Consider the following 57,671-nt stretch of genomic DNA (forward strand, 5'->3'; position numbering starts at 1 on the left):
GCGATATCGACTTTCAGGAGGCGCCGCGTATTCGGATCCATGGTGGTTTCGTAGAGTTGTTTCGGGTTCATCTCACCGAGACCTTTATAGCGCTGGATCTGCAGGCCGCGTCGACCGAGGCTGCGGATATTTTCAACCAGTTCGATGATGGAGTGCAGTTCGATGATGTTCTCTTTCTTCTCATCACCTTTGTTTTCGATCAGGTGGTAGCGCGGCTCGTCGGAGGCCGAAAACTGCTTCACGTCCATGCCTGCCTGGGCGATTTCACGCAGGAGCTTGGTCATTTCCGTGGACTCGAAAATTTCGTGCAGTGAAATGCGTTGCTGCACTTTGATGCCATCATCGCTCACCACTTCCTGCAGGATCGTATCCGTGAAGTCCGTATCCGTGAGGTCGAATTCATTGTGGAATTCGGCGCGCTCGTCATCGTCCTTGAGGAAGCGGAACTTTTCTTCGTTACCCGTGCGGATGCGCACGATGTAGCGGGGGAGGGCCTGCGTTTCCGGATCGTGTTGATCGAGATACTCGGCGAAGTTGCAACCATAACGGGTCACACCGCGCCCGATCATCTCAAGCCGGGAAAGGATTTCGACGACGTGGTCGATATTCTCACCGGTAAGATCGGCATTGTCGCGAAGGCGAACGAGGTTCACATCCTCGGTGCCGAGCTCGAGCAGGATACGGTTAAGCTGGGCATCGTTGTCGATGTATTGCTCGCGGCGCTTGCGTTTGATTTTGTAGAGCGGTGGCTGTGCGATATAAACGTAGCCGGCTTCGATCAGTCCCTTCATCTGTCGGAAGAGGAAGGTCAGAAGAAGCGTGCGAATGTGAGCGCCGTCGACGTCGGCATCCGTCATAATGATGATTTTGTGGTAGCGGGCCTTCTCGATGTTAAAGGCACCGTCACCTTCGTGATCGCCAATGCCGGTACCGACGGCTGTGATGAGCGCGCGGATTTCATTATTGCCCAGTACCTTGTCCAAGCGGGCTTTCTCCACGTTCAGCAGCTTGCCGCGGAGTGGCAGGATAGCCTGGGTGGCACGATCACGGCCCTGCTTGGCGGAGCCGCCGGCAGAGTCACCCTCGACGATGTAAAGCTCGGATACTTCGGGATCGCGGGAAGAGCAGTCGGCCAGCTTGCCCGGAAGGCCACCTCCGGAAAGGGCTCCCTTACGAACAGTTTCGCGGGCCTTGCGTGCCGCCTCGCGGGCGCGGGCGGCGTGCAGGCATTTATCGATGAGCTTTTTGGCCACCTGAGGGTTCGTCTCAAAGTAGTACTTCAGTTCCTCGCCGGTGATTTTTTGGACGATGCCATCGACTTCACCGTTGGAAAGCTTGGTCTTGGTCTGGCCTTCGAAGCGGGGCTCGGGCACCTTGACCGAGATCACGGCGGTCAAGCCCTCGCGGGTATCGTCGCCGGAAAGGTTCGGGTCCTTGTCCTTGATCAGGTTGTTCTGCTTCGCATAGTTGTTGATGACACGCGTCAGTGCCGTGCGGAAGCCGGATAAGTGGGTGCCACCCTCGATATTGTGAATCGAGTTGGCGTAAGCGTAGATTTGATCGTTGTAGCTATCGTTGTATTGCAGCGCGATATCGACGACAATGTTGGCGTCCAGATCCGGATTCGGGGTCGGCGCCTCACCGTGAAAACTGATCGGATCCGCATGGATGACCGATTTATTCTCATTCAAATAGGCGACATACTCCGCGATGCCGTCTTCGAAGAAATAATCGTCCTGACGGTTGTTGCGCTCGTCAACGAAGCGGATCTTAATGCCCGGGTTGAGGAATGCCAGTTCCCTCAGACGCTTGGCCAGAAGCTCGGCTTTGAACTCGCGGGTAGTCAGAAAGATCTCCGGATCCGGAAAGAATGCGATGCGGGTGCCGGTGCGCTTGGTGTCGCCGATTACCTTCATCTTTGAAGTGGTGATGCCCCGGGAAAATTCCATTTTGTGGACCTTGCCCTCACGTCGAACCTCGACTTCAAACCATTCCGAAACCGCATTAACGCACTTGGCGCCGACCCCGTGCAGGCCGCCCGAGACCTGATAGGCGCCCTTGCCGAATTTACCGCCGGCGTGAAGATTCGTCATGACCAGTTCAAGCGCCGGAATCTTGTATTTCGGGTGGATGTCGACCGGGATGCCGCGACCATCGTCTTCCACCGAGCAGGAGCCGTCGTTGTGAATGCTCACCGTGATTTGCGAGCAGTGCCCGGCCAGTGCCTCGTCGATCGAGTTGTCGACAATCTCGAAGACACAGTGGTGCAGGCCGCGCTCGTTGGTGTCACCGATATACATATCGGGGCGCTTGCGGACGCCTTCAAGGCCTTCCAGCTTCTGGATCTTGGATGAATCGTAAACGTCGGCACCCGCGCTTTCGGGCGCGGATTTTTCGGATAGATTCTCGGGCTTTTCTTGATCTGACATAAGCACAAAAAATTATTGGTTCTTCGCGCTTCTGACCACTAAAAAGTTACCCGAAGGGGCTTTTTTTTGAAGGGACCTATCTATTTGTTGGACAATAGTTTAAGTCTACAGGCCAGTCTGCTGGAGCCGGTTTTGCAAAATCAAGTTTACTTCTTAGGTAAAGAGCCTAACTTAAAGAGCGTGAAACTGTCTCATAAGCTTGAATATGCCTGTCGTGTGCTGGCCCAGTTGGCTCTTTCCAAAGGGCAGTCGAAACTGGCGCATATCGACGCGTTATCCGAGGCAGAGAACATTCCGGCGAACTACCTCGTTCAGATTCTGAACGAGCTGAGAAATGCGGGTTTAATTACCAGTAAGCGTGGGAAGCAGGGCGGATATGCCCTGGCCCGGGAACCGGAAAAAATTGGATTGGCCGATATTGTCACAGCCATCGATCCGGAGCATATGGAGTGTCATTTCGAGGCCGGCGGTCATTCCGGCGAGAGAGTGGCGGAGATTTGGGGCGAGATCAGTTCTTGTCTGGAGGAAAAAATCGGCAGTTACACGCTGGACGATATGGTGGTCTCCGACCCGGGTGAGATGTATTATATATAGACCTGCATCTTTTCTGCGTGCAGTTCTACGAGCAGAACAAGGGTGAAAGCGACTTCCGCTTGATTCAGGACCGTCGGTTATCCGTAATCCTGTTTTATTCGCTACCGCCCGATCGTGCGGTACGATAGGCAATGAGGCGGAGATAGGTGCCGCCTTCTGCTAAATGTTGATCGATGGCATTTTGCCAGTCACCAAAGAGAGATGGGATTGACATTGATGCCCTGGTGCCTGTGTCGGAGCCACCCGAATTCGTCGGGTGAAAGCCAGCATCTTTTATATATTGATGCGCTTGAGGGCTGAAAAGGAAGCTCAGATAATCGGCTGTATTTTGCGCAGTGCCGCGACGCCCCGTTTGGGAAGTGTTGTTGCCAGTCTTTCGCTACGATTCCGTTTTCTGTGAGGCTATCCAATTCCCACGCAGAAGATGCGCAAATTGCATCGGCAACAAGGACCGTTGTCAGGGTTTGGGTTTGGCGAATTGAACCTGCGTGAAGTGAATAGGCGGAAACGCCGGAATGTTCCTGCCAGGCAGCATCAATTAGAAGAAAGAGAGGAGCAGATGCATCAAAGGAAACGTTGAGTAACTCTTTTTTGGGAACGTGCTGGCATCAGCCAGTAGATGAGTCCAATCGCAAGAAGTAGGGCCGCGAGAAATATCTCGACGCTCCGAGTTCGGTAGATCGCTAATTCCGGTAGGTTGGCTGTTCTGCGTAGTATTGCGTCGAACCAGCTCATATTAGGTCCCTATCTTGGTGGTGAGGCGACGAAACTATAAACTTGGTCGTTGTTCGAGTGCAGCAAGCAAGCTCTCATTTGGGGCGAGAGGATTGTAACCATCCGTTCGGCGAGAAAACATCTCACATCGATACCGCGCGTGTTTCCCATGAAATCGTGAGTGCGCAGAACATACAGAACTTGTTTGAAAATCTTCAACTGCAGCTTCTCGCCATGTGCCCACTCAAAAAAGTTGAAGTGCGGCGTGCCGACCTCTTTGGCTACACCAAATTTGATTAATGAGCGCAAAGCTTGTCCCTCGTTTCTATATTGAAGCTACCTTAGAACAGTGCCTAGAATAAGTCTCGATTAGAGCCCAGGCAGTGTATTCTTTACGACCTCAGCAAAGTGGTAAGTCTTTTTTCGAAGTTAGGTTAGATGAGGCTAGCTGATTGACTGAAGCCTGTACCTTTCTCGGCCGGATGGATGAGTAAAAGCTAAATTAAAAACTCCAAAACACCGGAACCACAAACACCGTGACGGTAAAGCAGATAATATTCAGGGGGAGACCGACCCGGGTGAAGTCGAGGAATTTGTAACCACCGACCCCGTAAACGTAAGTATTGGTTTGATAGCCGATGGGAGTGGCAAAGCTGGCGGAGGCTGCGATGCAGGAAGCTACGACAAAGGGGCGGGGATCGACCCCCAGAGTCGCCGCGATGCCCAGTGCGATCGGGACCATCAAGGCGACAGCGGCGTTGTTGGATAAAAATTCAGTGAATACAGAGGTAATGAAATAGACGACGCCCAGCATAATGACTGCCTGCAAATGCTCCGGTGCGAAGCTTTCGATCAGTCCGACCATGGTGCCGGCGATCAACTGGCTCGCGCCGGTGCTGTCCATGGCCTGCCCCAGTGCAAGCATACCGAAAATGATGACCAGAATCGACCACTCGACGGATTCGTAGGCGTCCTTGGGTCGGATACAGCCTGTGAGCATGATGAACGCGACACCCAGAGCGACAGCGGCTACGATGGGCACCAGATTCATGGTGGCCAGGGTGACAATACCGACAGCGGTGCCGATTGCCAGGGGCATGCGGGAGCGCACGCTGCGTGCCGGTACGCGAGGGCGATCGAGAATGATGATGTCGTCGCTGTTGGCCAGCATGTCGATCGCGCTGGTCGAGCCCATCATCAGGAGCGTGTCCCCTTCCTGGAGGTGGAGGCTGGAGAGGCGTTCACGTTGGTTGGTGCCTTTTCGGTGCACGGCGACCACCACCATACGGAAGCGTTGCCGGAAATTGATTTCGCCGAGGGTTTTGCCGACGATGCTGGCATGGGGGGCGACGACGCCCTCGACAATGGCGCCTTCGTCGGTGGCAATGGTCTGCAGGCCTTCGGAGAGTTCCTTGGGCAGGCGAATGCCTTTATTGGAGTGTGCTTCCGCAATGCCGGAGGGGCGACAGGAGAGGACGAGGCGGTCGCCGTATTGCAGCTTTTGTTCGGCCGGGTTGCCCGGCACCGCAATGCCGTGGCGGACGATTTCAAGGAGGCGCACACCGCGAACCCGCATCAGCCGGGTTTCGGCCGCGACCTGGCCGTGCAGTTCGGAGTCAGGCTCAACGAAGGCTTCTGTGATAAATTCCTTGCGTTCCTCGTCGCTCAGGATCGACGTCAGCGTCTCCCGGTGGGGGAGGAGTTTGTTGCCAAAAAGCACCAGATAGATCGATCCGCAGGCGAGAATAGGCAGTCCGACCGCAGAGAGCTCAAACATGCCGATGGGGTCGTGCCCGGCATCCCGCAGTATCCCGCTGGCAAGAAGATTGGTGCTGGTGCCGAGAAGCGTGCAGGTGCCGCCGAAAATCGAGGCATAGGATAAAGGGATGAGTAGTTTGGATGAAGCCACCCCCATTTCCCGGGAAAGCGAGAGCATCACCGGCATGAGCACGATGACAACGGGGGTATTGTTCACGAAGGCGGAAACCCCGGCCACGCCAATGACCATGATAAAGATGAAGCCGCGGTAGGGGATGCGGACGAGCTTTCTTAAATAAGCGGTGATCAAATCGATCGCGCCGGTTCGCTCCAGCGCGGCACTGACGATAAACATACCGGCAATTGTGATCGGTGCAGAGTTTCCGAAGACGGCAAGCGTGGCCTCAAGGCTGGGCAACTCCGCACTTTTTGTGAGCATACCGACAAAAATAAGGACGCCGAAAACGGTCAACGAGGTCAGATCAGCCGGAATTTTTTCCAGAATGAAGCTGACGATCGCAAAAAGCAGCAGGGCGAATACAAAAATAATTTCCCAGGTCATTTCAGGGGGCGGGCTCGTTGGTACGGAATCCACCTGTGAGAACCGGCTTGGTCATACTCACAGAGAAGCAGAAAAATGGTAATGTGAAAGGGTTGTTCGATAAGTCGGAGTTGCGTTCTTGCAACGGGATACAGATAAAGTCACTTTTATAGATTCATTTACTACAGATTCTCACTGTTTACCCCATGGACAAGTCTCAATTTTTTAATCGTTTGATCGAGACACTGCGAGAGGAGTGTATGCATGCGGTACAAGCCTCCAAAGATGCGGCGGATTATGCAACCAACGAGGAGTCCCGGGCAGAGTCACAATGGGACACGCAGGGTCTTGAGGCTTCCTATCTAGCGGCAGGTCAGGCCAGTCAAGCGCGCCAATGGGCGGAGAGCGTGCAGGAGCTGCAATCAGAGCGTGAAGATCTGCTCAAACCGAGTCAAAGGGTCGGCTTGGGCGCGTTGTTCAGCTGTGATTTTGGTGCCGGTCCGGAATGGTTCTTCTTTGCCGGTGTGGCCGGCGGCCATGTCGTGCCAACCGAGCAGGGCGAGGTCACTGTCATTACCTCTCATTCGCCACTGGCTGGACGATTGCTGGAAAGAAAGCCCGGCGATTCATTTACGCTGGCCAACGGGAATACCGGAAAAGTTCTGACGGTCGAATAGGTCAGATTGTAGGTCAGATTTCGATTTGTTCGACGATCTCCAGGTCGTAGCCATCGAGGCCAATGACTTTTCTCTGCGTGCTGGAGAGCAAGCGGATCTTTTTCAGGCCGAGTTCGACCAAAATCTGGGCGCCGATACCATAATCGCGGAAATCCATTTTTCGTGGGCCGACATCCTTTAGGGCCGCTTCATCTTTCCCGTCTATGACACGTATTCCGCCCTGGGGTTGTTCAATGTAAAGGAGGAGACCGTGCTTCTTCTGGGCAATCATCTCCATTGCCTTGTTCAGGGAGTTGTAACCGCCCAGGGCTTTCGAACGAAAGATATCTCCCAAAAGGTTCTCACTCTGCACACGGACGAGAGTCGGTCTTTCATCCAGTTGTCCCATGCTGAGTGCGATATGCTGGCGATCGTTCAATACGCTCCGGAAAATATGCAGATCAAAGGTGCCAAACTCCGATTCGAACGGACGCGTCAGGAGATGTTCGACGAGCTTGTCGCGGGTGTGGCGATACTCGATCAAATCGGCAATGCAGATGAGTTTCAGGTCATGTTTTTTCTTGAACTCAATCAGGTCGGGCAGGCGTGCGAGGCTCCCGTCTTCATTCAGAATTTCGCAAATCACCCCGCTTGGATTTAATCCGGCTAGCTGGGCCAGGTCGACTGCCGCTTCGGTGTGTCCCGCCCGCTGTAGGACGCCGCCGGGTTTCGCCCGGAGGGGAAAGACATGGCCCGGTTGCACGAGCATATCCGGTTCGGAATCTGGATTGCCCAGGATGCGGATGGTTTCGGCACGGTCGTAGGCGCTGATGCCGGTCGTGATCCCCTCGGCGGCGTCCACGGAAATCGCAAAGTCGGTCTGGTGGGACTCGTTGTTTTCCGCAGCCATCGGATTGATGCCCAGTTTTTTAAGTTGATGGGCCAGCATGGGGACACAAATCAGTCCTCTGGCATGAAGGATCATCTGGTTGATGGCCTGTGGTGTCGCCATCGAGGCCGCCATCACCAGATCACCTTCATTTTCGCGGGCCTCGTCGTCGGTGACAATTACCATTTTGCCCTCGGCGATATCCTGAATCGCGGATTCGACGCTATCGAAGGCATTTGAACTGTGTTTCTCTGCAGTCATTTCTGTGCTATCACGATTCCATAGTTTTTCGATGGCGCAATCGTCTTTTCACGATTCCGGCGCTTGCCATTCACAGGTTAGTGGGTGAAGTTTAACGCATATGTCCGACTACGACCCCAATAAGAAAGTTTACAACGTTCAAGGTGAACGCAGAAGCATTATAGATTTACTGCATAGTTTCGCAGACCCGGAATTGGAAGTTGACGGGATTCCCCGCATATCCGACTTGCATATGAAGGTCGGTGAGCCGGTGCGTTACCGCTACGATGGTGACCTGGAAACACTGGAAGATGGTGAAGTCTTGACGGAGGATTTGATTCGCGAACTGATTTTCCCACTGATCTCGGAAACCCAGCGGCAAAATCTTCTTAACGACCAGGCCTGTGATATTGATTCCGGGTATGAATGGACCGATGAAAATATCAATTTCCGGCTCAATATTTTTCGTGATCGCGACGGTATGGCCTGCGTCATGCGTATGTTGCCAAAGCATATTCCCGAGGTGGATGAAATCGGGTTCATGAATGACAAGGCATGGCAGGATTTGGTTAAGCTCAAACAAGGTCTGGTTTTAGTCACCGGTGTTACCGGCAGCGGTAAGTCCACTACGATTGCCAGTATTCTTGATTACATCAACAAAAGCCGGAAAAACCGTATCATCACACTGGAGGATCCGGTTGAGTACGTTTTTAGAAGTGAACAGGCTTTGATCTCCCAGCGTGAATTGGGTCGTCATGTGAAAACCTTTCCTTCGGGGCTTCGGAGCGCACTTCGTGAAAATCCGGATATTATCTACATCGGTGAAATCCGTGATACTGAGACCGCCCAGCTTGCGCTTACTGCGGCAGAGACGGGGCACCTTGTTCTGACAACGCTGCATACCAAGGATGTTAAAGGCACTTTCAGTCGTATTGTGGATATGTTTCCGGATTCAAGGTCATCCGAGATTGCGGCTCAGCTATCTTTCTCACTAGCCTTTGCCATCAGCCAAAAACTCCTTGCCCGCAAGACAGGACATGGCCGCGTTCCGGCTTTTGAAGTGCTCCGCAACAATGCTGGCACGGCCAATCTGATTCGCAGCGCGAAGCTGCACCAGATCTATGGTAAGATGGAAACAGGCTTGAATGAGGGGATGAACACGCTGGAGCAGCATTTGATCCATCTTGTCGATGAGGGCACCATCACGAAGGAGGAGGCGATTGCCCATGCCAACGACGCGGCAATCGTGAATCGTTTGGATTAGATTTGCCAAAGGCGTCGTGCCTGAAAATCCTACCACCATGTCAAAGGCGAAAAAGCAGGCAACTTGGGGCGGGCGGTTCTCGGAAGGTGCGGCCGATTTAATGGTGCGCATCGGCGAGTCGGTATCTTTTGATCATCGACTGGCGCCGTTTGATGTGCAGGGCAGCAAGGCTCAGGCGGGGATGTTGGCCCATGTCGGCTTAATCACCCGTGATGAATGCCAGGCCATTCAGTCCGGTCTTGATGAGATTCTTTCCAGGATAGAAGCCGGAGTATTTGAGTGGGATCCCGCGCTGGAGGATGTCCACATGAACATCGAGCAGGCGCTCACCGCCGAAGTGCCGGCCGCGGCAAAACTTCACACCGCGCGAAGCCGGAACGATCAGGTGGCCACGGACATGCGGCTCTGGTTCAAATCCGCCAGCTCGGAAATCGAAAATTCTTTGGCTGCGGTGATCGCGGCACTGGTCGATCTGGCGGATAAAACCAGCGAGGTGATCATTCCGGGCTATACACACTTGCAGCGCGCTCAGCCGGTTTCCATGGCACACCACCTTCTCGCTTACGTGGAGATGTTTGATCGCGATCGAACGGCAATAGCTGGCGTTAAAAAGCAGGCTAATGTTTGTCCGCTCGGTTCCGGCGCGATTGCCGGCACGACATTGCCGATTGACCGGGAATTTGTCGCGCGGGAGCTCGGCTTCGTTGATGCGGGAGGCGAGCCGCAGATCACACAGAACAGCATGGATGCAGTGAGTGATCGGGATACTTTTATCGCGTTTGCTTCGGCCTGCGCCACGATTGGCGTTCATCTTTCGCGGCTCTCCGAAGATTTCATCCTCTGGAGCAGTGCCGAGTTCGGCTTTGTCAGATTACCGGATGCCTTTACCACCGGCTCCAGCCTGATGCCACAGAAGAAAAATCCGGATGCCTTTGAACTGATCCGCGGGAAATCCGCGCGCTTAAACGGGAATCTGCAGATGCTTCTGACCATGGTTAAGGGCTTGCCTCTCACCTATAACCGGGATTTGCAGGAGGACAAACCGCCGGTCTTTGATTGTTTCGATCAAGTCACGCTGATGCTCGATACGGTGGCGGCTTGTCTGCCCGGAGTGAAGGCGCAGCCGGAAAGTTGCGCTGCCGCGGTGGCGGACCCCTTGCTGCTGGCCACCGATGTCGTTGATTATCTGGTCAACAAGGGCGTGCCTTTCCGCAAGGCGCATCATGTGGTCGGTGCACTGGTTTCACTCAGTGAAAAACTGGATGTTCCGTTAAACGAGCTTCCCTTTGAGGAAGCGCGTCAGGTGCACGAGGCTCTGGAAGAAGATTGGACGAACGTCTTTAACCTTCAGCAGGCACTCGCCGCCCGGGAGAAGCCCGGCATGCCCGGCCCGGAGCAGGTTGCTGCACGGATTGCGTATTGGCGAAAGCAAGCTTCCAAATAAGCGGCGTAGCTCAGGTTGCCTTGACGCAATAAACTCTGGGCCGACAACTTTATTTTACGTACGCTTTCCAACAAAGGCCTTGCTGCTGTAGTCGGGAAAAGGTTAGGGTGTGCGGTTCATTGTATCTCATGCCCACTCGTGCCTACAGTCGTATTTTCAACCCCGCTGCACTGGAAGTATGGTTTGCCAATGTAGGTGACGACTGGGAGCAAAGCTTTGACGAAGACGCACTACGGCGCGGTCGCCAGCTTTATCGGGAAGGCTTGATCTCAGGAGTCGAGTTGTCGAATGAGGAGGCGATCGTGAACTGTACCTTTGCCCGGAAAGACACCTGCTACTCTGTGATCGAATGGACCAAGGAAGGGCCTCACGTTCGAAGTTCGACCGAAGATGAATTGCTGGGCCGCTCCGTCGCTGTCGCCGGGCTTTACGAGATTGAGGAACTCATTGCGGACGAAATTGCCCCGCTTCCCTACGAATCGAAACCTAAGGATAAGGACGAGCCCGACCGGGAGCAGCGAAGCGAACCTGTTCGGGAAGAAAAGAAAGAGGAACGCCCCGGCCGCCGGCTGACGCCCCGTCTGGCGGGTTTACGCTCCGGGCTCCGCTTGACCGCGTATTGGACGAATCCCGACTTCAGTAAAGAGGTGGCGTTTCGTAATGACGAGCAACCTCTGGTCAGTGATGAGCGGGAATTGCTCGTCCGCTTGACCGGAATGGCGAGAGATGCGGGCTTTGTTTATCGCGGCCAGAGTAATGATTTTATCTTCAACGATATCGAGCAGATCGCGCCATTTCTCAAACATGCGCTCCCGCGGTGGGAATCCGTCTTCGGCTATGTGGACCTGGACATGGAGACGCAGCTCATGGCCGAGGGAGCACGTGAGGTGAAGATTGTCGGACGGGTTAAGGCCAAAGGGCGTGACCGGATGCAAATCGATTGGCGTCTGAAGCTCGGACGGCAGTGGCTTGATCCGGAAGACGCCCGTGCGCTCACACGCAGTGGTCGTGGCACGCATGTGGTGAGGGGACTCGGCCTAGTGCGTATCGCGGAAGAACAGTCGCAAGCGCTGGCTGCCTGGCGGGTCTCGGGAGCTGCCGCGGCCGATCAAGCACAGGAGTGGCCGCGCTACATGGTTTTTTCACTCTTCAGTGAGCGCGGGGCCGAACTGGATTTGGAGGATGAGCTGCAGTCCTGGCGGGCCGCACTGGTCGAGGAGCCCGCCAGTGAAGAGCAAAAGCTGCCGGACTTTCTTCGGCACTATCAGGAAACCGGGGTTCGCTGGATGGCGAACTTACGCCATCAGGGGTGTCACGGGCTGTTGGCCGACGAGATGGGGCTCGGTAAAACCCTGCAGGTCCTTAGCTTAATTGAGTATTATCCTTTTAAGGAGGCCGACAGTATCATCGTCTGTCCGGCCAGCGTCGTGCCGGTGTGGGAAAGCGAAGCCAAGCGCTGGTATCCCAGAATGAGAACTGCTGTCCTCAGAAGCGGGGAGGATTTTTCCCATCAGAGCGAGGAAGGCCCGTTACTATGGATCGCCAGCTACACCCAGCTAAGACGACACAAACATCTGCTGGATCAAGCCCGTTTCGGCTACGCTGTTCTGGATGAAGCCCAGCAGATCAAAAATCCGGAGGCCAAAGTGACGCAGGCATGTTGCGCGATAAACGCAGAATGTCGCTTGGCCCTGACTGGTACCCCGATCGAGAACCGGTTGCTCGACCTGTGGACGCTCTTCCGTTTTCTCATGCCCGGGCTGCTCGGAAGCCGCCGCTATTTCGAGGATTTTGTGAATTCGCCGAATGTTGAACTTCGGCAGACCTTCGAGAAAAGGCTCCGTCGGCAGATCGCACCTTTCATTTTACGGCGTCAGAAAGACAAGGTCGGTACCGAATTGCCGCCCAAGATGGAAATGGACCTGATTTGTCCGATCACCGATCTTCAGCGTCAGACTTATGAGAGCTTGCTTGCACGCGGGCGTGATGAGTTGGGTGACGATTTGCAAGTGGCCATGCAGACCAACACCATGCATTTCTTTTCACTGCTCACTCGCCTTCGTCAGGTGTGTTGTGATCCGGGTCTTATTCCAGAAGTGGAGGCTGAGGTTGGCCAGAGCGGGAAGGTGCAGATGTTGCTTACCCGGTTGAGCGAGGCCCTGGAGGGCGATGGACAACGTAAAATCGTGGTGTTCAGTCAGTTCGTGCAACTGCTGCGGCGGATCAAGCCGCTTATCCGCGAGGCATTCCCAAAAATTAAATTATACGAACTGACCGGGGAAACCAAAGACCGGGCCAAACCGGTCGAAGGTTTTCAGAGCGATCCGGGTCCGGCTGTCATGCTGGTGAGCTTGCGGGCGGGCGGCACAGGGATCACGCTCCACGCCGCCGACTATGTTTTTCTCCTGGACCCATGGTGGAACCCGGCGGTGGAGAACCAGGCGATCGACCGTGTGCACCGGATCGGGCAGGATCGCCGTGTCTTCGTCTATCGAATGATTACCGAAGGCACGATTGAACAACGGATCCAGCAACTGAAACAGGAGAAGCGTGAGATTTTCGAAAATACGCTGGGGCACCTCGGTAGCGCCAAGGATCTGAGCGAGCACTTCGGCGACCTGGAAGAGTTGGCCCGCTTACTGCCAGCGGAGTAACCTCTTCGAATTGATTCTGGTATAATTTGTAGCTATGGCAGTCCTCTGCCATTCTCTGAGGCAAAAGGGAGCCAGTGGACTGGCTCGGCTCCATCACCAGATTGGTATAGGTGTCTTTCCTGTGATTGCTCAATCCAGCTTGGCAAGATGGCGAAGTGCCGCCACATAGCCGTCGAAACCGAGCCCGGAGATGACCCCGAGGCAGACTTCCGCAGTCATCGAGTGCTGCCGGATTTCCTCCCGCTTATAAATGTTGCTGATGTGCACTTCGATAACCGGCAGGTCGCAACCCGCGAGTGCATCACGCAGCGCCAGACTGGTATGAGTTAGTGCGCCCGGATTGATTATCAAACCGAAGACCTCGCCGTCGGCATACTCATTGTTGATTTCATCGATGATGAAACCTTCGTGATTACTCTGGTAAAACTGAACTTCGACATCCAGCTTGTCCGCTTCCTCCACAAGAAGGTTTTCGAGGTCGGTCAATGTCTGGTCGCCATAAATGCCGGGCTCGCGTTGCCCGAGGCGATCCAGGTTGGGACCGTTGATGATGACGATGCGTTTCATTTACGGGATGCGGGATTACACTTTTCTAAAAGTCACAATAATAGCATCGGAAATTATGAATCGGAAATCAACAACGGAACGTTGTTAGAATGGTGGTTCTTCGTCGAGAATCTCGTCGGCCGGGTCAAAGGGGGGAGGCTCATCACTTCCGCTTGAATCGGCCGCGCCGTAATCGATTTTCCATGCGTTCAGGTTGACGAAGTAACGGCCCTGATATTCGCGTCCCCGAAGGTCGAAAGATACTTTAACCTTATCGCCTTCTTTCAGTTTGTTGACCATTTCGACCTTATCTTTGACGCACTGGAGACAAATGTCCTGTGGGAACTTATCCGCATCGGTTGTGACGACGAATTCCCTGACATTGAAGCCACTGCTGAAAGTTTTCTCTTCAAAGATCTTTTTTACCGTTCCGCTGAGTTCATACATGGCGCGAGTCAAGTTAGGGCAGGAGCTGGAAGCAAAACAAATTTAGCCCGAACTAGGCCTTCTTTGGAAAACCATCGCGAAAGACAACGTCTTCATACGGCAGTTGCCCGCCCCGGGCGTTGGCATCTTTCAGTGGCTTGCCGATCGTGAGCATCATCCCGATGAGGTGGTTCTCCGGGAGATCAATAATCTCAGCCACCTTGGCCGGGTCGAAACCGATCATGGGGCAGGAATCATAGCCCATGGCCTTGGCCGCGAGCATGAGTGTCTGCGAGGCGATACCTACGGAGCGCATGGCTTCATCCCGCTGCAACTGGGGATTGTCTTCGTAGAAAGGAGCAATCATCGGCACCAGCACTTCGCGGACAGCTGTCGGCGCATTGACCCAATAGCGCTCGGCATCAACGTGGGCGTTGAGGTCGGCGCAAATAAGAATTGTCAGCGATGCCTCGCTGACCTGGGCCTGATTCCAGGAGGCCGCGCGCAGGGCGTCTTTTTTCGCCTGATCCGTGACGACAACGAAGCGCCAGTTCTGCATGTTGAAGGAGGTGGGGGAGAGCAGGGTCAGCTCCAGCAAACCATTGATCTCCGTTTCCGTCATTTCGTGTTCGGGATCGAAGTGTTTGACCGAGCGGCGCTCGCGAATCGCTGATAGAGTGTCCATATTTATATCAGAGGTCGCTTATTCCACGAGGTCAAGCTACTGTGCTTTTCCATGTAAAGTGAATTGAGCTGAGACGGGCAGCAGGCTTGCCCATTCGAAGGCGATGTTAAGGCTGGAGGTCTCTTTACCCCCAGAGAATCGATTTGTTAGTTTTTATCCTTTGAGACGTTACTACTAGAGTGAGCAACAAATTAACCATACTTTGGCTGCGCCAGGACCTGCGATTGAATGACAACTCTGCTTTGCAGGCGGCGATCGAGGCAGGTGGCCCGATTCTTCCGGTCTATATCGACGACCGCGAGGCAATGGGAGACTGGGCGCCAACCGGGGCTTCCCTCTGGTTTCTACATCGTGCCTTGGAGTCTCTGGAAGCATCATTCAAAAAATCGGGGGGGCAGCTATTCTATCTCAAAGGCGACAGTCTTGCTGAGCTCAAAGCCCTGATCGATTCGAGTGGTGCCGGGCGGGTCTATTGGAACCGCCGCTACGAGGGGCCTCACCGCGAACGGGACGCCGCGATTAAAAAAGCGCTGCGGGATGCCGGTATCGAGGTGAAGAGTTGCAACACAAGCCTGCTCAACGAGCCGCACACAGTCAGTACCGGCAGCGGCCAGCCCTACAAGGTTTATACTCCGTACTGGAGGAATGTGAAAGAGCGTAAGCTGGAGCCGCCTGTTGAAGTCGACTTAAAAACCGCCGATTTTTACACAAACAAGTCCATGGGCTGCCAGCTCGAGGATTTGAAGCTGCTTCCAGATCACCCCTGGCACAGGAAACTGGAAGCCTATTGGGATGTTTCCGAGGAATCCGCGATGAAGTATCTGGACAAGTTCCTCGCCGAACCGGTGGCGGCTTACGACACGGACCGGGATCTGCCGCGCGTCGCCGGCACGTCCAGGTTGTCGCCGTATCTGCACTGGGGCTTGATCGGTCCCCGTCAAGTCATGGAGCGGCTACACGCGACACACGATTTGCGTGAGCAGGGCCCCCAGACCTACGCCAAAGAGATCTACTGGCGGGAGTTCGCCTACAATGTGCTCTATCACTTCCCCCACACGCCGGACGCGCCGCTACAGGAAAAATATGCCGATTTTCCCTGGGAGTATGACAAATCCGTACTCAAACAATGGCAGCAGGGCAGGACAGGTTACCCCATCGTCGATGCGGGGATGCGTGAGCTCTACGAAACCGGGTGGATGCACAACCGCGTGCGCATGATCGTTTCCTCGCTCCTGGTGAAACATCTTTTACAAGACTGGCGGGATGGCGCCCGCTGGTTTTGGGATACTCTTGTCGATGCCGACCTCGCGAGCAACACGCTGGGCTGGCAATGGAGCGGGGGCTGCGGCGCCGATGCGGCTCCTTATTTCCGAATTTTCAATCCGATGACGCAGGGGAAGAAGTTTGATCCGGATGGGGACTATGTGAAGCACTGGGTGCCGGAGCTGAAACACATTCCGACGAAATTCATACACGAGCCCTGGGAAGCACCTCCATCGGTCCTGGAGCAAGCGGGTTGCCAGCTCGGTGAAGACTACCCCGAGCCGATTATCGACCACAAGAAGGGGCGTGAGCGCGCGCTCGCCGCTTTCGACAAAGTAAAGGCTTCCTGAATGTCAGTTCGTCATCTCATCGTCGTCTTCGGCGACCAACTCAACCTGGATGCATCGGCCTTCGATGACTTTGACCAGGAGCGTGATCTCGTCTGGATGGCCGAGGCCGACAAAGAGTCCACGCACGTTTGGACGCATAAACAACGCATCGTCATTTTCCTCGCTGCCATGCGCCACTTCCGTGACGCCTTGAAAGAGCGTGGTGACCGGGTTCATTACACTCAGCTTGACGACAGCAAGCAGACCAACCGGCTCTCGGAGCGGCTGGACATCGACCTGCGTGCTCTGCGGCCGGATCGGGTGATTGCCTGTCAGCCGGGTGAGTGGCGTGTGCAAGAGGGTCTGAAAAAAGTCTGCGAGGAAAACGGTGTGCCTCTCGAGATCAGGGAGGACCGCCATTTCTATACCACTCCGGGGGATTTTGAAAAGCATGCCGAAGGCCGTAAGAGCCTCCGAATGGAATTCTTCTATCGGGAGCAGAGAAAGCGTTTCGATGTTCTCATGGATGAGAACGGTAAGCCGGAGGGGGATGCCTGGAATTTTGACAAGGATAACCGAGGTAATTTTGGTAAGTCCGGCCCCGAGAGTCCCGGGAAAGGTCCGTCACATCGGGCTGACGCGGTGACACAGGAGGTAATAGACCTCGTTAACAAAAGATTCGCGGACCACCCGGGTTCTCTGGACCGTTTTACCTGGGCAGTCACGAGAGAGGAGGCCAAACGTGACCTGAATAAGTTTATTAAAGAACGCCTGCCGACTTTCGGACTCTATCAGGATGCCATGTGGCAGGATGAGCCCTGGCTCTACCACTCCCTGATCAGTTCCTCGTTGAATCTGAAACTCCTGAATCCCCGGGAGGTGGTCGATGCAGCTGCGGAGGCCTATTACTCCGGGCATGCTCCCATCGCGGCGGTCGAGGGCTTTATCCGCCAGATTCTCGGCTGGCGTGAATACGTGCGTGGGATCTACTGGATGCACATGCCCGAATACATCGAGCGTAACACCATGGGCGCTGAAGAATGCCTTCCGGATTTTTACTGGACCGGCGAGACCAAGCTGGAATGTCTGCGCCAGTCGATCGGGCAAACGCTCGAGTACGGTTACGCGCATCACATTCAGAGGCTCATGGTCACCGGGCTTTATGCCTTGCTCCTGGGCATCCATCCGAAACGGGTGCACGAGTGGTATCTGGCGGTTTATGTGGATGCGGTCGAATGGGTGGAACTACCCAACACGCTTGGTATGTCACAGTATGGCGATGGCGGGCTGATGGCTTCAAAACCTTACGTCGCCACGGGCAAGTACATCCACAAGATGAGCAACTATTGTCAGGCCTGCCCCATGAATCCCGCCAAGCGAACCGGGGAAGATGCCTGCCCCTTCACGACGCTCTACTGGGACTACCTCTTGCGGCACGAAAAAACTTTGCGTAAGAATCAGCGTATGTCGCTGCAGGTCAGAAACATTGATCGTATCAAGACGGCTGAGCGCAAGGCCATTCAAGCCCGTGCCGAAGAACTCCGTAAGGATCCGGCCTGTATGAAGGAGAATAAATAATGTCAGAACAAAAAACCATATTAGTCACCGGAGCCACCGGGCTCATCGGTCGCCCCCTTTGTCAACTGCTTGAGGATCGGGGGCACTGCGTTCGAACACTCTCACGCGGCCAGCGCGGAGACTTTCAATGGGACCCGGGAAAAGGCGAATTGCCCGAAGCAGCGGTCAGAGGTATCGATGCCGTCATCCACTTGGCGGGAGAATCGGTCGCCCAAAGGTGGACCAGCGAAGCGAAGCAGCGCATCTTGTCGAGTCGTGTTCAAAGCACGGAGCTACTCGCCCGACGTATTCTGGAAAGTGAATCCAGGCCCGTCTTTATCACGGCTTCGGGGATCAACTATTACGGCTATAATCGCAATGAGCCAGTCGATGAAAATTCCCGCCAAGGGAACGGCTTTCTTGCTCAGGTTTGTGAGCAGTGGGAGGGGGCTGTGAAGCCACTCGAAGAAGCCGGATCTCGCTGCGTTTACGTGCGCACGGGGGTCGTATTAAGCAGCGCGGGTGGGGCGCTGGCGAAGATGCTCCCGCCTTTCAAGGCAGGGGCCGGAGGGAGGATCGGAGACGGGAAGCAAGCCATGAGCTGGATCTCGTTGCACGATCTGGTTCGCCTCTATGTGACTTGCCTGGAGGACGCCAAGATCTGCGGACCCATCAATGCGGTGGCCCCTGAGCCGGTGAGTAACCGCAAGTTTGCCGAAACACTCGGTAAGGTGCTGGGACGCCCCACGTTTATTCCCACACCTGCCTTTGCTATCCGCACGCTGTTCGGTGAAATGGGTAAGGAAACCGTCCTCTCCAATTTAGCCGTGCAGCCGAAAAAGCTTAATGAGATCAAATTCGACTGGTCCTATCCGGACCTTGAGGCGGCACTTTCCCATACTTTAAAAGAATGAGCCATACGGATGTCATCATTATCGGGGCGGGCATTTCCGGCTTGCTCTGCGCTACTGAACTGCAGCGCGCTGGCATGAAGGTTCGGCTGGTGGACAAAGGGCGCGGCTTCGGTGGTCGTATGGCGACACGCCGAATGGCCGGGGGGCGGCTGGATCACGGAGCCCAGTTCTTTACGGTACGTGACCGGCGCTTCCAAAACTACGTCGACGAATGGCTGGAGGCCGGTGTCATCCGTGAATGGTTCCGCCACAGTCCAAAGGATTCCAATCCGAACGGGTATCCACGCTATTGTGGCATCAACGGCATGACGGATGCGCCCAAATTTCTTGCCAAGTCCTTAAAGGTCGAGCGTTCGGAACGGATCATCGAACTTTCGAGGGAGCTCGACACCTGGATTGTTCGCAGCGAGAGCGGGTCACAATATACGGCTGGCTATCTCGTGATCACCGCACCTGCACCGCAGGCGCTCAGTCTGCTCGACACGACTGGCCTCAAATACGCGGGTGATGATGAGGCGGGCTTAAAAGCGATTCGTTACGCAAAAGGTCTTGCCACTCTGGCTATCCTCGACGGCCCGAGCGCCTTGCCCGAAAATGGAATCATCCAGCTGTTTAAAAGTCCGCTTGCCTTGATCGCGGATAACCGGGTCAAAGAAATATCACCCGACGTGCATGCGATCACGATACATGCCGATGCCGAATTTGCGGAGCAGCACTGGGACTCGCCCAATGAGGTGCGCGGCCCGCTCATGCTGGACGCCGCGGAGCCATTGCTTGGCAGTCAGGTGGTGGAGTACAATTGCCATCGTTGGGGCTTCACCACGCCGCTCAATCCCTGGCATGAAAAGCACTTCACCAACGCATCACTACGCCTGACTTTGGCAGGAGACTCTTTTGGCGGTGCCAGAGTGGAGGGCGCCGCACTTTCCGGCATCGAAGCCGCCGGAGCGGTGCTTCAAAACTGCGGGATAAACTTGCGCGGGTCGTAGAGAGAACGCCAGTTTTGCTGTTCCGGAGTTCCGGTCAGTTCAAACTCCAGCAGGTTGGGGATCGGTTTGGTAATGAGGTCGCCAAATCGTCGAATGCGGGAATCCGGGTTTCCCGCATTTCCGAAAAGATAAACACTGACGCGCATTGCCAGAGAGAAGTCGTCGAGTTGCATCATGCCGGGCGCTTCGATTCGAGTGCGTGGCCCGTTGATTTCCAACTGCTGAAAACGGACCGTACCCTGATTCAAAGCAAAAGAGGCCTCCATCTCGTTCAATGCAAAAGAAGTGAATCCGAGACGGGTATTCTGCAGCAGCCTGGAAAGTGGCCCGAAGAGCTGGATTGCATAGAGCGTATCATTTTCGATTTGCATGCTGCCGAAGCCTTGCATCTTTAGAGGATCTTCAACCGGTCCCTGGGCGTGCAGCGAGAAATCCAGTTGGCCATCTTCCGTGTTATCATCCTGAGTTTGTTTTTTCTCTTTCTGCCTCAACGTTGTTAGCTGACTGATGGCCTGATGTTGCTTGGCTCCTTTCAGTGCGAGTTGAAAGCGTGTCTGCGCTGGGCCTTCTCCCGAGGTCATTATGTCGGCATCTGCCCGTGCTTCACCACCCGCGTAGCCGAGGCGGATATCCCTCAGGTAAGTCATCTTTTCACGCCCGATGAGATCAAAGTTCAGGTAGTCGAGGGGAATACCCTTATAGGCAACTGGAAACGGGCAAGACGCAGTGATGTCAATATAGCTGCGGCCGGCGAATTCCGGGTATGCCTTGTTGAAAATTGCGCCCTTTAGAATCGTGCGGGGCAGTGCATCGGTTTCAAAGTCAGATAATATCGATGCAATATTCTCATTAAAAAGTTTTTTCGCTTCCGAGAGCGGCAGTTTGGTGTCGAGGTCAAGCCGGACGGACATGGGGCCGCGGACTTCATCCAGGCGGGAGGCAAATTGAATGTTGCCGCGGGCAAAGCCTTCTCCGCTGCGGGCATTAAGTCGGTATACTTCAGCGTAAGGGCCGCGTCCGCGCACAAAAAGCTCACCCTTGTCAACACGGACACCCTTATAGCCGATATTACGAGCGGCGGCATGACCGAAGTAAAAGTCTGCAGCTTCGCCACCTGTATTTCCGTAGATTACAAAATCGCCCAGCCCGCTCTCCACTTGTTCAAAATCAAATTCCTCAAAGATGGAGCCCCACCAGCGAGGCAGGATGGGGTTGTAGTCGTAAGGCTTGGCGAAGCCTTTGAGCGTGAGCGCATAATCATTGCTTGAACTGTCCAGTTGGAAGCCCAGGTCCAGCCACTGCCAATCCCGACGCAGATAGAGCTTGTCGAGAGTGTATTTCCCGTCCCGGAAACGGGAACGGAAGCGGACATGATCGAAGCTCAAGTCTTCAATCTTCAGAGCATCCATCCGCGCCCGCAGTTCGGCGTTTCTCAGGACGAAGCCCTGATCAAATTTAAGATTAAGGTTATAGTAGGGGGCCTGGTTGATCGCAATCGCCGGTAAGTGCTCGGTGTACTTTTCAGGAATAGCGGAAAGGATATCAAGGCTGCCTGCTGCCTGGATATTGGCGGTGCGCGTCTGTGGGTTCGCGGAACCGGAGAATTTGACGGCACCGCGAAGACCGCTGGTTAATCCGCTGAAAGCAATTTCGGGAAAGGTTTGCGGGCTCAGCTTGATGCGGGGCGATTCGAGTGAAATGTCTTCGAAATCAAGTCTTTCCGCCACGACTTCCATGTCCGGCCATTCGCCTTTCAACAGCGCTTCCCATTCCTCCCGTTTTACTTTGGCGCTAAGATAGGAAGCTTTGACTTTATAATCCGGTGCTTCGATGGAATCGGCTTCCAGAAGGATCGAAGATTTGGTGGCCAGAGTCTGATCCGTCAGGGAAAGCGTGGCATCCAATGCCAGGTTTTTCGCTTCCAGTCTTTTACCTTGATAAGCCCGGCTACTCACTCTGCTGAATACGTTCAATGACTGGTCGCCGCTTGAGTTGACCTGAAAGAATATCGTAGGCTGTGTCAGGCCTTCAAAACGTGTCTTCTCCCGTAATACCCGGGCGGCTAGCTTATAAAACTGGTCCGCTTTTTGACGGACCTTGAACGGTTTGGTCGAGCGGTCGGGGAGCGACCAGTGTATGCTGCCCCGGAGTCGGATATCTTCGTGCCGTGCGGCAAAAGAATCGACCGTAATTGCTCCGTCGACTGGAATCAGGCGTAGTGCAATCTGCTCTAAAATGGTGCTGTTCTTGCCGCTGGGAGAATAAACGGCCGGGAGTAAAAGTTGCCCGTCGGAAAGCACAAACTCTTTGAGTTGGAAGTAATGGTCTTCCCCAAAGGCGACGCCGAACTCAGCATGTGCGTAGTCTGCTTCGAAAACCGCTTGCTGAATCCCGTCGAGGTTAAGCCGGACGTTTTCCAACTGAATACTGCCATCATGAGTCAGCGCATAGCTGTCCGCTCTGATCGAAACCCCGTCAGGTAGCTGTTGTGTGATCCTTTGGCTGAACCACTCTGTCGGTAGTGGCAGGTGACCATAGGCCCAAAGGCAACCCAGCACAAACGCCTGTGCAATGAAGCAGAGAAGTAAAATCCCATCCAGGAAAAGCTCTAAGATGGTTGCTGCTCGGGATTTTCCCCTGCTGGACATGGTTTAATTGGTGGGTGCCTGGGGTGCCTCCGGTTCAGGTACAGGTGCCGGCGTTGTCGCTTCCGGCACAACTTCACCGCGTGATTCCGGTGGCTGGGGCATGTTCTCCGTCAGCACATAGAGTGCTTCGATCAATTCCAGCTTAAGTTCGAAAATCGCGTTGTTTGCTTTGGATCCGCCGACTTGCATGGTTCCGGACAGTCGCTCCGTGAAGACATACTCCACTTCACGCGTTTGCTGCGTTTCGCCGCCGGGCAGAATGACTTCTGCCGTCAGGCGATAGGCCCAGGGGAGAGATTTCTCCGCATCGAGTTGGTACGCGTCTGCGTATCCATCCGCCAAATAGGACTTTACATCAAAAGCCCGAATACTGCCGAGCAGGGTGCTGAGGGCATCGGCTTCTTCAATATTCAGCGTATCGATAAAACCGGCCCAATCTTCCTGTCCGTCAATTTCGTAGTTAAGTACAGGTTCATTTGTATCGAGGTTCGTCAGGCGGACGCTTTTGATGATGGCCGCTTGAGGTAAGGTTTCGATGTTGCGGTTTCTGTAGTGTAGTGCGTTCAGAGGCACCAATTGCAGGGTAGGGCGGCGCTCAACCTCGTAAATGGATTCCTTGGCTGCGGTTCGCGCATAGAGCTTTTCATTCTCGTCTTCGGGATGGGCCAATTCAAGGATGACCGGTTGCGCGGTGTCGAATTGCAAGGTGACCGTGCGACGGGGGGCATTGAAGCCCAGACGTTCCAGGTCGACCGTGTTCGGCACGTCGATGGCAAATGCCTTGGCGCGAAGTTGCTGCAAATCCTCGATCAGCTCATCCATGACTTCCGGATCCGCCCGCCTGGGCTGTATCTGCCCGCCCCCGGCACTTTCAAGTACCTGCCAGTCGCCCGTTTCGATTTTTTGGAGACGGATTTCACGCCCGTTTTCATTGATATAGATACCATTCAGATCGGCCTGGTCGAAGCTCATGAAGTTCCGCTCGCGAAGGGACTCCTGTGCTTGTAGCAGGTTTTCAAACGGACGTGCATCCACTGTGAATGCGATCGGGTTGTCTTCGAGCCGGGCGAAGAACTGGGGTGTGCCGTCGCTGGGTGTGGAAGGATCAAGGTTGCCAATCAGAAGTGTCTGGCGGCGTTTGTTGCCGTGCAGGGTAACGCGCATGAATGGGTTTTCCAGCCCGTGCAGAATCGGGTCGCTCGCTTCCGGCTCGATAAAACGACCGACTTTTAATGATGCCAGGGTGTTGATCGTATTCGACACCAGCGCCGGGTCCGCCTCGGCAGACAGAGGTGCTTCAAAACGCCACTCTCCTGTGGTGTTGGCCAACCGCACCTTCAGGTCTCCATTGTTGCTCTCGGCGGAAGATTTGATCTGCAGGCTAAGCTCGGTGACTTCGAATACGGGGATGTCAAATATTTCCCGATTACGCAGATCGGAGAGGTCCACCAGGAGGCCGTCGATGACCTCCCGGTTGACGACAAAAATACGTTCACGGTCCGGGCCCAGCAGGTAGACGTTATTACCGATTTCCGTGAGTGTGCCGATGCTCAGTTGGAGTGATTCTTCGCCCTCCGAGATGGTCAGGTTGATCAGCGGGTCCTCCAGGCCATAGTCGGCAAGACTCTGTCCGGTGTTGGAGATTTCATCGATTGAAAAGGTCGCTTCCTCCTCGATGAATTGAAGCTGATTCAGGATCCGGTTAATGGCGAAATAGTTGGCTTTCCATTGCATGGGCTCACTGATCTGCCAGTTTGATCCGGTTCGTTTCAGCACCCGTTTCTGGTCGAGACCACTGCCGCTCAGTTCGATTTTATCCGCTTCGATAATTTCGCGGCCGATTTGCGCGGATAAGTTCCCCTCCGAACTGTCAAGCGGGTCGGATTTGTGACTCAGGTAGCCGATCAGGCCGAAGGTGAGGACGTTCAGGCCCAGAAGAAATATGGTGAATTTAAAACGCATCGTTATCGTAACTATTGGCGACGGCGAATGATGAAAATGAATGCTCCCATTAACGCGACGCCCGCGGGCATGAAGGAGAAATAAAGAAGAATCTTTCTAAGGTCTTTTTCACTCATCACGATCTGGTAGCTTTCCAGGGGGCGGGTGGCAATGTTGAGCAGATTGTTTTTGGAGAGCGACCAGTTTAGTGTATTGAAGAACAATGTACGATTTCCAAATGCCCTCAGCAGATTATTGGAGATGAAATCGGAATTTCCGAAAACCGCCAGGCGGCCCCCGGGGATATTGATTCCAAGTTCCGAGCCAGCGCTACGGGTCGAGATGGTTGCGATGCTGATGGGCCCGCGCAGGTCCCGGCCTTCGTCGAAGACGATGGGATCCTGCGTCCTGTAGTCCCGTTCGGCCCAGCTTTGATCAGATGTGCCGACAATCTGGCTGACCTTGATTCGCTCGTTGTCGATCGATGCCGGATCAGTGCGCACCGGTCGCGGTTGCCCAAAGAGGGCCGTGATCTGGTATTCGACCAGTAGATCTGTGATGGGGTGCTCGGCAAAGCGGCGAATGATTAAGTCGCCAGTCTGCGAGCGGAAATCAGTGCCGGTGTCCACCACCGTCATATCATCGGCCAGTACGCCCCAGTCGTAAAAGAGGTCTTCAAGGCCGTGGCGACGGCCGGGATCAAGCAGAACAATCATTCGGCCATTGCGCTCCGTCATGTAGCGCCGGAGTTTTTCCACTTCTTCGGGCAGAAAACTGGCCTGGGGGGAGGGCACGACCACGAGGTCGGCGTCCTGCGGAACGGTCGACTCGACCGCCAGATCCAGGGTGGCCAGTAGATAGTTCCGTTCCCTTAAAAAGCTTTCCAATTGGGAGAGGCCGCGCAGTGGATCGACGTCATCCAGGCGCATCTCCCCGTGCCCCACAACAAAGTAAACTTTATCGGCATCGTCCGAAGCCACATCGATGATCGCAGAGGTGACAGCCTTTTCGCCCCTGAAACCGGCGATTTGTTTGTTCTCAACTTCGTAGAGGTCCGCCTGCCTGATCTCACGGGTTCGATCACCCTGAGCGACCAGTATGATATTTTCCTGGGTGAGTTTGTAAACATTAGCCAGCTCCTGGGCGCGTTTTCGCTGTCGGTAGATGTCGACAAATTCCACTTCGATCAGCGGCTCTCCGTTCTGGGCGCCCAGCGCCTCATATTCCCGAAGCAGTTTTTGCAAATGCTGGTGGACCTGTTCGGATTCGGGCACTTCCGGATTGTTCGGAATTGTCACGATGATCTCGACCGGCTCCTTCAGCTCCCGGATATATGCCTTTGTTTCCGGTGCGAGCGTGTAGCTGCCGGATTGTGTGAGGTCGATCCGGCGGAAATATTTAGAAGCCAGAAAGTTCAGGGCGATGATCAGAGTCAGGCCCAGAACGATCTGAATCGCCCGGTTGGTGGCACGGAAACGGCGTGCGAAACGAAATTCGTTGAAACGGCTCTTCTGCATCATGCTTTTGCTTCGATAACCAGAGTGGAGAGGCCGAGAAGCATCAGGCCTGTACTGGTGTAATAAAAGAAGGGACGTGTGTCGATAATACCGCGGGAAAAGTCATCGAGATGCTCAAAAATCTGCAAATAGTTGACGGTGGCATCAAGCCAGCCCACCAGGTTCGTACCACTGGCGGAGAGATTGCCGAGTTGCTGTCCGCCGACGATCACGACGAAGAGTGTCGTGAAGCTTAACATTCCGGCGACGAGTTGGCTCCGCGTTACGCTGCTGGCCAGGATGCCGATGGAAATGAACAGCACCCCGCTGACAGCGAGAAAAACAAAACTACCCGTGAGCGATGCGGCATCGAGGAGTGCCCCCGCTTCGGCGGCGTGGGGGAAGAGTTTTCGTGTTATGATGGGGAAGCCGAGTGTGAGCGCCCAAAGCAGGATGTAGAAGATGTAGGCCCCGGCAAATTTGCTTAAAACCACCGCCACGCGTGAGGTCGGTGTTGTCATTAAGGTATCGAGCGTACCGACGCTGCGCTCGCCTGCGATGCTGCGCATGGTCAGTAGGGGCACGACAAAGAAGACCGGTATCCAAAAGATGCTGAAAAACTGCACGCTGGGCAGTACTTCGGAGGGGGCGTTGACCGAGCTGCGAAGGATCGCCCAGTAAAGAAAGCCCATCAGGCAAAGAAAGAGTACTCCCGCGACGTAGGTCGAAGGGCTGATCAAAAGCATGCGTAGTTCATGCTTCAGAAGTGTTAGAAAATGTCGCATGTTATGTGTTCGCTTCAGCCGGCTTTTCAGGTTCAGGCTGGGGGTCGGTATGCTTTTTTTCAATCGTCTCTTCCCACGAGCGTTTGGTCGCTGCCAGGAATATTTCTTCCAGGGTGGGTTCGCAGGGTGCGAGACTTAGAAGGGTGAATTCACTTCGTTTGCTCAGTACTTTGATGAGCTCGGACCCGTCGGTGTTTTGACTTTCGATGCGGAGCACCAGTTTGCTGCGCTTTTCATCGACTTCGGTTTCCTCGATAATGGCGGCATCGATACCGGACTCGCTGAGCGCCAGGCCGGCAATTTCGGTGGCACCTTCCAATTCGATGAGGAACCGGTTCCCGGGGATAAATTCATCCCGTAATTCCTGACTGGTGCCGGCAGCGACAACGCGCCCTCGGTTGATGACGATGACCCGGTCGCAGCAGCGCTCGATTTCGGGCAGAATGTGACTGGAAATAACCACCGTCAGCTTACCTCTCAGGTTATCGATGAGTTTTCGGATACCTTGAATCTGGTGAGGGTCCAGGCCGATGGTCGGCTCGTCCATGATAATGATTTCAGGTTTGCCCAGGAGCGCGTCGGCGATGCCCACCCGCTGGCGAAAGCCCTTGGACAGGGTACCGATGATTTTACGGCGTGCGGTCCGTGCCAGATCACAAATTTCCATCGCCTCCTGTACGGTCTCGCGGAGTTTACGCCCCGGCACCTCCTTGAGGCGGGCCCGAAAGCGCAGATATTCAACCACCCGCATGTCGTCGGGCAGGGGATTGTTTTCCGGCATGTAGCCGATTTTCCGTTTTACTTCATGCGGGTTCTGGGCCACGCAAATTCCGCCCACCCAGGCCGAGCCTGAACTGGCGGATAAAATACCGGAAAGAATACGCATGGTCGTGCTCTTGCCTGCGCCATTGGGGCCGAGAAAGCCGACGACTTCACCTTTGTTGACCGTGAAATTTACATTCTGAATGGCACTGACCGGCCCAAACTGGCGGCTTAAGTTGCGAACGTGAATGCTCGGTGTTTCTTCCATTTCGTAGGATGTAGTCTTCAGTGCGAAAAAGTTGTTTCCTGTTGCGCGATATATTGTCAGTCGCTCAAAAGATCCAGATTGTGTTCCTCACCGACAGCATCAAGCCCCGAATGCGCCCTTGGCCTTCGCATTGCGATGTTTCGGATCCGATTCTCGCCGCGTAGTCCAGCATTTCTGGAACTGCCCTAAAGTCTTGCCTGAAGGATTGTCCGCCGGTAGCTAACAATCATGTCGGGGTGTGACGCAGCAGGTTCGATTTTGGAATGCGTTCCGGTCGAAGAGGGCAGGGCTGGCACTTGGCCGACTGTCATCAATTACGGGTTTTATGCCACGCCGCTCGGGAGGTGTATGATCGGCGAGACAAACGGCCGGATTTGTTACCTGGCTTTTGCTCCGCCGGGGAGCGACGAAGCGAGGTCTGCGGATCTTTGCCGGCGCTGGCCCGGCGTATCCTTGAACAATCATTCCGGCATGACGGATGAACTGCCGGGCAAAATGTTTTCACTTAAAGCCCCTGCCGAGGTCTCTGTGTCACTTCTTGTCCGGGGCACTCCGTTTCAGCTTGAAGTTTGGCAGGCTTTACGGGCGATTCCCGCCGGCGAGGTCAGGACTTACTCCGAAATCGCGCAAAGTATCGGTCGGCCCAAGGCGACGCGTGCCGTGGGCAGCGCGATTGGGGCCAATCCGATCGCCTGGTTGATTCCCTGCCACCGCGTTATCCGTAGCGACGGCCAACTCGGTGGCTATCGCTGGGGCACTGCTATGAAAACAGCTTGTTTAGCTTATGAAAGGCGACAGTTGGGTGGGGCGGAGTAAGTTAATCGTCGGGTGTTACGATGATTTGACGTGTTCAAGAAGGTCAAAGGCGTCATCCACAGAGAGCTCACCAACGGGCTTAACCTGCGTCGTGGTTCGATTGCGATCGCCTCGTCGTTTACGCTGGGCATCTTCCCTATCATTGGATTTTCCACCCCGTTAAATACCCTGAGCGCTTTTCTCTTTCGGCTCAATCAGCCGATTGTTCAGGCCCTGAATTGGGTACTGGGGCCGCTCAAATGGCTGCTGATCATACCTTTCCTGCGGTTCGGGGAGTGGCTTTTTGCGGCCGAGCCATTTATGCTCAGTTTAAGTGAGTTCAGTAAAATCTTTTTCGACGACTGGATTGCGACGACCAGGGAGTTCGCCTGGACTTTCATACATGTGATTAGCGGCTGGTTGGTCCTGGCGCCGGTTATCTATCTGCTTGTTTACTACCTGAGTATAACAGTCTTATCCAAACGGGTTTCGCCTCAAGGAACCGAGTCCCTGACCCGTAAGAAAGAGGAGCACGGGCCGGCCGCGTAATATCTATGATTTCGTCGGCAGGTTACGGATGAGGGCGATGAAATCATCCTCACCATAACCTGCTTGCTCAGCTGTTTCGAGACACTTCGCGATGGTAGTCAAAAGCGGCATCTCGTTTTCAACAGTCTGTTTCGCCAGACGCATGTCCTTGTGCATGTTCTTGATTGAAAACTGAGGGCTGAAATCAGCGTCGCGCAGCTTCGGTTCCTTCAAAGCAGAGAGCCCGGACCAGGCCACGTTTTGCTTCATCACGTCAAAAAAGATGTCGTCTGCGATCCCGGCGTCGCGACTCATGGTAATACTTTCGCAGAGGGCTTGGGAAATCCCCGAAATCTGCAGGTTCATGGCCAGCTTGATCGATGCAGCCTGCCGGGGCGTGCCAATATGAAAACGTTTGGTGGAAATGGTCTGCAGGATCGGCTCTGCGTCCTGCACAATCTTATCCTCTCCCCCGAGAAAGAAGACAGTTTTTCGTTCCTCGGCTGCCGGCTTACTGCCGGTAAACGGAGCTTCCAGGTACGAAGCACCCGATTCCCGTACAAGTGCCGAAAACTCTTCCGCGCTGACGCCGTCAATAGTCGAGGACTGGATCACCGTGTGTTGCTCGCCAAGGTGGGGTAGCAGTTTTCCGAGGACCTCCCGGACGGAATCCGCGTCGTAGAGGCAGAGCTGAATGTATTGAGCTTTCTCGGCGCAGGTTGCAGGCGTTTCGATTTGAAAGGGCAGGTCCGGCTTCGGGCTCCGGCTCCAGCATGCCGCGAGTTGTCCTTCGTCGGCGTAATGTTTGGCCCAGATCGAACCGATCAGCCCCAAACCGAGAACAGCTACGTTTTGTTCATTCATGAAGTAAGGGTTTTGGGAGGCCGCCTGAATGTCAAACAGTCTAGTGGGATGATGGCAGGTGCACCTAGGATCCAACGGGGTGCTTTCGGTCAGGGGGCGAAATTCAGCTAAGTTTTGTTGGCCTCATGTCCTGAAAGCAAATTGCAAAGAGTGATTGCGGTCACTCGAGACTTCTTTTCTCTGGAGTTATGTATCGACCGGTTACAGTCAAAATCTGCGGACTGACCCGTGAGGCGGATGTGGATCTGGCTCTGGAGTTGGGCGCGGACTATTGCGGATTTATTGTTTATCCGAAATCGCCGCGCGGAATTTCTTTGGAACGTGCCATGGAGCTGGCCAGCCGCGTGCCCGAGGGGCGGCGGGTCCTGGTTGATGTCGAAACCGGCACGGAGGAGCTCGAGGCCCGTCGTGACGCTGGCTTTGATTTCTTTCAGATCCACACGGGACTTGATATCGGACTCGCGTCTTTGGCCGGGTGGTCCGGCTTGGTCGGTCGCGAACGCCTCTGGGTCGCTCCCCGGCTCAAGCCCGGAGATGTCTTCCCGGAGATGGTATATGAATTTGCCGATACCGTGCTGCTCGATACGTATCATAAAGATCGGGTCGGTGGCACGGGGGAGACCGGAGATTGGGACGGCTTTGCCAAACTGAAGCAGCAAAACCCCGCAACCCGCTGGATACTGGCGGGCGGACTGAATCCGCAAAACGCGCTCGAGGCGATTGCCGCGACCGGCGCGGGATGCGTGGACGTGAACAGCGGCGTGGAAACGGAGCCGGGAATGAAAAGCCCCGAAAAGCTGCGCGAGCTCTTCGGGGCTTTGAAGCCATCCTAGGCTGGGGGCATTCCTACTTGATGGGCTGGCGGCCGATAGTACCGACCAGCTCTTTCAGATAGCTGGGTTTACTGACCTTCTCAAGCTGTTCCTTGGCGGCGGTGAGACGTTGCTCGATGCCGAGGCGCTGGGCGACGACGGTATGGGTGTCGCGCTTGAGGAAGTGTTCCAGATATTCGACATGGCTCTTCCAGGCAGCGATATCATGCTCCTGTTGGCTCGCGAGCCGCTCCTTGTACCAGTCGCTTTCCAGCATCGATTCCCGGCTGAAAAGCCCGCGGATTTCCGGATCGTTGATGTCCTTCCCCTCATAGTCACCCTTCGCCATGATGTGGAGGAGTGCCTTCAGTGGTGGGCAGGCATCTTCGACCGAGCCGTCGGCAAAGTAGTTCTCTGCGACTTCCTTGTGCGCGGCGGCGATCGTGAGCATGCCTTCGACGTAGGTGTCCATGTCCTGAAGCTCAGGTTTAAGCATTTCCTCATTGAGCACCGATGTCGGGCTGTTGAAAACCCGTCCAAAGAAGTGACGGACGAATTTCGCCGTAATACGGTGTCCGATCCGGCTGGCGGGGACGTGTTGACCCTCGTGCTCGAAGTCTTCCACTTTTTCAAGGTAACCGTTTTCGATCAGGAATTTCGGATCAGACTCTTCCGGCTTCAAGCGGCACCAGAGCTCTGGCACGAGCAGGCTGATGTCGTGGTCCACCCGATAGTGCGGTCCGACATAGCCTGCTGCCGTGATGAAGGCCGGCTGCTCGGTGGCCAGATAGGAGACCAGCGCGTTGTTCAAATCATAGATCGGCGGCAGGGCGTTGAAAGGAGCCTTGGTCAGGGCGCCCTCGGAGCCGGCACCGGTGGTCGACGGTGACTTGCCGGTGATACTGGCGATATACTCCATGAAGAGTTCAGGCAGCTCCATGTAATGAATCGGATTGTTCACGCAGAGTGGCTTGATGCCGGCCGCAGGATCCGCCGGGTTGTTCCGGCGGCCCGGAAGGATGGAGGTGACCGGACGTAGAATCGGCGTATGTGCCGTCTGGCGACGGTAGAGCCGGGAACTCATGTCGGAGAGATATAGATCACGCGGGCTCTTCAGGTCCGGACGAACCTGGAGATAGCGCGGGTTCTTCGTCGGCTTGCCGTCCACCATACGCGGGTAGGCGTTCGTGCAATAGTAGTCGGGGGTGCCTTTCTCCACGAAGTCGCGCACCATATTTTGCATCGGCTCGGTGTATTGCCCGAAGCGGATTGCGTCTTCGGTCTCGTTTTTGGCATATTCCTGGCCAAGTGGTTCGTAGTTGCTCAGGAAGGCACCGAGCGAGCTGAGGTCCGCCTCGGCCTGCTTGTCGTAGCCGCGAATGATGGCATCGTCCGGACGTTGGAAGAAACGGTATTCGCAGTTGTGAACGAACTTGGAAGAGGGCTGGTGCCACTCCGGCGGCAGACTGTTTAGCTGGGAGGTCGGTGCCACCACCGAAGCGGTGATATCGTCTTCCAGCGAAATCTTGTGAGCCGGGAAGAAGTCCTTGCGCAGACCAAAAGTCCGCCAGGAACCATCTTCGGTGTACCCGACCCGGAGGTATTGTGTCAGCATCGGTTGACCGCGGTAGCGGAGAATGTTGCCGGGTTGGCCGTTGATCAGATCCACCGTGAAACGCTGGCGCCAGTCGCTGCCCCAGTCATCCTTGTAGAAGCGCTTAATGATCAGGACGAGTTCTTTGACATGCTGCGGGATGCTTTCCAGCCAGGCATTGTATTCTTCGGTGTAGTCCGTGTCGGACGGTGTGAGGAGCTTAACGACAGAGCCGAGGGAACGCTCTTTACTCAAGAGCGGGCGCCCGTGCTTGCGATTCTTCGATTTATCGCTGAACCGCTCACCAAATTCCTTGTTGATGATTTCTTCCGCCAGGTCGAAGTCCTTCTGGAAGTCGCTGACAAAGACCGGGCCGGAGATAATCGCATCGGTAATCGGCTTGGAAATCTCGGACTTGCCCCCCCCCGAGACGGTGCAGGGCTTGTGGCAGACGCGGCTTTCAGCCGTGTAGCCGACCAGGCGCCAGCGGCGGCCTTCCGCCGGTTTCACCATCTCGACTTTGTAGCCGGAGGGCAGGACGTAGGTGCGCTCGGGCAGGAGCTTGATGGTCTGCTCGACACCATCTTTGGTCCAGGTAATCTTCTGATTGTTCAGCTCGATACGTGAATCCTCCGGAATGTAGATGATGTCACTGTATTTCTTGTCGATAGCGTAGCCTTCCGGCTGGACATCAATCAGGTCGATGTAACGGGCCACCACACCGTCGAAGGTTTGGTCAACGATCGGGAAGTATTGGCTCAGCTGGAAGTCTTCGCCGAGATCGTATCCGGTAAAGGCGAGGGTCCCACCGGCGTGTTCCTCTTCAGCAAGTCCGATCAGGTTGGCCGAGAAGCCGATTTGGGTTTTTACCTCTTTCTTGCAGTAGCCGAAGTAGTTGTCAGCGATCGCTGTAACCACGCGACCGGACGCATCGCGGCAGGTGATTTTGAAGGCACCTCCGTCATTGTAGAGTTCATCCTCTTTTTCCCAGCACATGCCGTCACGCTTCTGGCGGTCGGTGGCTTCCGAGATATGAGGTAGCCCCAACTCCTTCTTGGTCGTGCCCATCAAGTGCGGGGCGAGAATGACACAGCCGCTGGTGCCGGTCCAGTGGGCGGGATCAAGTGCGGCGTCGTTCTCGGCGATAAAGGGATCGCCGCCGTTGCCGAAGATCGACTCGACGAAGTCAAGGTTGCTGATCAGGTTACCCGGTACGAAGAAGCGCACCTCCATGGTTTTCTCCTCGGTGAAACCATCCACTTCGGGGACGACCACAGGACGCAGGAGCAAAGAGACCCAAGCCTTGGCCTTGATGTCTTCATTGGCCAAAAAGGGAAGGGTGAGAAGCTCGTCCGGCGCTGTGGTCAGTGCCTTCTTGATCAGACGTGCTGCGGCCAGCTTCGGGACAGCTTTCTTATCGTTCGGAATCGGGAGACCGCCTTCGGCGACGTGGAAGACGCCCTTGGTGGTGCGGCGATCGCTCTTGGGATTGTGGAGCACGCCCTGCTTGATCCGGTAGGAATCGATAATATTGGATGAAAAATGGTCACCTTTTGCCGGAATGGAGAGCGTCCGGGCGACTCCGTGGCGGTCGAGCATCAATGTCTCGTTGGGCAGGTGGGGCAGTTCCTCCATCTCCAAATCACTGAAGTAATCCATGATGAAGCTCTGGATCCGCTGGTCGCAGGGAGGGAGATAATCGGCAAGCAGGCGGGACTTCTCCTGGTAGCTGGCAAGCAGTGACTTGCCGAGGCCGAAGACATCTGAGCCTGAGCCTTCACCGTAGGTGGGCTGTCCGATCGAAGTCAGCTTCAGGTTGACATAATCAATCAACGAACCCTCTTCATGAGCATATTCAGCGGTTTCGGGATCGAGTCCGAGTTGGGTTTTGAAGTCCATAAGTTTCAGTATTTGATTTTCGGATTTAGATAAGCGTCGCTCCTGCACGAAACATGCCGAAGTGACTGATGTTTTTGATTAACTGTTGTTGAATGCAAGATGAACCAGACTGGGACATTCCCGTATTCAAATCAAAGAGTTAAGGGATTAGATATTCTTATTACAAGAAATATCGTAATAAGAATAACTTTTCAGGGTAGCATTTTTCCGATCTCAATAATGGGACGGACACGCTGACCGCTTTCATTCCGTTCAATGTAGCGGTCGGGCTTGAGGTCTTCAGGCTGCTCCTCATCGTCAAACTCGTCTTCTTCGATGGGAATGAGTTCATCGAAGTATAGTGACATGCGCCGGGCCTCGGGTTCGAGCACAGCGGCCGGGTTCTTCGCTTTGCCTTTGCTGACCAATTCGATGTGACAGGGGTAGCAGGCTTTACGGTAGCGTGCTTCGAATTCCTTGAGCCATTTGTTCTCGACTGATTCGCGGCGTGACAGCAGCACGACATCGGAGAAATGAATGCAGGCGTCAAACCATGCTCTCGATTTCTCCTGCTCTTTGAGGAACGAGCAATTCAAGACGGTAATAATCCGTCCCAACTCGCAGTCGTTGTGACTGATCCATGCCTTGAGTGCTTCCGCCACGTCGGCCGGGTCGCTGTCGCCGGGAGCGAGAAAAATAATCTTTTCCGGTGCGGCCGTAATCGGGCCATGGCTTACCTTACTGTCTGAGACTTCCCAGTCGACGACACTGACATTTTCGAGAGCCTCGATCTGTTCGTCAAAGGGTGAATTGTTTTCACTCTTCGGGCGAAAATAAAGGACGTCCTCGCTCGGCGGGATGCCGCCTTCGATCAAGTCAAAGAGGACAGTCCGGCGCTCGGAGTCCGGGATACCAAAAATCAGATAGACTAGGGGACGCTCCGACATTAAAATTCGAAGCTATCGCACTGAGCTTTTTGTCGCATCCAGTGATCCACCAGGACGAGAGAAGCCATGGCTTCGACGATGGGGACCGCGCGCGGCACCACGCAGGGATCGTGGCGGCCCCGGCCCATGAGCTCCGTGGCTTTGCCTTCTTTGTCGACGGTTTCCTGGTTTTGCAGGATCGTGGCCGTGGGCTTGAAGGCGACGCGGAAGATAAGTTCTTCACCATTGCTGATACCGCCTTGTACACCGCCGGAGCGATTGGTTGCGGTGCCGACTTTTCCGTCCTTGTTAACGTAAACGTCATTATGTTCGGAGCCGCGCAGTCGGGTGCCTTCAAACCCGCTGCCGATTTCAAAGCCCTTGGTGGCCGGTAGTGAGAGCATGGCCTTGGCCAGGTCGGCTTCAAGGCGGTCAAAGACCGGCACGCCCAATCCGACAGGCAGGTTGCGCACCCGGCATTCAATCAGTCCGCCCACGGAGTCTCCTTCGGAACGCATGGCCTTAATGCGCTCAACCATCGTTTCGGCTGTTTCCGGGTGAGGGCAACGCACGGGGGAGGCTTCGACTTCTTCCAAGCTCGGAAAGTGTTCGATGGCCGGCGCCTCAATGTCGTGTACCCGGGTAATGTAGGCACGAATGTCAATATCACCTGCCAGCTTGAGAACCTTCCGGGCGATGGCGCCGGCGGCGACCCGGCCAATGGTTTCACGTGCGGAGGATCGCCCGCCACCCTCATGGTTTCGAATGCCGAACTTGGTCTGATAGGTGAAGTCGGCGTGGGAGGGACGAAACTTGTCCTTCATCTCCGAGTAGGCGGAGGGCCGCTGGTCCCCGTTGGGCACGTAGATCCCGATGGGCGTGCCCAGTGTCAGGCCTTCGTAAACTCCCGAGACGATCGTAGCCGAGTCACTCTCCTTGCGGGGCGTCGTGATCTCGCTTTGTCCGGGGCGTCTGCGATCCAGTTCAAATTGAATTTCTTCGGTGGAGATGGGCAGGCGGGGCGGGCAGCCGTCGATGACGACGCCGATGCCACCGCCATGGCTTTCGCCCCAGGTGGAAATGCGGAATAATGTGCCGAAGGTGTTACCCATCCGAACAGAATGCAACGCCTCCAGAGGCGAAGTCAATGCTGCCGCTGAGAACTATCGCCGAAGCGATTAAGCTTCTTCGATCGTGCTCATGTCGCCACCCAGTGGGTCGACGAGCTTGTTGGCGATCGCCCAGCGGGTCAGGGCCGCCACATCATGGAGGTCGAGCTTCTTCATGATGTTGGTGCGGTGCGTGTCGGCGGTGCGAACGCTCATCCCTAGCTTGCTGGCAATTTCCTTGTTGCTGTAACTCTCCGCGATGAGCTGCACAATTTCGCGCTCACGGGTGGTTAGCGATTCCAGTGAATCTTCCTGCCCGCCGCTGACCATCAGCTCACGCATGGCGTCGACGACACGGGGGCTGAAGTAGGAGCGGCCGTCAGCGACAAGGTTGATCGCTTTTTCCAATTCGACCAGTCCGGCGTCTTTCTCGATATAACCCGTCACGCCGGATTTGAGCAGACGGTTGACCATGGAATTGGAGGACGCGGCCGAAACGATCAGAATATTGATGCGGGGATTCTTGGCTTTAAGGCGGCGCAAAACTTCACTGCCGTTCAGGTTCGGCAGCATGATGTCGAGAATCACAAGGTCGGGGGCATGCTCCAGGCAAAGTTCATAGCCTTCGGCACCGTCTCCGGAACTCGCAACAACCTCCATGGTGGTGTAGCCCTCCACGAGTTGGCAGATCAAATCACGCATGACTGTCTGGTCTTCGATAACTATGACTTTTTTCATATCTTCCTCGAGGGCTGGGTCGGCAAGGCTGGCGCCGGATGGTTTATCGATTAATTCAGTCATGGCTCATAGAATAGTTAAAGAAAATAAAAACCCCTCCCGTCGAGGACGGAAGGGGCCCCTCTTACCGGACAGACGAAAACAACAACATAAAATCCATCCGGAAAATTCGTATTAGTAAGTTTTGCAAAAAGTGGTGGGGATGACGCTGCCGTTGGAGGCATAGACCGGACCGGTGGGAGCGCCGGCAGAGTGAAAAACACCGAAAACAGTGCCAACAATCATATCGTCGGTCACCGGCTCCGGATCGGCCTTCCAGTTGGCGACGCCCATGGTTTGCACTGATGTGCCGTTGTGGGCGGTCACCTTGTGTGAGATCAATTCGCCCGAGGCGGAACGGTAAACAACCATCATGCCGACACGCAGATCAGCGATGGAAGCATTTTGAACCAGGATTAAAGAGTTATCGCCAAAGAATTCACCCATCGAGCTGCCGGACGTGCGGTGAACGCTCCAGGCAGGGTTAAGAGAAGCCACCATCTCAGCGTCCTTCAGGGCTTTAGCAAATGGAGCGGAGGATTTCGGAGCGGCATTGGTAGAGAAAACGGCTGCAAGGCAGGCGGAGCAGATTGCGATGAAGGTTGTTGTTTTCATGCCTACACAATAGCTGCTGGACGCTGCTTCCGGTATCCGGTGAAACGAGCAATCGCCTGCCTTTGTTTGCTGAATTCATCGATGTGCAGTCGCGTATAATGTCTACGTAATGTTACGTAGACTGATTGTAAAACCTTGAAAGATAGGTGCTTATGGTCCTTATAAGGTCGGCTTTCCCGGAATCCCGGTGATGAATAATATTTCGGAGAGCGCTTAATCCCAATCGCAGAACCACCGGATGCGTCTTGCCAACCATAAGTAGATGACAAGACTGTTCGGCATGCTTCAGAAGAGTCTTTTCGCAGTCCTACTATTACCCTTCATGCTTTTGCTGGGTTGCAACACGACCAGCACTTCGAACAATACGACCTTTGCCCCAGTGGACTACGATGAAGCTTTCAAGGTGGGGCAGATGGTAAAGTTTGCGGACAGCGGCGCCTATATGGCACGAACCAGCGGCACATCGATGGAACCCGTGCTGACAAAGAACACCATCATTATTGTGCGTCCGATTGATTTTGATGATCTCGAAGAGGGGATGACTGTGGGTTACCTGAACAAAAACGGGGAGAAAGTGCTTCACCAGCTCATTCGTCGAGCTGGACCGGATGCCTGGGTGGCCAAAGGGATCAACAACGCTCGTGAGGATAAAGAACGTGTGACTCGCAAAAATTTGATGGGCGTGCTTTATACAGTACTGTATAATGAGGCATCCGAGCCAAGGGCTCGCTAGTGCGACATCGATGTTTGAATACCAGACAGTCTACAACGCATACACGGCATTGATTGCCGGACTAGTGACCAGCGTGCACTGCGTGGCCATGTGTGGTCCGTTATCCTGTGCATTCACGCCCAGTAAGCAGGGCGACGCCGAGCCGGCGGTCATCCTGACCAGCTACCATCTGGCAAAACTTCTGTCCTATGCCATCGTGGGGATGCTTGCCGGCGCATTCGGCTCGGTCGTGATTCAGACCGTGGAAAGTTCCTGGCTCAACCGTCTGCCCTGGGTGTTGGTGGTGTTTTTTCTGGTGGTGGCGTTTCGTCTGGACCGTTTTATTCCCAAGCCGAAATGGCTGGGCAACTACTACCGCAAGGCCACGGCCCGCTTTAGCCGTTTAAACAAGCCGTTGGCGGCAGGCTTGATTGGTTTTGCCAGCCCGCTACTGCCTTGTGGCCCATTGTATATGATTTTCGGTCTGGCGCTTTTTTCCGGTTCGGCTCTCAAGGGAGCGGAATTTGCCATCGGTTTCGGTCTGGGGACGATGCCTCTGCTTTGGCTCGCTCAGAGTCAGTTTATGCGGATGAATCGCCGGGTGACCCCCTCCATGCTCCTTCGCGTCCAGCGGGTCGTTGCTTTCGTGGCCGCTCTGGTTGTTGCCTGGCGCCTGCGCACGACACTCGGCATCGAAGGGGCCGAGGATTGGGTCTGTCATCCATTTTGATCTCTACAGGAACCTCTTCCATTCCACTTTGTCGCTACTCAAGTAAATCATCCTAAACTTCCAGATCCAAAAATGAAAATCCGAGTTATTTTAACGCTTCTTGCCTTATCCGCTTTTCAAATTTTGTTCGGGAACGCCAATCCCGAGCTTCGGGTTAATATCGACGACAGCCAGATCCGTCCGAGCCAGGACGGTCCGGTGGTGACCTATGCTGAAGTTTTGAAGCGTGCCACGCCCTCGGTGGTCGCGGTCTACACTTCCCGCATCGTCACCGAGCGGAGTGGGGGGCGCCAGCCCGTGCCTGAAATATTCCGGCAGTTCGGTTTTCCCGTACCGGACAATGCCCCCGGCGGAGAGGCACCGCGTGAGCGGCGTGAGCAAATCGGTGTCGGCTCTGGTGTGATTATTTCGACCGACGGTTACATCATAACCAACCACCACGTGGTCCAGGGGATGCGGGGACGCGAAGCGGATGAGATTCGTGTCCAGCTCAGTGACGGATCCGAGTATGAGGCCGAACTGATCGGATCGGATGAGAAGACCGATGTGGCCGTTTTGAAAATTGAAGCTGAAGATGAATTGCCCGCGATCACTCTGGCCGATAGCGACAAGCTGAGAGTCGGCGATGTTGTCTTTGCTATCGGCAACCCTCTTGATGTCGGCCTGACAGCGACACAGGGCATTGTATCCGCGACCGGGCGTAACTCATACGGCATCCTCGGCCCCGGTGCTTACGAGGACTTTATTCAGACAGATGCCGCCATTAATCTCGGTAACTCCGGCGGCGCTTTGATCGATGCCTGGGGGCGTTTGATCGGGATCAACACGGCGATCGTTTCCCGCAGCGGCGGCAGTATTGGGATTGGCTTTGCCATCCCGCTGAACATGGCGCTGAACGTAGCGCAAAATCTGATCAACAGCGGTGAAGTGCCGCGTGGTATGCTCGGGCTTTTTCCCGCTAATCTCGATCGTGATATGGCCGATGCTTTCGGCCTGGAAACAACACAAGGTGCCCTGGTCAATCAGGTCCAGCCGGACTCACCCGCCGAGCGCGCCGGGATCGAGCACGGGGATATTATCATGAAAATCGACGATATCGAAATTGTCTCGGCTCCTCAGTTGCGTCTGGAAGTTTCGCAAATGCTGCCCGGCAGTAAGGTTATGGTAACCCTGATTCGTCAGGGCAAAACGATGAAGCTTCCGGTCACCCTCGGCTCGCTCAACGGAATGGCATACAATTCCGGCGAGGATAGTAATTACATCCGTGGCGTGCTTTTCGAAGCAATTGATGACGAGATGCGCGAGAATTACGCTATCCCGGATGAAATCGAAGGCGTGTTCGTCGCCGATGTCGAAGGGGATTCCCCCTTTGCCGGCAAGCTTGAGCAGAGAATGGTCATTCTGGAGATCAACGGAGAAACAGTCGAGCAACCCGGTGACATTGAAGGGCTCCTGGAAGAAGGCATGAACCGACTCTACATCTGGGGTGCCGGACAGAAACGTTTCATCGTGTTGAAACTTTAGTTAACATCCGGAGTTTAAGATTTGTGTAGCGAACTTGCGCCAGCAAGGTCGAGGGTGGTATCTAAGTACCAATCGACGGTATCCCGCCTTCGCTCAACGCAGCCACGGCGTGACATGTGCGCGTCATCGCTACAATCGAGAAGGATCAAATCTTTTTTTTAATCGGTATCATACCACTTCGATTTAATTATAGTTAACCAGGCCGGATGTCGCCGAGCCGGCATGCCACGACCATCTTTTTCTAAGATGGGTCGTCTGGCTCTGCTCCGATTGTTCGACAGGGTGGATGGCAGAGGACCGCCATAACTACAAAAAGAATCGAGGATAGCAGAGGTCCCGGGCTTCTTGGGCTACGCCGGGGCGTGCTGACATAGTTACCCCAAAAGAACTGCGTCTATGCGCGATATTTACTTCGAATAGCTTTAACTTAATAGGTTCGGAAGCGGTTTAACCCCGATCCTATTAAGTAATTCGGCTCTGCTCTGCCGTCTCGTACTTATTGGAATTGAGAACAGGCGGGACGCCTGTTCCACCCTGATATAAAAGAGAATTTTGACATCGCTAATGTACGCTTATTTAGAGAGAGAATTGAAAAGAGAAGAAGCCCTATTCATGCTTCGGAAATAAGCTTTGCCGGGCAAATAAGCGTTAAATCAGCGAAGATAAGCGGTCTCCGGCTCAGCCGGGCTAACCAAGAATAAAAGAGAAGGAAGATTGAGTCTACGCGAGGATACCGTAGCGTCATTCTGGAAACGAAAAGTTATATCCAGTCGGAGGCCTCAACTCCGTTCGCTGGTCCCTCACTCACTGCTTGAGTCTCCTTTACGATCGCACGGCTCATTCTGCATCCGTAAGAGTGACTTGAGACTGTGTCTGTCCGAACTAGAGGACCTTCATCAGCTCCGGTTTGTCGTCCGTATTTTGCAGGTATTCAATTGCCTCCCGCACGTCTTCAGCTTTGCCTTTGCTAAGGTGCTCGGGGAAGTAAGTCGGCTTGCCGGCGGCGAAGTAGTCAGCCAGTTCTTCGAGCTCCGGGATGGTGCGCCTCGCGTGCACGCCGTAAGTCTGCAGAACCTCCAGGATTTCGGGGACCCGCTTCTGGCTGCCCCAGTGATTGAGGTTCTTTAGGTAGTACATGCATGCGTCGATACCTTCGGCGACTTTCCATTCGCCTAGCATCCTGAGCCCTTCAAGGCGACTGCTGTCGGCAAACATGATGCCACTCGGCGAAGGATTGACCACGGAGTAAAGTACGTCGGGCAGTAATTTATTCAGCTCTCTGTCGGATAAATGCTCATACACGGCAGTGAGTGTGTGCCGGGCACGGCCATCCTGATTGCGAAGTCCCGCACGTACGGCCTCTCTGAGCAAATCCGGGTCGACTCCGTCCAGGGAGTCACTGAGGAGTCCGCCGCGGTTGCTGAACAATGCGAAGCAGAGGTAGCGCTGTTCCATGGCTCGCGGGTCTTCCGGGCCCGGTTCGCGAACCAGCATTTGCAGGAGATCTTCGGCGGCTACTTTGGCGGGCCCGCCGATCGCTCCAAGTGCTTGTGCCGCGTTAATACGGAGCCACATGTCGTCAGCTTCGAGTGTTTCGCGCAGTTCGGGAACCGCCGATTGGGCTTTCCCTTTTAGCTGAGCCAGGGCCTGGCAGGCGCCGATGCGTGTTTCCAGGCTGTTGCTGTCCAGGAGGTCAATAATATCGTCGATTGGTGGATCGTCCCGCTTTGCCAGCGCGACCGCGGCGCGTTCACGTACGATGGGTGACCAACTCCCCAGACGTTGCAAAAGTTCATCCGTGGACATTTCCAGATAACGACCGTAGCGGTTGGAATTGGTCCATCCGCGTCCGTCGTCGATGATTTCCTCCGCTTCGGCTGCAGTGAGTTGAGGCGTTGTCGGTTGTTGTTTGCCAGTCATGTAGAGCTGCCGGATCGGCATGGCATAGGCCAGAAGGAAGGCCCCCGTGGCATCCCAGCCTGCGGTGCTGTCTGGTCTGGCCTGCGGCGGACCTTGGTGACGGAAGAGACCGTCGTGGCCGCGTGCCAGGTCGTAATACCAGGTACCAAATTCTTGCATCCAGGCGCCGGTAGCATGCGGTCCCGACTGGTTGACGCCGGGCATCGCCCAAGTCATGTTCCAGAAGTTGCCGGTATGGCCCGTGTCACGCCCGTTCCCGAAGGATGCCAGGCTCATACGTGAGAAAAATTTGGCGCCTTCTTCCTCTTCCAGCAGATTGAAGAGCACGGCGGCCATGCCGCATTTCCCGTTGTCGTCGTGCATGTGCATCCAGGGGTCGTGGTCGCCGTAAGGCACCGCTCCTTTGCCGGTGTAAAAGCGAAGTAGTTTCATGCTGCGCTCGATGGCCAGCGGAATTTTGGGGTCGTCCACACCGGCGCGACGGGCTAACTCAAGCGAGATGGTAAGCGGTACACCGGGAGCATTCATCATACCGTAGCCGACGAGTCGGCCGTCATCACCGGCGAAGCGGTGGCCCCATGAGCCCACGATACTCTGGCCCTCGGCGGATTCCAGCGCGAGGCGACGGAGCCCGGGCATGACGGATTCGTCGCCGGTTGCCATAACGTATTCCGCCAGAAAGGTAATCACGTAGCCGTAATACCAGGTGCTGAATTTAAATGCGGAATAGTTCGAGGCCCACTCGGCCTCTTGTTTAATGGCCGGCATCCAGGTCTTGTCGCCGGTTGCCAGTAGGGCGAGGGCGTTGAGCGAGCGTGAAATAGGGTTGGGGTTGTAATCCGGGCTCATGATCTTCTCGGCCAATGCTCGGCAGCCTTGTTTTAAAATACGCGCCGACTTGGTGCAGCCATACGGCGCGGTCGAGCTGTAGTCACCCAGCACGGGAAGCTCGACCGTAACAATCTCCGTATCTCCCTCGCGCCAGCGTAAGAGCTCCAGCTGGCCTCCGCCGGCATTGGATTCCGCGACAGTCAGCGCCTCACCAAATGCGCGTCGGGCATCATAACTGAATGCATCCTCTCCGATACCAAGGATAACGTCCCCGACTTTCAGTACACCGTTCGCCGGAGAATCTTCCGCGACTTCTGTGATCCGGATTTGCCGCGCCTGACTGGTCTCCATGTCATGGGAATAGATCCAGCCGCGGGCGCCGGTCGCCCCGAGTGTCCAGTCTTTGCTGGCACCCTCCGGGATCGGCTCCCCATTGGTGAAGTCGGGATTCGGAATGTCCTTTTTACGGGCCGCCATGGCCGGAGTCGAGATCGCCGCGACCAGGCTAACTAAAGCCGCCAAGCGTAGAAGTGTGTGAAAGCGTAAATCGTGCATGGATTTTATAAACTGCATATACTGCGGGCATGGATCTATAAAGACAAGAGCAAGTCGCAGAAGTGCATATTATCTTGTCTGCTTAACTGCGATTAACAGAGTTGTCTATCGTCTGGGTTTCGGCACTTCGGTTCCCTGACTTCATCAAAATTTCTAAACGATGCGCAAATTTTTCTCCCTCCTGTCCGCACTTCTCATGCCTGCCCTTGGTTGTGCCGAGGATCAAACGCTGACGATCCCTGCCGGTGAAGGGCCCGGCAAGGGCAAACATATCGTTCTCATCTCCGGTGATGAGGAATACCGCTCCGAGGAAGCCTGCCCCATGCTGGCCAAAATTCTCAGCGTGCATCACGGTTTTGAGACCACGGTGCTCTTCGCCATCAACCCGGAGACGGGCGTGATCAATCCGCAAATTCAATCCAATATCCCCGGGCTGGAGTCATTGAAGACGGCGGACTTGGTGATTCTGGACACGCGCTTCCGAAAGTTGCCGGACGATCAACTGAAACACTTCGCCGATTATGTGAATACCGGCAAGCCCCTCATCGGCTTGCGCACGGCCACGCACGCCTTCAGATGTGGAACCGACCGCTTCGGGATCGACTGGAACAACTTCGGGCTGAACTTTCTCGGCGAGAAGTGGGTGGCCCACCACGGCAAGCACAAGGTTGAGGGCGCACGCGGCGTCGCCGTGCAGGCTCAGCAAGCACACCCCATCCTAAACAGTGTTGAGGATGTCTTTGCCCCCAGTGATGTCTACACCGTCAAGAATCTGGACGAGAGCAAAGCGACGGTTCTGATGCGGGCAGCCGTGACCGAGACCATGGAGCCGGATTCGAAAATCCTCCAGGACGATCCGCGAAACGATCCCATGCAGGCTGCAATCTGGTTGCATGAGTACACCGCTCCCAGCGGGACCAAGGGCATCTCTCTCCTGAGCACGATGGGGGCTTCCGTTGATCTCGAAAGCGAGGACCTCCGTCGCGTGATCGTTAATGCCGCCTTTTTCCTGCTCGACCTGAAGGTGCCTGAGAAAGCCGAGGTCAGTTACGTCGATCCTTTCGAGCCGACGTTTTTCTCGTTTATTCCCAAGGACTATTGGGAAGCACGGGCACTGAAGCCTTCGGACTTTGTTCTTGGGAAGTCGCCGACCGTGGGGTTGCCCAAGTCGAAAAACTAGACCGTATAAGGGGCGCGCCTTTCGTAAGTACGCAGCGCATTCGCTTCCTCATCGCCGATGAAGACTTCTTTTGTCGGATCGAATTTGAGTTTGCGGCCGAGTTTCCAACTGATAGCGGCAGCGTGGCAGGTAATCTCCGTGGTGCGCATGACTTTGGAATTGAGTGAGGTGGGCTGACGCGACTTTACGCAATCGAGAAATTCCCGAATATGTTTTGAAGCATCGCCCCCACCGATCTCTTCAAATGTTCTGCCCCCGGCGAGGGCATCGTCACTGTAGGCGATCTTGCTGAAATCTCCTGCTTCGACCCAGCCATTTTCTCCGACGTAGCGAACCGGGCAGGAGCCGAGGCCGAGCCAGCCGCCTTCTTTCTTCCATCCGGCAAGACGCATGACAATCCTCACGCCGTTGGCATAGCTTGCGTAAAATTTCTCATCTTCGAAGCAATATTCCACCGGGGTGGTTGCATCCGCACCCTGTGCCCACTGACAGAGGTTGACGGTGTGGGAGGCCCAGTCGTGTAGTCCCCAGCCGGCGGAAAGTCCTTCGTAGTAGCGCCAACGTCCGCGCACGTATTGTTCATTGTAGGGCCGGGCCGGTGCCGGTCCGAGCCAGCGGTCCCAGTCGCACAGAGACGGGTCCGGTTCGGGTTCGCCGGGCAGGTTGGATTTTACCGGCTGCGGCAACCAGATCCCGGCATGGAGTTCCTTGAGTTTTCCCAGGCTGCCGTCACGGGCAAGTTGGGTGGCGAGTGCGAAGTTGTCGACGTTACGCCGCTGCATGCCGGCCTGATAAATCCGGTGGTTGGCCCGGACGGCTTCGTCCACATGGGCACTTTCCTCGATGCTCATGGCGCAGGGCTTTTCGCAGTAGATATCCTTGCCGGCGTTGGCAGCCCAGATAGTAGCCGTGCCATGCCAGCGGTCGCTGGTGGCGATAATGACCGCATCAATATCGTCGCGTGCGAGAATGTCCTGCATCTCGACGTAGGTTTTGCAGTCCTCGTTACCGTAATACCTGTTGACCATTCGGCGGATAATCTCACGGCGCTCTTTCTGCACATCGGCGATGGCGACAAATCGAATATCCGGTTGGGGGAGGAACCATTTTAGCAAATTTCTGCCGCGCGGACCGAGGCCGATGCCGGCCACCGTGATCTTTTCATTAGCGGCTACTTTTTGGGCAAAGGTTCGTGACGGAAAAATAACTGACGCTCCTGCCAGAGTTGCCGCTTGGTTCAGGAATCTACGCCGGGTGCTTCTCATCGCTCTGAATCTTTCAAGCCTGTGTCCAGATCTCTTCGACCAGTTTGGGATCGACCCCGTCGCTGGTGATGGCTTCACCCAGTGCCTTCATACTGACGAAGCGCAGCTTGCCGCCGCGGGTTTTCTTGTCGCGCTGCATGGCCAGCATAAGTTGATCCATGGGCAGTGGGTCGCGGAGTCGGGTCGGCAGTTGGTAGGACGCGATAATCGACTCCACGCGTTCAACGGATTCGGTGTGCAGTTGGCCAAGTTCCACGGAGAGCCGCGTGGCCAGGACCAGACCGATCGCGACCGCCTCGCCGTGAAGGTATTCGCCGTAGCCGGCTACATTTTCGATGGCGTGGGCGAAGGTATGACCGAGATTCAAAAGGGCACGCCCGCCGCTGCTGGCGGTCTCTTTTTCGTCGTCGGCTACCACCTGCGCTTTGATCGCGCAGCAGCGGCGCACCACGTCCGGGAGTTCCTCAGATGCCGCAGAGAGGCCGGCGTAATCTTCAAGGTCGCTCAACAAGCCGGCATCGGCCAGCATGCCATATTTGATGACTTCGGCCATGCCGGCGGCGAATTCACGCGGTGGCAGGCTTTGGAGCAGGGTGCTGTCGATGTAAACGGCTTTCGGTTGCCAGAAGGCGCCAACCAGGTTTTTGCCTTCGGGCAGATTGATTCCGGTCTTCCCGCCGACCGAACTGTCGACCATGGAGAGCAGGGTGGTGGGGATCTGATAAAAATCGATCCCCCGCAAGTAGCTGGCGGCCACGTAGCCAGCCAAATCACCGATCACGCCGCCGCCGAAGGCGAAAAGCGCGCAGTCGCGATTGCAGGCCTGATTCGCCAGAAAGCTGAGCGCCTGGCTGAAACTATCGACCGACTTGCTCTGCTCACCAGGGGGCAGGGAGAGAATCTCGCTGTCCTTGAAGCCGGCCTGAGCGAGGTAGTCCGGTTGCGCATCCAATACCCGGGCATCGCTGATCACCCGCACACTGCGTCCCATATCACGAAGCCGGTGCACTTCCTTTTTCAGGAGCTCATGGCTGCCGGAGAAGTGGATCGGGTAGCTGCGTTCGGCCAGTTCGACTTGTAGCGACTCAGTGCTCATGATGAGGGCGTTGTTTGTTGGTCGTTGTTCGTTGAGCGTTGTAGGTTACGGCTTTTTTGGGAGTATTTTCCAACGGGTCGTTTTCGGAGACGGGTGCCCTTGTTGAAGAATGGTATGCTATCATGAGAACAATCTTAACTCTGAGAGCAACATTCAACGCCCAACATGAGGTAAGCATCAACTCTCAACGTCTTCCGTAATCCCAAAGATCGCGTTGGCATAGTCCGCAGCGGAGAATGGCTGGAGGTCGTCCGGTTGTTCGCCCAGGCCGACGAAATAGATGGGCAGCTTCAACTCCCGGTAGATCCCCACGATGGCGCCGCCGCGGCTGGTGCCGTCGAGCTTCGTCACAATCAGTCCGGTGAGGGGAAAGCTTTTATGAAACATGCGGGCCTGCTCGATCGAATTGGAGCCCAGACTCCCGTCGACCACCAGCCAGCTGTGGTGTGGTGCGCTGGCATCCTGCTTCTTGATCACGCGCTCCAGCTTTTCGAGCTCCTTCATCAGGTTGCTCTTGGTGTGCAGGCGTCCGGCCGTGTCGAGGACGATGATGTCGCGACCGCGGCTCTTGGCCGCCTCGTAGGCGTCAAAGGCGACTGCAGCTGAGTCGGCCCCGTGCTGACTGGAGACGATATCGATGTCGAGCCGGTCCGCCCAATGTTTGATTTGTTCGTTGGCCGCGGCGCGAAACGTATCGCAGGCGCCGAGCAATACTTTGTAGTTATCGTCCTGATACAGTTTGGCGAGCTTCGCGGAAGTGGTGGTCTTGCCCGAACCGTTGACGCCGACCAGGCAAATAACCTCCGGATGGTGCCGGCCGACTTCGACCCGGCCCTCCGCCCCTTCGAGCACCTGCTTTAAAACCTTGGCGCCGATCCGGGCGGCATCCTCGCCCCGCATCGACTTGTCGGCTTTGTAAGCCGCCTGAATTTCCTCGATGATTTCCTCTACCGTCTCGGCGCCGAAGTCCGCCGTGTAGAGCGCTTCCTCCAGTTCTTCGAGGGCCTCCGCATCCAGCTTGGCCCCGCTGAAAACCCCGTCGAAGGCTTTCTGGAAGGTCGGTGTCTGGCGTTTCAGGCCGTCTTTGAATTTTTTGAAGAATGATTTCATTCAAATATTAGCTTAAATCGGGTAGTCGGCTGTGCTTTCTCTTTTTTGAACCGTTAATTGACGTCAATTAACGGTTCGACACGACAGTCTGCTTTCCTATTCCGACGCTTCGCGCAGCGGCCGGTCGATTTTGTTCTTCATCTGGTCGAGAATGCCGTTGATGAAACGCTTTGAATCCGGGTTGGAAAAGATTTTGCCCAGTTCGATCGCTTCATTGATACTGACGACCGGTGGGATGTCGCGCCGGTGGAGCAACTCATAAATGGCCAGTCGTAGAATCGAGAGGTCGACTTTGGCGATACGCTCAAACTTCCAGTTGGCGGCGTGGGCTAGAATTTCCGCGTCCACCTCCTTGATGTGCTCGATTGTTCCGTGAATCAATTCCTCGGCAAAAGCGTAGTAGTCGCGTTCCTGTTCCAGTGTCTCGAGAAAGACCCGCAGGGCATCATTGAGCTGCTCGGGTTTGTTGAGCTCCCACTGATAGAGAAATTGCACTGCGCATTTACGGTTTTCGCGCCGCTGCGAGCTGCGTTTTACTGGTTTTGCTTCGTCTTCCATTTTTCTGTGTAGGCCGCCATTTCGAGGGCGGCTTCGGCAAACTCCTTGCCGCGGTTGATCGTTGTTCCGGCACGGGCTGCGGCTTGCTCCTGATTCTCAGCTACAATAATGCCGTTAATAATGGGTAGGCCGGACTGAATGCTGAGTTCCTGCAGAGCGATTGCGGTGCTTTCCCCAATCACCTTATGATGTTGTGTGCTGCCGGCAATAACCATCCCAATCGTGATAATGGCGTCAAACTGGCCCGATTTCGCCAGCAACGAAGCGGCAAAAGGCAGTTCCGCCGATCCCGGGGCGCGCTCGACCAGCGGTGCGGCCGCGCCCGACGCTTCCAGGGTGGCTGCCGCTGCGCGCACCAGTGAGTCCACCAGTTCTTCGTTGTAGCGTGCGGCTACAATGGCAAAGCTGTAGCTACTGCCGTCGATTTGTTTGGAACTGGGCGTGTTGAGACTCATTGCGGGCGCTCAATAAGAACGGGGATCATCGAACATTCAACGTCGAACTTCGAATGCTTATTTTAGGCTTCTAACTCCTGACTTCTCGCCCCTAACATTCTTTCCCAATGTTCACTTTACTTAAAGAATCCGGCGCGGCGCGTCGCGGTGTGTTGACAACGCGTCACGGGGAGATCCAGACGCCGATTTTCATGCCCGTGGGTACCCAAGCCACGGTCAAGGGGCTCACCCCACAGCAGATCGAAGAGGCCGGTGCGCAGATTATTCTGGGCAACACCTACCATCTGAACATCCGGCCCGGCTCCGAGTTGATTCGAGATTTGGGCGGGCTACACAGGTTCATGAACTGGAACGGCCCCATCCTGACCGACAGTGGCGGTTTTCAGGTCTTCAGTTTGGCCAAGCTGCGCAAGATTACGGAAAAGGGCATCGAATTTCGTTCCCATCTGGACGGGCAGAAGCTCTTTCTTGACCCCAGGGAGTGCTACCGCATTCAGGCCAATTTGGATACGGATATCGCCATGGTGCTCGACGAATGTCCCCCTTTTCCCTGCGAGCGTGACGATTGCGAGCAGGCGGTGAAGCGGACGATCCGCTGGGCGGGCGAGTTTCTCGAGCATGCGAGGGAGGACGGTTTTCTGGAGAGCGGACACCATGTCTTTGCCATCATTCAGGGGTCCACCTATGACGATCTTCGCCGGCACTGCGGACAGGCCTTGGCGGAGATGGATTTTCCCGGCTACGCCGTGGGCGGAGTCAGCGTGGGCGAACCCGAGGAGGAGATGTTGAAACAGGTCGCGGCCTGCGCGCCGGTCATGCCGAGGGATAAGCCGCGTTACGTCATGGGGGTGGGCACGCCGCCCCAACTCCTCAAGATGGTCGGTCTGGGTATGGATATGTTCGACTGCGTCATGCCCACCCGGCTGGCGCGGCACGCCACTGTCTTTACGCCCGAGGGGCCCCTCAATCTTAAAAACGAGTGCTTCAAGCACGACGCCGCGCCAATCATGGAGGCCGACAACTACACCTGCCAAAATTTCAGCCGCGCCTACCTGCGTCACCTGATCATGTCCAAGGAGCTGCTCGCGCACACGCTGCTTTCGATCCACAACGTCCATTTCTTTCTCGATCTGATGGCGCAGGCCCGGGCGCATATCGAGGCAGGTGATTTCGAGAGTTGGAGCCATGCCTGGATCGAGCGCTATCAGGCAGGAGGGTAAGCGCATACAATGAAGTTATTTCATCTCAGTCTATTGCTGCTGCTCTCAGGGACAGGTTTTGCCGCAACGGTTCCGGACAGAGCCTGGTCGTTTTATGCCAGCGGATTGATGCAAAATGAGTCCGGCTTCTTCAGTCGTGATGTGGCACCACGAACCGTGCGACTGCTATTCCAGCCCATAAAGGTCTTGTCTGTGCGTTCCGCGAACCATGCAGTGACCTACGAGGAGGGCAAAGACTACGAAGTCGACTACGAGAAAGGACTGCTGCGGCTCACCTCGCAGTCGCAAATCCCTTGCACCCGCCTCTACGGCGGTGAGGGAGAGGGCTATCAGCGCTTTAAAAACAGTGAAGGGGAGGGGATGTTCTTCGGCGAGGCCGACCTTTATCATCAGAGGCAAGTTGTGGTCCGTTACGAACATGCCGGAACGGGATGGGAGGGCGAGGCCTTCCTGCCCAAGCCGCAGCCCGAGGTCTTCCCAAGGACGCATGCCAGGGTACGGGACGAAGAGCCGGTGCGTGTGGCACTCCTGGGTGACAGTATTTCCGTCGGCTACAACGCGTCCGGTTTTATCAAGGTGGCACCGCACCTGCCGGCTTTCGGACAGCAAGTCGCTGAGGCTATTGGTGAAGCCTCGCGCAGCGAAAGCGACTTTCTCAATGTCTCACGTGGCGGTGCCACAGCCCGCTGGGGGCGCAAGCATCTGCCGGAAGTGATCCGTCATTCGCCCGATCTGGTGATGATCGCTTTCGGCATGAACGATGGACGGCGACCGGGTAAAGAAGCGGTCTACGAAAAACAGGTTCGTGCCATCATCGAAGGATTGAGGGACGGGCTCCCCGAGGTCGAAATCATGTTGGTGGCAAATATGCTGCCCAACGAAGAGTTTTCACCGCATTCGGGGCATCTCGCCAACCGGAAGGTATTATATAAACTGGCGGCAGAATACGAAAAGATCGCTGTCGCCGATGTTATGGCGGTGACTCAGGCCATGTTAAAACGGAAGAAATTCGCCGATCTCTGCGGTAACGGGGTCAATCATCCGAACGATTTTCTCCACCAGGTCTATGCCTCGGTGATTATGGAAACGTTGGGGCTTTGATCAGATTAAGGACTCAGGAACTGACAAATATGACAGCTGCCACACGCGGTTTGCCCCGCTAATTTTTGAGTGCTGTCTCCTTGGCATGGCTAAAGATAACAGGTCCGGGCCAGATTATATCCGCTTGTTCGCTTGTTCTAAGATCCGGGTCGTATTGGCCTCCATTGTCTTGGCCATCAAGCCCTGCGCCCCATAAACGAAAATGGTTTTTGTCTAAGCGCTCGTAGTGGTAATGTCTACCGGTAGCCGGATCCGGGTAAAGTTGTGATATGTAGCGCGTGGTTAGTGATGACAAATCTTCAGGTAGTTCTTTGTTTTCGCGACGATAAAGCTCCAGTGCGCAGGCAATACCCAACATGTCTTGTTGGCAGTGTAATTCCAAAGCGCTTTGGGTGACTTTTCCCAAGGCTGGAACTGCCATGGCAGCAAGCGTATCAAAGAAGTCTGCCTCATGTATCATGCGATCTAATTCTATCTGGTTTTGTGCGATCGTCTCCAAATTTAACTTTCTGGTTTCCGGATCGTATTGATCCAGGGTCAGGCTCATGTAGTAGGCTTGGCGACTCGCCATAATGTAGGCCCATCCGTCAGGTATGCCTTTTAATATAGTAGTCCAGAGCGATTCGGACAGTCGATCCAACCACGATTCATCCAAACTGCTTGAGAGAAAGAACCAGTCTGCTTCATAGTGGGAAAGGACCGATTCCGTGCCCGCAGCAATTTCATGTTGTATGCTCCACTCGAACGCCTGGAGTGCATCGTTCTGAAGACTTTTCGAGATCAGCTTTTTGAGTTGGTGATCACTTAGTTGTCGATTTTTAAGGGCCAATTGATAAATAGGTATCTCAAACTCTTTACGTGCCACATTATCAATCATGGCATTTACCAGAAAATACATCCCGGGGTTTGTATTGCCCAACCGCTTAATGGACTGGGCATTTTTTAAAGCCCTGCCGACATCATCATTTCTTAATGCACAGAGTGCATCTGCGTAGAGTAGATGTGTCAGGTTTCGGGTCGAGGCAAACGAGGGCATGGGTGCATCAAATGGCATGCCATGGTAGTTGCCGTGGATATACGATTTGGGACGGGTCGCAGCCGCCTGACGTAATTCATCAAGCAATGACTCGTGTGGTTGAATCAGATTCTCCAACTGCTCCCATGGATCGATATTCTCCGGGATTATGCTTATGCCCTCTGACTTCAAACGTTCGCGTCTGGTGGCACTGCCCTCAAAACGGCTTTCGTGCCAGACTCTTTCCCCTTTATGGATCAGTGATTCTGACGCTCTCACTCCACCCGAATCTAATTGGAACAAGCCTTTGAAACTCACTTTATCTCCCCAGTCATCCTGCCAAGGAGTGTGATGAGGACTTGAGCTGTCATATTGAAAATGGGCGATTATGGGTGTCGCCGTAAAATTCTCTTCGTCTGGAACCGGATTAGGGATGTAGTCTTTCCATTCGAGCCTCACTCCTTTTGCTTCGATTTCATTTTTTACTCGCTCCCATTCGCGCAGCCCGCGTGAATTTTCGATGGAGTGAAATATAAATAATAATGCGGCCAGAGCTATGGCTATAATCACTGACCATTTGCCTACAGTTTGCAGGCGTTTAAATGAAAACCAGTGATATAACCTCAGAAATAAGCGATATGGTGCCAGCAGATAAGGACCTATTGTGGGTAGCTGACTCATTTTATTGCCCCATTATCGTACGCTTCGATCATCCAGACGCTAATCTACTTTGAGATTAATTCTCCAACTGATTCCGTAATCTAAAGCCAGCGATTGTCAGATCGGGTTTTAGAGACACTAAGTTTAGCGGCCAATCGAAATCAAACTCTTGGCAAACGCCTCGCCGAGCTGGGCGAAGAACTTGGCGGAGCCGTGATAGTGGAAGCCACGGTTGGAAGTGCCGACGTCGAGCGTAAAGAGCTCGTCTTCGGTCAGTGCCGCGTCGATGGCGGCACGTTCTTCTTCCTTTAACTTATTCTGAGCTTCTTTTCGGGCTTCGCCTTCCAGTTGCTTCACTTCTTTCCATTGCTTGGAAAAAGTCCTTTTCACGGTTTGTACCTTTTCCTGGACGGCATCGATTTCCTCGGGCCAGTACTTTTCGGAGAAGACATTAACGACATTGCCTTTGAATTCATCCGTCATGGCCGGGGCGGCCATCCCTTCACGGAAGGCCAGTGCGTTGTCACCCGCGTCTTTCCCGCCCACGCCGAGCACGCCGACAACAAAGGGAAGTTCCGGTGCCCCGAGGTCCTTGCGCACATCGCGAATAAAGCAGGAAAGCAGGCGGCTGTATTCGGAAAAGTCTTTGCCCCCGGATGTTTCGTTTTTGGGGTACGGTCCGACCATGTCGTTAAAGCCCTGAAACCAGACAAAACCGGCCAGTTCGTAGTCGCCGGATGTTTTGGCGAGCACTTCACGCACGTGCTCGATGAGTAAATTGTAATAACGCCCGGCCTTGTCCTTGTGCTTGTGGTCTTCCAGTTCGCCGGCGCTGGGCGGGCGGAAATCGACCATCAGGCTCTTGCCACCCCAGGCGGCCTTGATCAACAGGATCGGTTCATTGTGGTGTTCCTGCATGGTGATGCCGAAGGTCAGCTCCGGGCCGATCTTACCCGTGCCGACGTGGTGTTGGCTGCCGTAGCCCGCCGTCAACTTTCCGGAGCGCTTGCCCACCGGGTCGCCGTGGAAGTTGCCGTAGGCGTATTCGATCCAGATGCCGTCGAAGACACGTGGCTTGCCCTCCGCATCGACGATTTTGTCATAGAGGTATTTGGTCTCCGGGTCTTTGGCGATGGCCGGAAAGGTTTTGGTCTGGGCATGGCCCTCCATGTTCGACTGCCCGCAAAGGATATAAACCTTGAGCGGCTTGGCTTGGGCGATGCTTGCCGCAAGGAAAAGTGCAGCCAGCAGAACGAGTTTTACGGGGATACGTTTCATGGTGAGGTGATGTTAAAGGGCCGGCCCCGAAGGTCGAATGCCGAATTGTGTTATTTGAGGTCGGAGCAAAAAGGGCGATCCGTAGCATATGGTGAGGCGAATTCAGAGGAAGCGTACACGCTTGTCATACCGATTAAAAAAAAGATTTGAGTCTTCCCGATTGTCGTCGATTGGCGCGCAGATACCACCTCGACCTTGCTGGCACAAGTACGCTACAAAAACCTGTTTCTATAAAGACCAAAACTTTTACAAAGAGGTAGAATGCTTTCAATCTTTGTCGTCGTGAGGCTCTTGGGCGGGCGTCGTCTTAATGAAGCCCCCTCAGGCCGTGCGACCCCAAGCGAAAATGCGGGTCCGATGGCCCGTTCGGTTGATCGGCTGAAGCGGGTCAACTACGGGAGGGAATGACCTCTTTCACAAGATTACAAGAAGTGCCGCAAAAAGTAGCATCGGTCCGTACTTGTCCTGCGAAGTTTCAATCGAAGCATGGAAGGCCGATGATGTCTGAAACCAGGCGACCTACGATCACATGCCCGGCATCCCCGGCATGCCGCCGCCACCTTCGCCCATTTGGGCCTGCATGGCCTTCATCATCTTCCGGCCCTTCTTGCCGCCGCGCATCATTTTCATCATCTTTTGCATCTGCCCGAACTGCTTGAGTAGGGCATTGACGTCGCGCACCTGCACGCCGGAACCGTCGGCGATCCGTTTGACACGGCTGCCCCGCAGCAATCGGGGCGTCTGGCGTTCCTGTGGCGTCATCGAGCGGATGATGGCCTCGGTGCGGGCCATCTTCTTCTCTTCGGCATCGCCGATTTCGACGCCGCTCATGCCCGGCATCATCCCCATGATGGAGTTGAGCGAACCCATTTTTTTGACCTGCTGCATCTGCTGGAGAAAGTCTTCCAGATTGAAGTCGGCCTTGCGCATCTTTTCGGCCATGCGTTCGGCTTCTTTTTCGTCGATCGTGTCCTGCGCCTTTTCGACCAGCGAGACCACATCGCCCATCCCCAGAATACGTGAGGCCATGCGGTCGGGGTGAAAGATATCGAATTCATCCGGCTTTTCGCCCGTACCCATGAACTTGATGGGCACATTGGAGATCGACTTCATGGAGAGCGCAGCACCACCGCGGGCATCGCCGTCGAGTTTGGTCAGGATAATGCCGGTGCAATCGACGGCTTCATGGAAATGCTTGGCCACGTTGACGGCTTCCTGGCCCAGGGCGGCATCGGCCACGAGAAGGATTTCATCGGGCTGGACGGCTTTCTTGAGCCGCTTGATCTCCTCGATCAGATGCTCGTCAACCTGTAGCCGGCCTGCGGTATCGAAAATGACGAGGTTGGCATCGGCTTCCTTGGCGGCATCGAGACCACGCTTGCCGATTTTGACCACATCTTTCTCTTCGCGGTCCCCGTAAAAGGTGCAGCTCTCGTTTTTGGCCAGCATCTCGAGCTGGTCGATGGCGGCGGGACGATAGACATCACAGGCGACGAGCGCGGGCCGGTAATCACGTTTTTTGGCCAAATAGCGCGCCAGTTTTCCGGAACTGGTCGTCTTGCCCGAGCCGTGCAGGCCGACCATCATGATGCGCAGCGGCCTTTTATCCTCCAGTTCGGTCGTGCCTTCGCCAAGCAGTTTGACCAGCTCGTCGTGAATAATTTTGACCACCTGTTGGCCCGGTGTGACGGATTTGAGCACTTCCTGGCCGACGCACTGCTCCTTGACCTCGGTGACAAATTGGCGGGCCACCTTGAAATGGACGTCGGCCGACAGCAGTGCCTGCCGGACCTCCTTAAGGGCCTCGGTCATGTTTTCTTCCGTCAGCTTGCCGGTGCCACGGAGGTTACGCAGCGCGCTGCCTAATTTGTCTGTAAGATTTTCGAGCATGTGAGGGGGAGTGATGAAAGGGGGTGGCCTGTCCTTGGCAATGGAAAAGCCCCGGCGATGAACCGGGGCTTTGTAGAAATGTAATTTACGAGTGGGTTATTTTTTTTCGTTGTCCACGTTTTCGTCCGGTGGAGAGGTGGGCTCTTCGTATTCTTCTTCCTCTTCCTCTTCTTCGTCCCACTTCATGGTGTCGTCTTCCTCGATCTTCTCGTCGACTTCATCCGCTTCGATGTCGCTGAGGTCCTCTTCGAGCGCTTCATCTTTGGACTTGGGGGCGGGTTCGTCGTCCTCCAGTTCGAAACCTTCGGGCACGTATTCCAGAATCGATGTGATCTCGGCAAAGAAATGGGTGGTTTTTCCTTCCATGAAGTCACCGGTCTGCTGCTCGCGAATCTCTTCCTCCAGCTCCTCGATGGTCAGGGACTGGGAGAAATCGATCAGATCGTTGAGCATCTTGATGCGCAGTTTGGTCAGATGGTCCAGGAGGTCGGCGTAGGGGCCTTTATCTTCGTCCAGGATATCGGGTAGGGCGAAGAGCTGTTCCTCGCTCTCGAGGATGCTGTCCTTGATCCGCTTGAGCACGACGGTCTTGTCCTTCTCCACGTTGTCGATCGCGAAAGAATAAAAGGCGTCGTCAACCAGCTCGTTTTGCAGGCCGTAGTCTTGCAGCGGTTCGATCAGGTCGATGATGTACTGAAATTGTCGCGGATCAATGATGCCGAGTCCGTCGACGTCCCAGTGGACGGGGTCGCTGATTTCATGGACCCACCAGTTCATATCTTCGCCTAGGCGAGCTTTGCACCAAGTTAGTTTAGTTGTAGGATTTGGCATGTGTAGTCGTCGTGTTTAGAAATAGGGTAACATTCCACTATTCAATCACG

General features: G+C 55.0%; 46 protein-coding genes (1 of these 46 running past the window's edge). 19 read left to right on the forward strand and 27 right to left on the reverse strand.

Annotated features, from left to right (window positions below; all coding sequences use genetic code 11):
- On the reverse strand, positions 1–2,429 hold the 5' portion of the coding sequence (gene gyrB, locus DDZ13_RS04275; RefSeq protein WP_110130184.1) for a DNA topoisomerase (ATP-hydrolyzing) subunit B. Its footprint begins 112 nt before the window's first position; only the first 2,429 of its 2,541 coding nucleotides appear in the window; it begins with the start codon at positions 2,427–2,429; its stop codon lies beyond the left edge, outside the window.
- A 180-nt stretch (positions 2,430–2,609) separates the two neighbouring features.
- Between gyrB and DDZ13_RS04280 the strand changes: the two genes are divergently transcribed.
- A complete protein-coding gene (locus DDZ13_RS04280; protein ID WP_110130282.1) occupies positions 2,610–3,023 on the forward strand; it encodes an RrF2 family transcriptional regulator in 414 nt (137 codons plus the stop codon).
- 792 nt (positions 3,024–3,815) lie between these two features.
- Complete coding sequence (locus DDZ13_RS04285) at positions 3,816–4,037, forward strand: hypothetical protein (RefSeq protein ID WP_146209231.1); 222 nt, start codon at positions 3,816–3,818, stop codon at positions 4,035–4,037.
- Positions 4,038–4,239: 202 nt separating this feature from the next.
- Here DDZ13_RS04285 and DDZ13_RS04290 read toward each other — a convergent pair whose 3' ends face one another.
- Positions 4,240–6,057: an SLC13 family permease gene (locus DDZ13_RS04290; RefSeq protein WP_110130186.1), complete on the reverse strand. Its 1,818-nt coding sequence runs from the start codon at positions 6,055–6,057 to the stop codon at positions 4,240–4,242.
- A gap of 185 nt (positions 6,058–6,242) precedes the next feature.
- Here DDZ13_RS04290 and DDZ13_RS04295 point away from each other — a divergent pair, with 185 nt between their 5' ends.
- Positions 6,243–6,713, forward strand: a complete 471-nt coding sequence (locus tag DDZ13_RS04295; RefSeq protein ID WP_110130187.1) for a hypothetical protein — start codon at positions 6,243–6,245, stop codon at positions 6,711–6,713.
- A gap of 13 nt (positions 6,714–6,726) precedes the next feature.
- On the opposite strand, the gene ribB is transcribed toward DDZ13_RS04295, so the two are convergent.
- Positions 6,727–7,842 carry a 3,4-dihydroxy-2-butanone-4-phosphate synthase gene (gene ribB, locus DDZ13_RS04300; RefSeq protein WP_110130188.1) on the reverse strand — a complete coding sequence of 372 codons (1,116 nt, stop codon included), beginning with the start codon at positions 7,840–7,842 and terminating at the stop codon, positions 6,727–6,729.
- A 100-nt stretch (positions 7,843–7,942) separates the two neighbouring features.
- Between ribB and DDZ13_RS04305 the strand changes: the two genes are divergently transcribed.
- From DDZ13_RS04305 to DDZ13_RS04315, 3 genes are all read left to right on the forward strand, one after another.
- Positions 7,943–9,085 (forward strand): type IV pilus twitching motility protein PilT, encoded by a 1,143-nt coding sequence (locus DDZ13_RS04305; RefSeq protein WP_110130189.1) that lies wholly within the window; start codon positions 7,943–7,945, stop codon positions 9,083–9,085.
- A gap of 37 nt (positions 9,086–9,122) precedes the next feature.
- Positions 9,123–10,529 (forward strand): argininosuccinate lyase, encoded by a 1,407-nt coding sequence (argH, locus tag DDZ13_RS04310; RefSeq protein WP_110130190.1) that lies wholly within the window; start codon positions 9,123–9,125, stop codon positions 10,527–10,529.
- 128 nt (positions 10,530–10,657) lie between these two features.
- Positions 10,658–13,183, forward strand: a complete 2,526-nt coding sequence (locus tag DDZ13_RS04315; protein WP_110130191.1) for a DEAD/DEAH box helicase — start codon at positions 10,658–10,660, stop codon at positions 13,181–13,183.
- 129 nt (positions 13,184–13,312) lie between these two features.
- Here the strand turns inward: DDZ13_RS04315 and aroQ are convergent, their stop codons facing one another.
- The 3 genes from aroQ to DDZ13_RS04330 form a co-directional block, all read right to left on the reverse strand.
- On the reverse strand, positions 13,313–13,750 hold the full coding sequence (gene aroQ / locus DDZ13_RS04320; RefSeq protein ID WP_110130192.1) for a type II 3-dehydroquinate dehydratase: 438 nt from the start codon (positions 13,748–13,750) through the stop codon (positions 13,313–13,315).
- Between the two features lie 84 nt (positions 13,751–13,834).
- Entirely contained in the window at positions 13,835–14,176 is a 342-nt protein-coding gene (locus tag DDZ13_RS04325; protein WP_110130193.1) for a DUF3127 domain-containing protein, read from the reverse strand.
- A 52-nt stretch (positions 14,177–14,228) separates the two neighbouring features.
- Positions 14,229–14,840, reverse strand: coding sequence for a nitroreductase family protein (locus DDZ13_RS04330; RefSeq protein WP_110130194.1), 612 nt, complete (start codon positions 14,838–14,840; stop codon positions 14,229–14,231).
- Positions 14,841–15,019: 179 nt separating this feature from the next.
- Between DDZ13_RS04330 and DDZ13_RS04335 the strand changes: the two genes are divergently transcribed.
- Genes DDZ13_RS04335 through DDZ13_RS04350 form a run of 4 tightly spaced genes read left to right on the forward strand, consistent with a single transcriptional unit; the run spans position 15,020 to position 19,892 of the window.
- Positions 15,020–16,453: a cryptochrome/photolyase family protein gene (locus tag DDZ13_RS04335; protein WP_110130195.1), complete on the forward strand. Its 1,434-nt coding sequence runs from the start codon at positions 15,020–15,022 to the stop codon at positions 16,451–16,453.
- Complete coding sequence (locus tag DDZ13_RS04340) at positions 16,454–18,010, forward strand: cryptochrome/photolyase family protein (RefSeq protein WP_110130196.1); 1,557 nt, start codon at positions 16,454–16,456, stop codon at positions 18,008–18,010. It begins immediately after the preceding gene.
- A complete protein-coding gene (locus DDZ13_RS04345) occupies positions 18,010–18,903 on the forward strand; it encodes a TIGR01777 family oxidoreductase (RefSeq protein ID WP_110130197.1) in 894 nt (297 codons plus the stop codon). Before DDZ13_RS04340 ends, DDZ13_RS04345 begins: the two co-directional genes overlap by 1 nt.
- A complete protein-coding gene (locus DDZ13_RS04350; RefSeq protein WP_110130198.1) occupies positions 18,900–19,892 on the forward strand; it encodes an NAD(P)/FAD-dependent oxidoreductase in 993 nt (330 codons plus the stop codon). The genes DDZ13_RS04345 and DDZ13_RS04350 overlap by 4 nt, the downstream gene beginning before the upstream one ends.
- Here DDZ13_RS04350 and DDZ13_RS04355 read toward each other — a convergent pair.
- Genes DDZ13_RS04355 through DDZ13_RS04375 form a run of 5 tightly spaced genes read right to left on the reverse strand, consistent with a single transcriptional unit; the run spans position 19,859 to position 27,792 of the window.
- Positions 19,859–22,540: an AsmA-like C-terminal region-containing protein gene (locus DDZ13_RS04355; protein ID WP_110130199.1), complete on the reverse strand. Its 2,682-nt coding sequence runs from the start codon at positions 22,538–22,540 to the stop codon at positions 19,859–19,861. The genes DDZ13_RS04350 and DDZ13_RS04355 overlap by 34 nt on opposite strands.
- 3 nt (positions 22,541–22,543) lie before the next feature.
- Complete coding sequence (locus DDZ13_RS04360) at positions 22,544–24,502, reverse strand: DUF4340 domain-containing protein (protein WP_110130200.1); 1,959 nt, start codon at positions 24,500–24,502, stop codon at positions 22,544–22,546.
- An 11-nt stretch (positions 24,503–24,513) separates the two neighbouring features.
- Positions 24,514–26,001 carry a GldG family protein gene (locus DDZ13_RS04365; protein ID WP_110130201.1) on the reverse strand — a complete coding sequence of 496 codons (1,488 nt, stop codon included), beginning with the start codon at positions 25,999–26,001 and terminating at the stop codon, positions 24,514–24,516.
- Positions 25,998–26,762, reverse strand: coding sequence for an ABC transporter permease (locus DDZ13_RS04370; RefSeq protein WP_110130202.1), 765 nt, complete (start codon positions 26,760–26,762; stop codon positions 25,998–26,000). The genes DDZ13_RS04365 and DDZ13_RS04370 overlap by 4 nt, the downstream gene beginning before the upstream one ends.
- Position 26,763: 1 nt before the next feature.
- A complete protein-coding gene (locus DDZ13_RS04375) occupies positions 26,764–27,792 on the reverse strand; it encodes an ABC transporter ATP-binding protein (RefSeq protein WP_110130203.1) in 1,029 nt (342 codons plus the stop codon).
- Positions 27,793–28,020: 228 nt separating this feature from the next.
- Here DDZ13_RS04375 and DDZ13_RS15810 point away from each other — a divergent pair, with 228 nt between their 5' ends.
- Both DDZ13_RS15810 and DDZ13_RS04385 read left to right on the forward strand, forming a co-directional pair.
- Positions 28,021–28,608 carry a methylated-DNA--[protein]-cysteine S-methyltransferase gene (locus DDZ13_RS15810; RefSeq protein ID WP_110130204.1) on the forward strand — a complete coding sequence of 196 codons (588 nt, stop codon included), beginning with the start codon at positions 28,021–28,023 and terminating at the stop codon, positions 28,606–28,608.
- Positions 28,609–28,638: 30 nt separating this feature from the next.
- A complete protein-coding gene (locus tag DDZ13_RS04385) occupies positions 28,639–29,136 on the forward strand; it encodes a DUF2062 domain-containing protein (RefSeq protein ID WP_110130205.1) in 498 nt (165 codons plus the stop codon).
- Positions 29,137–29,139: 3 nt separating this feature from the next.
- Here the strand turns inward: DDZ13_RS04385 and DDZ13_RS04390 are convergent, their stop codons facing one another.
- On the reverse strand, positions 29,140–29,979 hold the full coding sequence (locus DDZ13_RS04390) for an NAD(P)-dependent oxidoreductase (RefSeq protein WP_110130206.1): 840 nt from the start codon (positions 29,977–29,979) through the stop codon (positions 29,140–29,142).
- A 188-nt stretch (positions 29,980–30,167) separates the two neighbouring features.
- Here DDZ13_RS04390 and DDZ13_RS04395 point away from each other — a divergent pair, with 188 nt between their 5' ends.
- Entirely contained in the window at positions 30,168–30,812 is a 645-nt protein-coding gene (locus DDZ13_RS04395; protein ID WP_110130207.1) for a phosphoribosylanthranilate isomerase, read from the forward strand.
- Positions 30,813–30,825: 13 nt separating this feature from the next.
- Here the strand turns inward: DDZ13_RS04395 and DDZ13_RS04400 are convergent, their stop codons facing one another.
- The 5 genes from DDZ13_RS04400 to DDZ13_RS04420 form a co-directional block, all read right to left on the reverse strand.
- Positions 30,826–34,284: a PPi-type phosphoenolpyruvate carboxykinase family protein gene (locus DDZ13_RS04400; RefSeq protein WP_110130208.1), complete on the reverse strand. Its 3,459-nt coding sequence runs from the start codon at positions 34,282–34,284 to the stop codon at positions 30,826–30,828.
- Between the two features lie 191 nt (positions 34,285–34,475).
- A complete protein-coding gene (locus tag DDZ13_RS04405; RefSeq protein WP_110130209.1) occupies positions 34,476–35,210 on the reverse strand; it encodes a GTP-binding protein in 735 nt (244 codons plus the stop codon).
- Complete coding sequence (gene aroC, locus DDZ13_RS04410) at positions 35,210–36,301, reverse strand: chorismate synthase (RefSeq protein WP_110130210.1); 1,092 nt, start codon at positions 36,299–36,301, stop codon at positions 35,210–35,212. Before aroC ends, DDZ13_RS04405 begins: the two co-directional genes overlap by 1 nt.
- 66 nt (positions 36,302–36,367) lie before the next feature.
- A complete protein-coding gene (locus DDZ13_RS04415; protein WP_233246071.1) occupies positions 36,368–37,099 on the reverse strand; it encodes a response regulator in 732 nt (243 codons plus the stop codon).
- 111 nt (positions 37,100–37,210) lie between these two features.
- The gene (locus DDZ13_RS04420) at positions 37,211–37,690 is read right to left on the reverse strand and encodes a S24/S26 family peptidase (RefSeq protein ID WP_110130211.1); all 480 of its coding nucleotides are present in this window, start codon (positions 37,688–37,690) and stop codon (positions 37,211–37,213) included.
- Positions 37,691–37,970: 280 nt separating this feature from the next.
- On the opposite strand from DDZ13_RS04420, the gene DDZ13_RS04425 reads away from it, so the two are divergent.
- The 3 genes from DDZ13_RS04425 (at position 37,971) to DDZ13_RS04435 (ending at position 40,656) form a co-directional block, all read left to right on the forward strand.
- A complete protein-coding gene (locus DDZ13_RS04425) occupies positions 37,971–38,423 on the forward strand; it encodes a S24/S26 family peptidase (RefSeq protein ID WP_158279788.1) in 453 nt (150 codons plus the stop codon).
- A gap of 10 nt (positions 38,424–38,433) precedes the next feature.
- The gene (locus tag DDZ13_RS04430; protein ID WP_110130213.1) at positions 38,434–39,132 is read left to right on the forward strand and encodes a sulfite exporter TauE/SafE family protein; all 699 of its coding nucleotides are present in this window, start codon (positions 38,434–38,436) and stop codon (positions 39,130–39,132) included.
- Between the two features lie 72 nt (positions 39,133–39,204).
- Complete coding sequence (locus DDZ13_RS04435; RefSeq protein ID WP_110130214.1) at positions 39,205–40,656, forward strand: Do family serine endopeptidase; 1,452 nt, start codon at positions 39,205–39,207, stop codon at positions 40,654–40,656.
- Between the two features lie 882 nt (positions 40,657–41,538).
- Here DDZ13_RS04435 and DDZ13_RS04440 read toward each other — a convergent pair.
- Positions 41,539–43,962 (reverse strand): DUF6288 domain-containing protein, encoded by a 2,424-nt coding sequence (locus tag DDZ13_RS04440; protein ID WP_233246072.1) that lies wholly within the window; start codon positions 43,960–43,962, stop codon positions 41,539–41,541.
- A gap of 160 nt (positions 43,963–44,122) precedes the next feature.
- On the opposite strand from DDZ13_RS04440, the gene DDZ13_RS04445 reads away from it, so the two are divergent.
- Entirely contained in the window at positions 44,123–45,142 is a 1,020-nt protein-coding gene (locus tag DDZ13_RS04445) for a ThuA domain-containing protein (RefSeq protein ID WP_110130216.1), read from the forward strand.
- Here DDZ13_RS04445 and DDZ13_RS04450 read toward each other — a convergent pair.
- The 5 genes from DDZ13_RS04450 to ribH form a co-directional block, all read right to left on the reverse strand.
- Positions 45,139–46,407, reverse strand: coding sequence for a Gfo/Idh/MocA family protein (locus tag DDZ13_RS04450; protein WP_110130217.1), 1,269 nt, complete (start codon positions 46,405–46,407; stop codon positions 45,139–45,141). The two genes, DDZ13_RS04445 and DDZ13_RS04450, sit on opposite strands and share 4 nt — an antisense overlap.
- A gap of 13 nt (positions 46,408–46,420) precedes the next feature.
- Positions 46,421–47,503 carry a 3-dehydroquinate synthase gene (aroB, locus tag DDZ13_RS04455; RefSeq protein ID WP_110130218.1) on the reverse strand — a complete coding sequence of 361 codons (1,083 nt, stop codon included), beginning with the start codon at positions 47,501–47,503 and terminating at the stop codon, positions 46,421–46,423.
- A 177-nt stretch (positions 47,504–47,680) separates the two neighbouring features.
- Positions 47,681–48,613, reverse strand: coding sequence for a signal recognition particle-docking protein FtsY (ftsY, locus tag DDZ13_RS04460; protein WP_110130219.1), 933 nt, complete (start codon positions 48,611–48,613; stop codon positions 47,681–47,683).
- A 96-nt stretch (positions 48,614–48,709) separates the two neighbouring features.
- The gene (gene nusB, locus DDZ13_RS04465) at positions 48,710–49,171 is read right to left on the reverse strand and encodes a transcription antitermination factor NusB (protein ID WP_110130220.1); all 462 of its coding nucleotides are present in this window, start codon (positions 49,169–49,171) and stop codon (positions 48,710–48,712) included.
- Positions 49,147–49,626 carry a 6,7-dimethyl-8-ribityllumazine synthase gene (ribH, locus tag DDZ13_RS04470; protein ID WP_110130221.1) on the reverse strand — a complete coding sequence of 160 codons (480 nt, stop codon included), beginning with the start codon at positions 49,624–49,626 and terminating at the stop codon, positions 49,147–49,149. The genes nusB and ribH overlap by 25 nt, the downstream gene beginning before the upstream one ends.
- A gap of 107 nt (positions 49,627–49,733) precedes the next feature.
- Here ribH and tgt point away from each other — a divergent pair, with 107 nt between their 5' ends.
- Positions 49,734–50,846, forward strand: a complete 1,113-nt coding sequence (gene tgt, locus DDZ13_RS04475; RefSeq protein ID WP_110130222.1) for a tRNA guanosine(34) transglycosylase Tgt — start codon at positions 49,734–49,736, stop codon at positions 50,844–50,846.
- Positions 50,847–50,855: 9 nt separating this feature from the next.
- Positions 50,856–51,947: an SGNH/GDSL hydrolase family protein gene (locus DDZ13_RS04480; protein WP_110130223.1), complete on the forward strand. Its 1,092-nt coding sequence runs from the start codon at positions 50,856–50,858 to the stop codon at positions 51,945–51,947.
- 58 nt (positions 51,948–52,005) lie between these two features.
- On the opposite strand, the gene DDZ13_RS04485 is transcribed toward DDZ13_RS04480, so the two are convergent.
- From DDZ13_RS04485 to DDZ13_RS04500, 4 genes are all read right to left on the reverse strand, one after another.
- Complete coding sequence (locus DDZ13_RS04485; protein ID WP_146209233.1) at positions 52,006–53,643, reverse strand: hypothetical protein; 1,638 nt, start codon at positions 53,641–53,643, stop codon at positions 52,006–52,008.
- A gap of 123 nt (positions 53,644–53,766) precedes the next feature.
- The gene (locus DDZ13_RS04490; RefSeq protein ID WP_110130225.1) at positions 53,767–54,900 is read right to left on the reverse strand and encodes a sialate O-acetylesterase; all 1,134 of its coding nucleotides are present in this window, start codon (positions 54,898–54,900) and stop codon (positions 53,767–53,769) included.
- Between the two features lie 525 nt (positions 54,901–55,425).
- A complete protein-coding gene (gene ffh / locus DDZ13_RS04495) occupies positions 55,426–56,790 on the reverse strand; it encodes a signal recognition particle protein (protein ID WP_110130226.1) in 1,365 nt (454 codons plus the stop codon).
- Positions 56,791–56,886: 96 nt separating this feature from the next.
- Entirely contained in the window at positions 56,887–57,567 is a 681-nt protein-coding gene (locus DDZ13_RS04500) for a hypothetical protein (RefSeq protein ID WP_233246073.1), read from the reverse strand.
- Positions 57,568–57,671 lie beyond the last annotated feature (104 nt).

This window comes from Coraliomargarita sinensis (assembly GCF_003185655.1).
Lineage (GTDB): Bacteria > Verrucomicrobiota > Verrucomicrobiia > Opitutales > Coraliomargaritaceae > Coraliomargarita_B > Coraliomargarita_B sinensis.

Coding starts and splice junctions, on each gene's coding strand:
- DDZ13_RS04415 (WP_233246071.1), bottom strand. CDS start 37,099: ATGACTGAATTAATCGATAAACCATCCGGCGCCAGCCTTGCCGACCCA.
- DDZ13_RS04305 (WP_110130189.1), top strand. CDS start 7,943: ATGTCCGACTACGACCCCAATAAGAAAGTTTACAACGTTCAAGGTGAA.
- DDZ13_RS15810 (WP_110130204.1), top strand. CDS start 28,021: ATGTCGGGGTGTGACGCAGCAGGTTCGATTTTGGAATGCGTTCCGGTC.
- aroB (WP_110130218.1), bottom strand. CDS start 47,503: ATGAGCACTGAGTCGCTACAAGTCGAACTGGCCGAACGCAGCTACCCG.
- argH (WP_110130190.1), top strand. CDS start 9,123: ATGTCAAAGGCGAAAAAGCAGGCAACTTGGGGCGGGCGGTTCTCGGAA.
- DDZ13_RS04330 (WP_110130194.1), bottom strand. CDS start 14,840: ATGGACACTCTATCAGCGATTCGCGAGCGCCGCTCGGTCAAACACTTC.
- DDZ13_RS04435 (WP_110130214.1), top strand. CDS start 39,205: ATGAAAATCCGAGTTATTTTAACGCTTCTTGCCTTATCCGCTTTTCAA.
- DDZ13_RS04490 (WP_110130225.1), bottom strand. CDS start 54,900: ATGAAACGTATCCCCGTAAAACTCGTTCTGCTGGCTGCACTTTTCCTT.
- ribB (WP_110130188.1), bottom strand. CDS start 7,842: ATGACTGCAGAGAAACACAGTTCAAATGCCTTCGATAGCGTCGAATCC.
- DDZ13_RS04485 (WP_146209233.1), bottom strand. CDS start 53,643: ATGAGTCAGCTACCCACAATAGGTCCTTATCTGCTGGCACCATATCGC.
- ftsY (WP_110130219.1), bottom strand. CDS start 48,613: ATGAAATCATTCTTCAAAAAATTCAAAGACGGCCTGAAACGCCAGACA.
- DDZ13_RS04480 (WP_110130223.1), top strand. CDS start 50,856: ATGAAGTTATTTCATCTCAGTCTATTGCTGCTGCTCTCAGGGACAGGT.
- DDZ13_RS04325 (WP_110130193.1), bottom strand. CDS start 14,176: ATGTATGAACTCAGCGGAACGGTAAAAAAGATCTTTGAAGAGAAAACT.
- DDZ13_RS04425 (WP_158279788.1), top strand. CDS start 37,971: ATGCTTCAGAAGAGTCTTTTCGCAGTCCTACTATTACCCTTCATGCTT.
- DDZ13_RS04440 (WP_233246072.1), bottom strand. CDS start 43,962: ATGCACGATTTACGCTTTCACACACTTCTACGCTTGGCGGCTTTAGTT.
- DDZ13_RS04360 (WP_110130200.1), bottom strand. CDS start 24,502: ATGCGTTTTAAATTCACCATATTTCTTCTGGGCCTGAACGTCCTCACC.
- DDZ13_RS04390 (WP_110130206.1), bottom strand. CDS start 29,979: ATGAATGAACAAAACGTAGCTGTTCTCGGTTTGGGGCTGATCGGTTCG.
- DDZ13_RS04400 (WP_110130208.1), bottom strand. CDS start 34,284: ATGGACTTCAAAACCCAACTCGGACTCGATCCCGAAACCGCTGAATAT.
- DDZ13_RS04445 (WP_110130216.1), top strand. CDS start 44,123: ATGCGCAAATTTTTCTCCCTCCTGTCCGCACTTCTCATGCCTGCCCTT.
- DDZ13_RS04295 (WP_110130187.1), top strand. CDS start 6,243: ATGGACAAGTCTCAATTTTTTAATCGTTTGATCGAGACACTGCGAGAG.
- DDZ13_RS04395 (WP_110130207.1), top strand. CDS start 30,168: ATGTATCGACCGGTTACAGTCAAAATCTGCGGACTGACCCGTGAGGCG.
- aroC (WP_110130210.1), bottom strand. CDS start 36,301: ATGGGTAACACCTTCGGCACATTATTCCGCATTTCCACCTGGGGCGAA.
- DDZ13_RS04355 (WP_110130199.1), bottom strand. CDS start 22,540: ATGTCCAGCAGGGGAAAATCCCGAGCAGCAACCATCTTAGAGCTTTTC.
- ffh (WP_110130226.1), bottom strand. CDS start 56,790: ATGCTCGAAAATCTTACAGACAAATTAGGCAGCGCGCTGCGTAACCTC.
- DDZ13_RS04450 (WP_110130217.1), bottom strand. CDS start 46,407: ATGAGAAGCACCCGGCGTAGATTCCTGAACCAAGCGGCAACTCTGGCA.
- DDZ13_RS04350 (WP_110130198.1), top strand. CDS start 18,900: ATGAGCCATACGGATGTCATCATTATCGGGGCGGGCATTTCCGGCTTG.
- DDZ13_RS04500 (WP_233246073.1), bottom strand. CDS start 57,567: ATGAACTGGTGGGTCCATGAAATCAGCGACCCCGTCCACTGGGACGTC.
- DDZ13_RS04430 (WP_110130213.1), top strand. CDS start 38,434: ATGTTTGAATACCAGACAGTCTACAACGCATACACGGCATTGATTGCC.
- tgt (WP_110130222.1), top strand. CDS start 49,734: ATGTTCACTTTACTTAAAGAATCCGGCGCGGCGCGTCGCGGTGTGTTG.
- DDZ13_RS04340 (WP_110130196.1), top strand. CDS start 16,454: ATGTCAGTTCGTCATCTCATCGTCGTCTTCGGCGACCAACTCAACCTG.
- DDZ13_RS04290 (WP_110130186.1), bottom strand. CDS start 6,057: ATGACCTGGGAAATTATTTTTGTATTCGCCCTGCTGCTTTTTGCGATC.
- DDZ13_RS04420 (WP_110130211.1), bottom strand. CDS start 37,690: ATGAAAACAACAACCTTCATCGCAATCTGCTCCGCCTGCCTTGCAGCC.
- DDZ13_RS04405 (WP_110130209.1), bottom strand. CDS start 35,210: ATGTCGGAGCGTCCCCTAGTCTATCTGATTTTTGGTATCCCGGACTCC.
- DDZ13_RS04365 (WP_110130201.1), bottom strand. CDS start 26,001: ATGATGCAGAAGAGCCGTTTCAACGAATTTCGTTTCGCACGCCGTTTC.
- nusB (WP_110130220.1), bottom strand. CDS start 49,171: ATGGAAGACGAAGCAAAACCAGTAAAACGCAGCTCGCAGCGGCGCGAA.
- DDZ13_RS04315 (WP_110130191.1), top strand. CDS start 10,658: ATGCCCACTCGTGCCTACAGTCGTATTTTCAACCCCGCTGCACTGGAA.
- DDZ13_RS04375 (WP_110130203.1), bottom strand. CDS start 27,792: ATGGAAGAAACACCGAGCATTCACGTTCGCAACTTAAGCCGCCAGTTT.
- DDZ13_RS04345 (WP_110130197.1), top strand. CDS start 18,010: ATGTCAGAACAAAAAACCATATTAGTCACCGGAGCCACCGGGCTCATC.
- DDZ13_RS04370 (WP_110130202.1), bottom strand. CDS start 26,762: ATGCGACATTTTCTAACACTTCTGAAGCATGAACTACGCATGCTTTTG.
- ribH (WP_110130221.1), bottom strand. CDS start 49,626: ATGAGTCTCAACACGCCCAGTTCCAAACAAATCGACGGCAGTAGCTAC.
- aroQ (WP_110130192.1), bottom strand. CDS start 13,750: ATGAAACGCATCGTCATCATCAACGGTCCCAACCTGGATCGCCTCGGG.